Below are 57,448 nucleotides of genomic sequence, written 5' to 3'. Positions count from 1 at the left end.
GAATTTACCACTCCCCTTGATTAGGCGGCGCAACGACTATGGACTGCGTGTTGAATAACTGGCACTCGTGAACCGGACCTATTGGACGCATCAAATGCCCAAGATTGTTGATCATGAATCCCACAGCCGTGACCTTGCGCAACTTGCGGCTAACCAAGCTGCCGGAAGTAAAGTTACTCAATTTGTCCACCCACTATGCCAAACCGTTCGACGATAACATCCAGCGATTTGCGGCAATGTTGTATGTCTTCGCGAGCGTTCTTTCTGATCGCATTCAGCACCAGCAAACGCCGTGGCGTCGGATACCAACGGTTGAAATCAATGCCAAAGCATTTGTGGGCATCCATGTCTAGGTTTTTGAGGCTCAACAGTAGGTTGTGATACGATTGTGTCATGGTGGCCGCTGTGAATGCGACCTTGCTTTTGCGAAGCAATGCCTCGAGATCAAGGAAATACAGCCCGGATGTCCGCAAGCTTCCGTTAAAATACAAATGAGAAAGCATAAAGCTTGCGTAGGTCGTAAGAATATGTATGGCGTGACGGGTATTGACAGATAGTAAGACGCCGTTCGGCGACAGGCATGGTTTCCAATCTTCCGGGCGTACATTGCGCATCAGGCTGCCCGTGCAATTAACGAAGATACAACCTTGTTCGACTGCAAGACGTTTTCCGCTTCGCATTACCATCTGCGGCCCGGATCCAGCGTCAACGACATCGTCGAGATAGTCCCATATCTTTTCTCGTAAACCCGCTTCAATCCGCTGGTTCTCATCTTCCGCAAGGAGGCCATAGATGTAGTTCATGCTTCTTGGGTCTGGGTTGGTGGCGTAATTCGCGATGAAATGCTTGCGCACAACCTCTTCGTTGTGGCCGTCGAACCGGATGACGCAATCGCGAAACACCTGTGCCGCTAACGCTCCACCGACCCACCTGCGAATTCCAGTCGGAAAAAACTTCGTTCTGTTCAGGTAATAGGTTCCGTTCCCATTGATAAGCGAGACAGGCCGGCCGTTGTTTTCGTTCAATATTTCAAGAACCGTGTCCAATCCCGTTTTACCGCCGCCGACTACGTAGACCGGGGCATTCGGAGAGGTCGAAAGTGTCTCCCTAAGTTCAGATGGCGTGATTGAAAGTACTTGTCTTGACGACAGCGACATGCGCTCGGGCACCTGATAGTTGAACCCGGATGCATGTATGACACGGTTTGCTTCGACGCAGATGATCTCGTGCGGACGCCCCGTCGGATGCACATAAACTTCCGCGCTCCATCGGCCGGATTTCACGACTTCTTTGATGTCTGTCGCAACATGGCCGAAGAGTTGCTCCAGCGTTAGCAGGCGGCCTATTGTCTCTAGGCACCTGGCCAGATGTGCCTGAACTTCATCGCGCGCGGCAAGGTACTGTCTTGGGTTACGCCAGTTCCACCGCATATTTCCAACTGTAAAAAGAGGATGAGGTTGATGCAAACGCACGTAGTCATAAGCCACAGTCCACATACCACCGGGCTTGGCCTTTTCATCGACCAGCAATACCCGCGCGGATTTGGGAAGATAAACCGAAGCGGCATGCAATGCATTGAGTCCCGCAATCCCGGCCCCCACTACGACCAGGTCATAATGTGGTTTCCGGGTTTCGGGTCTGTGGTAGCTCTCATTTTGCTCCTTTTGGTCGAGCACAGCGTGACTCCTTTGTAAAAAGAGACCTGCAACCTACGCTAATTGGCGTGGGCGGAGAACAGGCAGTACAAACAGACCCATTGTGTCCAGGCCAGCAAGCTGCTGACGGACGCCTAGTCTGAATTCATTGCGACAAAGTCAATTTGCAGGCAAAGTTCCGAACACAACAGGTTCGCTTCGGTCCTGTACACTGACTCATCCGATTGGTCGGCTTCTAAACAGTCAGCAAGCACTTGCGTCGCTGCGGGTTGAAAAACACGTTGTCCGCTTCGCTTGCAAAAATCGTAGGCCGTGCGCGCTTCCTTTGTTGCATCAGACAGCCTTCCAGTCCTACGCAATGTATCAGCCAGCAACGCGCGAAACAGTGGAGCAGCCAATGCAACGCCCTTGGTCGCCAAATGCAATGTATCTTTCATCTCCAGGATCGTGCTGCTGCTCGCACCAAAGAGCTTTGACTCGGACCAGATGCGGAGAAACCGACTATGGGCTCCCCAAGCTGTAACGTCATTTGTTTCGCAATACGGAATGGCAACTTCCGCCAGTTCAAGCACTTTTCCGAAATTTCCAAGAAAGCAATGGGCGTAGATTTCTGCCGTGTAAGACCATCCGATTGTTGCCGGATGTCCCAGAGAGTGTGCTGCCGCAAGGTTGTTCGAGAGCAAATTTGTCGTTGCGGTATGATCCCCCTTTAGTGCTAGGCTCACGGCCCGAAATCCTAACGCCGCGATCAAACAATCGGAACCAAATCTCGTCATCATCGCTAGGGCTGACTCTCTCTCGTAGTGTACAGTTAACTGATCAATGTGCTGGTTCATCTCGGGAAAATTCGCGAGAAAGAAGTTGATGTAGGCGAGCATCCTGTGCGCCTGGCAAAGATACCGGTCCTGGCCCTTTTCTGTTGCGAGTTGGAACATGTGCTGCGCCGGTTCCCTTGCCGCGTCGAAATGTGACGAAAAGTGAAACCCGGCGAATATGCCGTAGATAACCTGGCATCGCTGATCCAGATCGTCGATCGTATCGATCAGTGATAACGCATTCCGAAAAGCGTTAACCGTTTTCTCTTCGGCCGGTCCTCTGGCAACATATGACGCCTGACCGAGCCCGAGATGCATTTCGAATGCCAGTCTTCGCAACACCTCGTCGCTTTCGGCGTTGTCCGCAACCAGCTTCAATCCTTTCGAGTACAACGTGACCGCATCCTTTGGAGCGCCGCGGCTGAGCGCGAGCGACGCCGCCTTTCGCCAAAGTGGTGTAGCTTGGTGGACCATGCCGGCTTGCGTCCAATGATAGGCAATTACTTCCGGAGATGTGGGCGGCCTGTTATTGTCGTCCATTGACAACACGCTTGCCACCCGGGCGTGCAACGCGGTCTTTGCCCGGCGAATTTGGCTGCCATATGCAACATCGCGGATCAGGGAGTGTTCGAACACAAAATCCTGATTTTCTTCCAGCGTATGCAGCAACCCCGCCTGGACCGCGCTGTTCAAGCCAGAGTTTATCTGCTCTAGCGGAACGTTCAGGACCTCCGAGAGCAGGTTGGGGCCAAACGGCCCCCCCAGTGCGGCCGCGACCTGTAGTAGATGTCTCGTCGGAGCCTCCACAGTATCCAGACGCGCCTGAAGGCTTTCGTGGAGGGTCAGGGGAACGCGTGACACAACATCTCCGGTAACACCCGCCTGATCGGTCTCATGGTCGCTTAGCATGACCTTTGCCAATTCCACCAGGAACAAGGGCATTCCCTCGGACCGTTCGACCAGTGTAGACCGGGCCTTGGCATCCAAACAGTTCTTGCCATCCAGCGAACTGATAATCGCCATGGACACGTCCGGGTTCAGTGGCGCCAACTCGACCGCTTCATGGGCTACCCAAGACGCAAGTTTCTGATGGTCGCGGTCCCGGCACCCCAAAAGAACCATGAGCGGCGCGCCTGCGTCTTCCTCCGCGATCTGCAGCAAGGCATCATTGGTCGCTGAATCAATCCATTGGATATCGTCGGCCACAACCAGAACCGGGCCTTCCTTGACCCGAGCAAAGATCAGCTTGGACAAGGAAGATAGAATGCTGACCATTCTCTTTTTAGGCCCAAGTTTCGTTGGGGTTTTTGCGACACCGGCAAGCAAGTCTTCGATCGCCTGACGCTCGTCACTGTCAAGCGTGGCCCCAGTCACAGCATTTAGCCTCGCAAGCGTGCTGCCCGATTCGTTGTCGGACTCCGTTTGTATCTGGTGCAACAGCAATTCTCGAATAGGATGCAACGGGCTATGTGCATAAATTGGCGACCCGCGGAGCAGCAAAACGCTGGCAGCTTCGTGTCCGACTTCTTCCAAAAACAGATTTATGAGGAAGCTCTTGCCAATGCCTGGCTCACCCTTGACCAGCACGACCTGTTTTACACCCGCCTGAACCTTTTTCCATTTGGCCCTCAGCTCGCCCAGTTCCCTCTCGCGCCCTGTTGCGACGGAATCGTTGCTTTTTTGTTCCAAGGCGGGGAGCGCGGTGGACAATTCGGTTCCCTCGACTGTCCAAAAGGGGACATCCACACCAAAGCCCTTGAGGGACACATGTCGTGGGCCGCTCAGCGGAACCATGTCGGCAACAAGGCCATGTGTGCTCTCCGATATTCCGACGGCACCGATATCGACGGCGCTTTGAATTCGGGCGGCTAGAAAAACCGCGGATCCTGTGATCGTCATTTGCAGCTCGCCGTCGCTACCCCTGCTGGGCTTAATGACCGCCTCACCAGAGGCGACCCCTATGCGCGTTTGCAACCTCGATCTCAGTTTCTGGTCAAACCGTTGCACCTTGCGACTAATTTCAACGGCAGCGGATACCGCACGAAGCGCAAAGGCATCAAGCGCATCTGCGTAACCAAACACTGCGACCACGCCATCGCCGGCAAACTGATAAATCGATCCGCCGAAGTCTTCGACGACCTCCTGACAGAGCTGATAATACGCGTCCATCAACTCGAACAGATCGTCGGTGCCGAGTTCAGAGGCCAGGGCGGTCGAGTCAACTAGGTCGCAGAAAATCGCCGTGAGCAAGCGCCGCTCGCCACTTTCCTCTTTTAAATCAAGTTGATCTCGCTTCATCGGTCATCTTTCCACACGACAATCACCGGCAAAACACAGGCAAACCGACTAAGGTCGAGTATCGCCGCTTGGTCAAAGCAGTCAACTCTGGCACACTTTCTGCAGGTATCATGTCGATTGGGGGCCTGCCGCCATGATGTATTTAACGAAGTTATTCACGAAGTTATTTAAGAGGTTTCCGACCTTCTTCTATTTTTTGTTTCAATCCGGTCTGATATCTCGGCTCTTCTCCCGGGCATTCATTAACTTTATTGCAAACTCGATGCCGCCACGCCCGCGACCACTATCGCTCGCCTCACCTTACACGTCCTGGCGCTCTTTGACCGACAAGAGCTTTACCGGACGCCACCTGCCACCAGAAAAGTACCAAGACCTGCCGGATGTGGATTCGGTCGCGCAATTGTGGCGACGGGGCGAGCGGGAAATACCATCCATCAAGTCCAGCATGCTGTTTTCTTTTTACGCCCAATGGCTGACAGACAGCTTTCTGAGAACGGATCTCGGGTGCACGAAACGGAACCATTCAAACCATGAGTTGGATCTTTGCCAGATCTACGGGCTGGGTCCCGATCAAACGAAGGCCTTACGAGAAAAGAAGGACGGACTCCTGAAATCCCAAAGACTTCAGAAACAGGGAGATGAGGAATTTCTTCCCTACCTTTTTGATCAAGACAAAATCGGAATCGATCCGAAGAAATTTGCCGCGCAGCCGCAGGCGTTCGTTCATAAAGACTTTGCAAAATTACACGATCTCAAACGTCTCAAAGCTGTTTTCGGGAACTCGAACCCTGAGAATCTGAGGTACTATTTCGCCACCGGTCTGGAGCACGGAAACTCTTCTCTCGGCCAGACACTTCTTAACACGATCTGGATGCGCGAGCATAACCGTATTGCCCGCATGCTGCGCGACAGCACGGCTTTGACCGATGACGACGAAATCTTTGAGAGAGCGCGAAACATCAACATCGTCCAGTACCTGCGGATAATCATACGCGACTACATTCGGCATATTTCCCCGATAGATGTGGCGTTGGATATCGTGCCAGGCATGGCTGAGCGGAAGAAATGGTATCGGGAAAACTGGATCGCGATCGAGTTCAATCTTTTGTACCGCTGGCACTCGATGGTCCCGGATGAGTTTCAGATTGGAGACCAGAGTTTTGACCAGATGGAACTCAAGGCCCCCGATCTGCTCAAAAAGTTCGGGATTGAAAAGCTGATCACGGCCGCGACGCAGCAAAAGGCCGGGCGGATAGGGTTGCAAAACACGCATAAGATGTTCTTTCAACCCTTCAAAGTTGGCGACACAACACATGACAGTGTCATGGTTCGGTCCGTAAAAATGGGCCGGGATGCGGAAATCGGAAGATATGTCGACTACCGAAAAGCCTTCGGCTTGAAACCCCTTAAGGGGTTCGCCGATCTGACCGGAGATTCTGGGCCGGACGAACAGAGACTGCGCAGGAAGCTAGATGAACTCTATTCGGGGAAAGACGACCTGAGAGAGCTTGAATGGCACGTCGGCGTGTTCGCCGAAAAGGCTCAAGAAGGTCGTCCTTTCGGCGATCTGATGTCACGAATGGTCGGTTACGATGCCTTCACGCTTGCGCTCACGAACCCGCTTCTGTCCCAGCAGGTATACACTGACGACACCTTCACTCAGCAGGGGCGGCAATATCTTGAAAACACGGACACACTGGGCCAGGTCATTCGGCGAAACGTCACGAGACCCAATTCCGTGTGCGCGTCCTTTACAACGCCCCGCGCTGTTCCGGGTTCTTATGGCCTCCCGGGCCTTGGCGTCGTTGTTGATACGCTTGACTTCCTATTCATTTCGGGGTGGCGCAGATTTTTCGAGAAGCGGAAGAAATATTACAATAGCTCGGTGTTCAAATCAGGGTTTTTGATACGGTCAATTGTTGTTCTGGACAAATTGGGAATGGAACCGTTTCTGAATTGGAATGATGGACGGCTGAAAAAGACCTTTGGATTTGGTTGGGCCGCACCGCCGGCTCGACTCATCGGCAACACAATCCCAAGCATATTTACCGATGGTCCGGCGCACGACGCATTCAAGCGCCTATACAGTGCGATACTGACCCAAAATGCGCCGACGTTGAAATCAACGTTCGAAAACGTCGTCTATGACCACGCCTCCGGATGGGAGACCACATCGGGGCAGCCGATGCGGAGCGCGATTGAAGATTTTGCGGCGGATTTTGTCTTCCGTTGGTATCTGGGAGACGGCCCGGATACTGCGGATGTCAAAAAGGTCTACCTGAAGATATTCAAGTACAAACCGTTGATCTCGCTCATCAATTCTCTTGGGCTTTATGGCGGGAAAGCAGAGTACAAAGGGCTCACAAACTTCGTGCGTTCGTCTGACAGGTTCAAAAACTATTGCGAATTGGCCAAGGAAAATATGAACCTCGACGACCCCGAGGAAATCTTGCACCAACTGCTCTTCGTTCTTGGGGTCAACAATTTTCTGGGTCTGCAAAACATCGCCAAGTCAATCTGGGCTGAGTTATCCAACAATGAATACGTCGCGAACGATATCAAGAAAGAGCTGATCGAAGCAGGAGCCAGCCGATTGCGTGAGACCAAATTCGCCGCTCTGAGTTCCTCGAAGAAGCTGGACAACTTCCTGCTTGAAGTGCTTCGCAAACATCCTCCGGTCTTCTTTATTTTTGGAACCGCCACGCAGAACTTCTGTTTGAAAACCTCGACCGGAGTCTACCGGATTGCCAAGGGCGACAAGCTGACCGGGGTCATCCCGATGGTTCAAATGGATCCGGATGTCTACGACAATCCGGACGATTTTAGACCGGATCGCTTTGAACGGGGCGCATGCCCAGGCAATCTGGTCTGGCCCCACGCCTCTCATACCGCCGCTGTCAAGAGTGACGACCATGGTTGCCCAGGACGTGACTACGCGTTCGATTTCGGCAGGCTCTTCTGCAGCTTCCTGTTGCTCGATTGCGATTGGCATATGGAAAAGCAGATCTGGAGCGACAGGGAACTAAACTTAAATGTCGCCGCGCCGAAGGGCGACATGGTTGTCAATCATTTCCACCTGTTGTGAAGCGGTTTGGTTGAGCGGCCAATTCAGAACCGCTATCCAACAGTGGGTTTGGTCGGGCCTTTCTGGTGGCATTTCGAGGCCAGCAGAGGCAAGGCACGAGCGGCCAAACAAAGTACTTGATTCTCGGAGCCAGAGCATTCGAGGCACAGGAAGTTAAAATTCACCACGGCTAAGCCTATCATTCCTTTTGCAATGAAAATGGCAATAAGCCGCAGGTCCACACGACGACGAGCTGCAAAAAAAATCGGCAATCCGCATGCGACCAGCCTTTTTCGTTCCTCAGCAAAATGAGTTTCTGCAAGAGCGCTTTGTAAGCTTCTGCATGTACAGAATGCGCGTCGCTGACCTTGATGGCTGGTGCAGAGTTGGGATGGAGCAACTTCCCGCTTGAATGGCCGCTTTGATCTTTCTTACGGGATGCTCTCGCGGATGCAGCGAACTTCGGCTTTCGTCCCTTCAAGTCGGAAAGCTGGAAGAACACCATACGCTCAAAGGTGGGCTATAAGGTGGATAGAAATACAGATACCCGCCTTAAGCGATTGAAAAATATTATAATATTATGGATATTTGGTGCCCAGGAGAGGACTCGAACCTCCACGTCCATACGGACACTAGCACCTGAAGCTAGCGCGTCTACCAATTCCGCCACCTGGGCAGGTGTCGTGGAGGGGCGTTTAAGCCTACTGGCGGAAGGCGTCAACCGGATTCGGGAAGTTTTTCGAAAGTTTTTTGACCACCGCTTTCAACCGTCTGTGCCGCGTTGCTTTTTCGTGGCTGCGCGGCGTTATTGCGCCTTGTTTGAAAGGGCATTGGGCGGTAGATCGGATCAGGACCCAATAGCAGGAGCCCTCAAATGTCCAAACTGGTCACGATTTATGGCGGATCCGGATTTGTCGGCCGGTATATTGCGCGACGTCTGGCGAATGAAGGCTGGCGCGTTCGGGTTGCGGTGCGCCGTCCGAACGAAGCGATGTTTGTTAGACCCTACGGTGCGGTGGGGCAGGTCGAACCTGTCCTGTGTAACATCCGCGATGACGCTTCGGTTGCTTTGGCGATGCGGGGGGCTGATGCGGTGGTGAACTGTGTTGGTGTGTTGAACGAGATTGGCCGGAATGAATTCGATACCGTTCAAACCGAAGGGGCTGAACGCATTGCGCGTCTAGCAGCCGCTGAAGGTGTAACCCGTATGGTCCATATCTCGGCCATTGGTGCTGATGCCGAGGCGGGGAGCGAATACTCTCGTACCAAAGCGCAGGGCGAGGCCGGTGTTCTGGCGCATATGCCGGGTGCAATGATCCTGCGCCCTTCGGTGATTTTCGGAACCGAGGATCAGTTCTTCAACCGTTTCGCTGCGATGACCCGGATGGGGCCATTTCTGCCGCTGGTCGGGGCCCAGACGCAATTTCAGCCGGTCTATGTGGATGATGTCGCTAAGGCTGCGGTGCAGGGCGTGCTGGGGCAGGCCAGCGGGGGTGTCTACGAACTGGGCGGACCCGAAGTGAAAACCTTCCGTGCGTTGATGCTGCAGATGCTGGATGTGATCAACCGCCACCGGATTATCCTTGGGATTCCCTTTTGGGTGGCCCGGATCATGGCGGGAATGCTGGACATAATGAAATTTGCGAGCTTTCAGTTGTTTCCGAACAATATCTTGACGCGTGATCAACTCAAGAATCTGCGTCACGACAATGTTGCTTCGGATAGCGCGCTTGGCTTTGCCGATCTGGGGATCGAGCCGGCGACGCTGGAATCGGTCCTGCCGGATTATCTGTGGAAGTTCCGCCCCTCGGGTCAGTATGATGACATACAGAACTCGGCCAGCAATATGCGGACCTGATCAGCTGTAGGCGATGACCAGAAGGATTGCGCCCACTACTACGCGGTAGATCACGTATGGCGTAAAGCTGACGCTGCGCAACAGGCGCATCATCAGCGACAAGGCAAGCAGCGCGGACAGAAACGCAAAGAAGGCAGCAACAGCACTGTCGAACGCCAGTTGGGCATTTGCCTGGCGGATGACCTCTGTGGACAGCAGCGCTCCGGATGCCAGAATCGTGGGTATGGACATCAACATCGCGATGCGTGCGCCGTCTTCGCGGCTGTATCCAAGCTGGCGCGCCCCGGTGATCGTGATCCCGGACCGGGATGTTCCGGGGATCAGTGCCAGAACTTGCCACAGGCCCATGATCATCGCATCGCGCAGGCCCCAGTCAGAGGTTTCTTTGCTTTGCGGCCCTTTCTGGTCCATCCAGTAGAGCAATATGCCGAACCCCAGCATCGTCCAGCCGATGACCGTCATTGAGCGCAGAGACTGGCTGAGCCCGGTTTTGAACAGGATCGCTCCGACAATGACGGTTGGGATCGTGGCCAGAATCAGCCCCAGGGCCAATCGGGCTTGTGGTGTATCGGTGCGCCCCAAAAGAGCCTGCGGCAGTCCGGAAATCGCCATTTTCACATCAGACCAGAAATACAGAATTACGGCGCCCAGAGTGCCCACATGCACAGCGACATCGATGGCCAACCCCTGATCGTCCATACCGGTCAGGCTGGGTAAAAGTATCAGATGACCCGAAGATGAGATCGGCAGAAATTCGGTAATTCCCTGAATGACTGCTGCAAGAATCAACTGAAAAAGACTCATTTACCTGCCCGTGCTGCCGTCACGTGTTCTTTGTGATCCCTGCGTATAAGCGCGGTAAGGAAAAGAAAAGGATGCAAATAGGTCCGAATCGGAACTAAAATCCTGTATTTCTCACTGGCCATCGGTGGAATCCCGCAAAGTTTTTGAAAAAAGGTCAGCACACTTGACTTTTAATCCCCCTACGCATCTTTTAAAGAGGCGCGACCAAGCCAATTCATGGAGTCTGACCCGTGGCCAAGCAACCGATGCTGAAATTTGTGCAGATCGACCGAGTAATGCCGGAAAAACGGGCCGCCGATGCCCGCACGGAAGACTTTGACGAAATCTATGCCGAATTCGCTGCTGCCAAAGCTGAAGAACAGGCCAGCCGCTGCAGCCAATGCGGTGTGCCTTATTGTCAGTCGCATTGCCCGCTGCACAACAACATTCCCGACTGGCTGAACCTGACCGCAACGGGCCGTCTGGAGGAGGCCTATCACACCAGTCAGGCCACCAACACCTTCCCCGAGATTTGTGGGCGCATCTGCCCACAGGACCGCCTGTGTGAAGGGAATTGCGTGATCGAACAATCCGGGCACGGCACTGTTACCATTGGCTCGATCGAGAAATATATCACCGACACAGCCTGGGAAAAGGGGTGGGTCAAGCCGGTCGTACCGGGTGCTGAGCGCCGCGAAAGCGTCGGCATCATCGGCGGCGGCCCTGGTGGACTGGCAGCGGCGGACATGCTGCGCCGTGCGGGTATTCAGGTCTCCGTGTATGATCGCCATGACCGGGCAGGCGGACTGCTGATGTATGGAATTCCGGGTTTTAAGCTGGAAAAAGACGTTGTTCAGCGCCGCAATGACCTGTTGGTTGATGGCGGGGTTGAGTTTGTTCTGAATTGCGACGTGGACGCCGCCAAATTCGCGGAAATCCGTTCCAAACATGATGCGATTATCATCGCAACCGGCGTTTACAAGTCGCGCGACCTGTCCATGCCTGGGAGCGGTTTGACGGGTATTGAAAAGGCCATCGACTTCCTGACAGCCTCGAACCGCAAAAGCTTTGGCGATGAGGTCGAAGATTTCGACAATGGCCGTTTGAATGCCGAAGGCAAAAAAGTTGTCGTGATCGGTGGCGGTGATACCGCGATGGATTGCGTGCGGACTTCGATCCGTCAGGGTGCGACCTCGGTCAAATGCCTGTATCGCCGCGACCGCGCGAACATGCCCGGATCGCAGCGCGAAACGCAGAATGCCGAGGAAGAAGGCGTCGTATTCGAATGGCTAAGCGCACCAAAGGGCTTTACCGGCGATGATCAGGTTTCCGGCGTTATGGTCCAGAAGATGCGTCTGGGTCAGCCCGATGCCACTGGTCGTCAGGCCCCCGAGTTGATCGAAGGCGCGGATTATGTCGAAGACGCTGATCTGGTGATCAAGGCGCTGGGGTTCGAGCCCGAAGACCTGCCCACCCTGTTTGGCCAGCCTGACCTGCCCGTGACCCGCTGGGGCACTGTAAAAGCAGCATTCGAGACCGGCGAGACCGAGATGGACGGGGTCTATGCCATCGGTGACATCGTGCGCGGTGCCTCGCTGGTGGTCTGGGCGATCCGCGATGGGCGCGACTGCGCCGACGCGATCCTTGACCGTTTCAACAACACGGCTGCGGTTGCAGCCGAATAAGCCCCGCGACAGGAGGGACAGAGATGCCCGAATTGCAAGGCCAATGTATGTGCGGCGCGGTCACAGTGACTGCCACCCCGGCGAAAGAGTCGTTGGGCGCGTGCCATTGCGACCAGTGTCGCCGCTGGACTAGCTCGATGCTGATAACGTTTCCCGCGCAAGAGGGGTATGCGGCCCTTGGGCCGGTTAAGACCTTTACGTCCTCGGACTGGGCGGAACGTGCATTTTGCGCCGATTGCGGATCGGCCCTGTGGTACCGGATTACGCTGCCGGGTGAAATGCAAGGGCATACCCAAATGGCAGCAGGCCTGTTCGACGACACGGACAATCCGCTGCAACTGGAACTTTATATCGACAAAAAGCCTGACGGGTACGCGTTCGCAGGCGAGCGTCGGCAGATGACCAAAGCTGAGGTCGAAGCCATGTACGGCCTGCCGGAAGAAGGAGACAGCCAATGACCAAATATGATGCCGATTGGGTACGGGCCGAAGAAGCCAAACGTCAGTTCATGGCCGAAAACGGTCTCTATTCCGAGAAAGAAGAGCATTCGTCCTGCGGTGTGGGTCTTGTGGTCTCAGTTGATGGCAAGCCGTCACGCAAGGTTGTGGATGCTGGCATCGCCGCGCTCAAGGCGATCTGGCACCGCGGCGCGGTAGATGCGGATGGCAAGACCGGCGACGGCGCGGGTATCCATGTGCAGATCCCGGTTCCTTTCTTCTATGACCAGATCCGTCGCACCGGGCACGAGCCCAAATTGGATCAGCTGATCGCGGTTGGTCAGGTCTTTCTGCCCCGCACCGATTTCGGTGCGCAGGAACAGTGCCGGACCATCGTGGAATCCGAAGTGCTGCGCATGGGTTATTATATCTATGGCTGGCGCCACGTTCCGGTTGATGTCACCTGCCTCGGCGAAAAGGCCAACGCGACCCGGCCCGAGATTGAGCAAATCCTGATCTCGAATTCCAAAGGCGTGGACGAAGAGACATTCGAGCGTGAGCTTTATGTCATCCGTCGCCGCATTGAAAAGGCTGCCGCAGCGGCCGGGATTTCCGGGCTGTATCTGGCTTCGCTGTCGTGTCGTTCGATCATCTACAAAGGCATGATGCTGGCCGAGCAGGTCGCGGTTTTCTACCCCGATCTGATGGATGAACGGTTCGAATCCGCCTTCGCCATCTATCACCAGCGCTATTCGACCAACACCTTCCCGCAATGGTGGCTCGCCCAGCCCTTCCGCATGTTGGCCCATAACGGTGAGATCAACACCCTCAGGGGCAACGTCAACTGGATGAAAAGCCATGAAATCCGCATGGCCAGCGGCACCTTTGGCGATTACGCCGAGGATATCAAACCGATCATCGCTGGTGGATCGTCGGATTCTGCCGCATTAGACTCTGTATTCGAAGTTCTTGTACGCGCAGGCCGCTCGGCCCCGATGGCGAAAACCATGCTGGTGCCCGAAAGCTGGTCCAAGCAGGCGGTGGAATTGCCGCAGGCCTGGCGCGACATGTATTCTTACTGCAACTCGGTGATGGAACCCTGGGATGGCCCTGCCGCGTTGGCCATGACCGATGGCCGCTGGGTCTGTGCCGGTCTTGACCGGAATGGATTGCGTCCGATGCGTTATGTGGTCACTGGAGATGGTCTTGTAATTGCAGGCTCCGAGGCCGGGATGGTCCCGATTGATGAGGCCAGCGTGACCGAAAAAGGCGCGTTGGGCCCGGGCCAAATGCTGGCCGTGGATATGAAAAAGGGCAAGCTGTATCGCGATACGCAGATCAAGAACAAGCTGGCCCGCGCACTGCCATTCGGCGATTGGGTCGGCAAGATTAACGATCTGGACGAGTCTCTGGCTGGAATCACCGAAGCACCGATCTATGCGGGCGAGGAGCTGCGCAAGCGTCAAATCGCCGCCGGATATTCGATCGAGGAACTGGAGCAGATTCTGGCGCCAATGGCCGAAGATGGCAAAGAGGCACTGGCTTCGATGGGGGATGACACGCCATCGGCTGTTCTGTCGAAACAGTACCGTCCGCTCAGCCATTTCTTCCGCCAGAACTTCAGCCAGGTGACCAACCCTCCCATCGACTCGTTGCGCGAATATCGTGTGATGTCGCTGAAAACCCGGTTCGGAAACCTGAAAAACGTGCTGGATGAAGACAGCAGCCAAACCGAAATTATCGTGCTGGAAAGCCCGTTTGTGGGCAATGCCCAATGGGAAGCACTGGCTGAAAACTTCAATGCTCCATTGGCAGAAATCGACTGTAGCTTTGAAGCCGGACAAGGGGCGCTGGGCGCAGCTTTGGCCCGTATTAGAGCCGAAGCCGAAGAGGCCGTGCGCTCGGGCGCGGGGCATTTGGTGTTGTCCGACATGAATTCGGGTCAGGGTCGCGTGGCGATGCCGATGATCCTGGCAACAAGCGCAGTGCATTCGCATCTGACCCGCAAAGGTCTGCGCACCTTCTGTTCGCTGAACGTGCGTTCGGCGGAATGCGTTGATCCGCATTACTTTGCCGTTCTGATCGGGTGTGGGGCCACTGTGGTCAACGCCTATCTGGCCGAAGATTCTCTGGCCGATCGTATTGATCGCGGATTGCTGGATGGCAGCCTGACCGAAAATGTCGCGCGGTACCGCGAGGCGATTGACCAAGGCCTGCTGAAAATCATGGCCAAGATGGGGATTTCGGTGATCTCATCCTATCGTGGCGGATTGAACTTTGAGGCCGTGGGCCTCAGCCGCGCCATGGTCGCCGAGTTTTTTCCTGGTATGACCAGCCGGATTTCCGGCATCGGTGTTACCGGCATTCAATCCAAGGCCGAAGAGATCCATGCCATGGGCTGGGAAAGCGGTCTGGATGTTCTGCCGATCGGTGGTTTCTATAAGGCCCGTAAATCAGGCGAGACCCATGCGTGGGAAGCGACCTCGATGCATATGCTGCAGATGGCCTGCAACAAGGCGTCTTACGAGCTGTGGAAGCAGTATTCGGCCAAGATGCAATCGAACCCGCCGATCCATCTGCGCGACCTGATGGATTTCAAACCGCTGAGCAAGCCGATCCCGATTGAAGAGGTGGAATCTATTACCTCGATCCGCAAACGGTTCGTGACGCCGGGCATGTCGCTGGGGGCGCTGTCGCCCGAGGCGCACAAGACGCTGAACGTTGCGATGAACCGGATCGGGGCGAAATCCGACAGCGGCGAGGGCGGCGAAGATCCGGCGCATTTCGTGCCGGAACCCAATGGTGACAACCCCTCGGCCAAGATCAAACAGGTGGCTTCGGGCCGGTTCGGTGTAACCGCCGAATACCTGAACCAGTGCGAAGAGCTGGAAATCAAGGTTGCCCAGGGTGCCAAACCCGGTGAGGGCGGGCAGTTGCCTGGCATGAAGGTCACCGACCTGATTGCGCGCCTGCGCCATTCGACCAAGGGTGTAACACTGATCTCACCGCCGCCGCACCACGATATCTATTCGATCGAGGATCTGGCGCAGTTGATCTATGATCTGAAACAGATCAACCCGCGCTGTAAGGTGACGGTCAAGCTGGTGGCGTCCTCGGGTGTTGGCACGATTGCTGCAGGTGTAGCCAAGGCAAAAGCGGACATTATCCTTATTTCGGGTCACAATGGCGGCACCGGCGCGTCGCCTGCGACATCCATCAAATATGCTGGTCTGCCGTGGGAGATGGGCCTGACCGAGGCGCATCAGGTTTTAGCGATGAACAACCTGCGGGATCGCGTGACCCTGCGAACCGATGGCGGCTTGCGTACCGGTCGTGACATCGTCATGGCCGCGATGATGGGGGCCGAAGAATACGGTATAGGCACCGCCGCCCTTATCGCGATGGGCTGTATCATGGTGCGTCAGTGCCAGTCCAACACTTGCCCAGTTGGCGTGTGTACTCAGGACGAAAGCCTGCGCGCCAAATTCACCGGTAACGCGGATAAGGTCGTCAACCTGATCACCTTCTACGCGCAAGAAGTGCGCGAGCTGCTGGCCAACCTGGGTGCGCGGTCGATTGACGACATCATCGGTCGGGCCGATCTGCTGGCGCAGGTCAGCCGCGGTTCGGCGCATCTGGATGATCTGGACCTCAACCCGCTGCTGATCACCGTCGATGGTGCCCATAACATCGTCTATAATCGCGACAGAGACCGGAACGCGGTGCCCGATACGCTGGACGCGGAAATTGTGCGCGATGCGGCCCGGTTCCTGAAAGACGGCGAGAAAATGCAGCTGTCTTACGCGGTGCAAAACACGCACCGAACCGTTGGGACGCGGGTTTCCAGCCATATCGTGCAAAATTTCGGGATGCGGAACACGTTCCAGTCGGATCACCTGCACGTGAAGCTGCAGGGCTCTGCCGGTCAGTCGCTGGGGGCGTTTGCAGCGCCGGGACTCAAGCTTGAAGTTTCAGGTGATGCCAATGACTATGTCGGCAAGGGCTTGTCTGGTGGTATGATTGTTGTGCGTCCACCGCAGGTCAGCCCGCTGAAGGCGGATGACAACACCATCATTGGGAACACGGTTCTGTATGGGGCCACGGACGGGTATCTGTTTGCAGCAGGCCGCGCCGGAGAACGGTTCGCGGTGCGCAATTCAGGCGCCAAGGTGGTGATCGAAGGCTGCGGCTCGAACGGGTGCGAATACATGACCGGCGGGGTCGCCGTGATCCTGGGCAGTATCGGCGCCAATTTCGGAGCGGGCATGACAGGCGGCATGGCTTATCTGTACGACCCCGACGGCAAGGCGCAGGCGCTGATGAATATGGAAACGCTGGTGACATGCCCCGTGACCATTGGCCATTGGGAAAATCAGCTGAAATCGCTGATCGAAACCCATCAGGCCGAAACCATTAGCCGCAAGGCTGCGGATATCCTGCAGCACTGGGAGGTCGAGAAGGCGAACTTTATCCAGGTCTGCCCGAAAGAGATGCTGAACAAGCTCAGCCATCCGTTGGCGGTCGAGGCAACAGCGGTTCCTGCAGAGTAATCTGAGGACTAATGAAAATGGCAACCCCGCGTGTCTTTTAAAACACGTGGGGTTTTCTTTTATTGGTCCTAGGTGGTCGTTTGCCTTGTCGAAACGGGCCCAATAAGCCTAGATTTCGTCACTTTTTGTTCGGAAGTTGCGGTTAGGCTGCTTTGCAGTCGTGCGAACGCGTAGGAGTCTGTTAGATGCCAACCACCTATCTTGATCAGTTTTATTCGTTTGACCCCGCGAATCCGCCGCCGGGCGGTACATCGGTAGTTGTTGATAAATTCAACCTCACCGATGTGGATGACGATGGCGAGATCGACGCGCCCAGTGGGGATACGGTAAACGGCCAGGATGTTACTTCGTCGTGGCCGGGTGATGTTGTTACGATTAACGTGACCGGCGTTGGCAATGTCACCTATACCGGCACGACCTTCTATCTTGCTGACGGAACCCGTGTCTTTACACCAACAGACGGGCAGGTTCTGCAACCCGGCACGTTTGTCTCATCAACCTTTGTCAACACGCAGGGACCGCTAGATGTTGGCAATCTTGGCCCGCCCTGTTTCACCCCCGGAACGCTGATTGAAACGCCTGATGGCCCGCGTCTTATCGAAGATCTGAAGCCCGGTGATATGGTCATCACATCGGACAACGGTGCGCAGCCGCTGCTTTGGGTGGGGCGGACCACGGTTGAGGCCGAAGGCAAGCTGGCGCCCATCCGGTTTGAGGCTGGCGTGCTGGGGCTGGAACAGCCTTTGATCGTGTCGCCACAGCACCGGATGCTGGTCTCGGACTGGCGGGCGCCGTATTTGTTCGGCCATTCCGAAGTGCTGATCGCAGCGCATAGCCTGGTCAACGGGGATTCTGTTACGCGTGTTGAGGGTGGTCAGATCGACTATATTCATCTTCTATTTTCGCGCCATGAGATCGTCATTGCAAATGGGGCCAAAAGCGAAAGTTATTACCCGGGGCACGCGCTCTCTCAGTCTGACGCCGAGACAAAGGCTGAAGTTCTGGCCCTGTTTCCCGAATTGCAGACCCGCGATGCGGTCCTGCCAGAAACCGCCCGTCCCGTGATACGCCCGCGCGAGGCGCGCGCTTTGGCGATTTAATCCGTTCCAAACATCGCCGCCGCGTCGTATAGCAACAATATGGCAAAGAAAGCAGCGCGCAAATCGAGCAGTAAGAAAAGCAAGGCGTCGAAGGCAAAGAACCAGACACAATCGCGGATTCGCCGCTGGGTGACCCGCGCGGTATTGGGTCTGGTTGCGTTTGTTGTGGCGCTTGTGGTGCTTTTTTCTGTGGTGAATCCCCCGGTAACCCATACGATCTGGTCTGAATGGCGGCGGCTGGGCAAGGTTCAGCGCGATTGGGTGCCGATTGAACAGATCTCGCCCGTCATGGCGCGATCCGTGGTGGCGGCAGAGGATGCCAATTTCTGCCTGCACTGGGGGTTTGATGTCGATGCCATTCGCGATGCTTTGGAGGAAGGCGGTACACGTGGCGCCTCAACCATCACGCAGCAAGTGGTGAAGAATGTGTTCCTGTGGCAGGGGCGCAGTTGGGTGCGTAAGGCGCTTGAGACATCTCTCACCCCCGTGGTCGAGATTTTCTGGAGCAAGCAGCGCATTCTCGAGGTCTATTTGAACGTGGCCGAGACTGGCGAAGGTGTGTTTGGCGTTGAGGCCGCAGCCCAGCGCAACTTCAATGTGACCGCGGCCCAGCTGTCGCCAGTTCAGGCCGCACGTATTGCCGCAATCCTGCCTTCTCCCAAAAACAGGTCCGTTCGGGATCCATCGGTCCGCACACGCAGACGGGCTGCCTCGATCCTCGATGGGGCGGCCACCATTCGCGCAGATGGTCGCGCGGATTGTTTCGAGGATTGAAACCCAAGGCCCTGCAAGGCTAAAGCTTGAGTGTATTCACTGGTTCGATTGGAAGCCCATGGCGCGTTTGTTTCATGTTCCCTTGTCCCCCTTCTGCCGTAAGGTGCGCCTGTCACTGGCGGAAAAGAAGATTGAGGTTGAGCTGGTCGAGGAGAAATACTGGGAGAAAGATCCCGATTTCCTGCGCCGCAACCCGGCCGGAAAAGTCCCGGTTCTGCGTCTGGACGGAAAGATCATGTCCGAAAGCAACGCGATTTGCGAATATATTGAGGAAACCCGCCCAGAACCTGCCCTGATGCCCAAAACGCCCGAGGCGCGATATGAAGTGCGCCGGTTGGTATCCTGGTTTGATGACAAGTTCCATCACGAGGTGACATCCAAACTGGTTTATGAGCGCGTGAACAAGAAAGTTACCGGTCAGGGCTATCCTGACAGCAAAAATGTCAAGCAAGGTGCCAAGGCCATCAAGTATCATCTGGATTACATGGCCTGGTTGCTGGATCACCGCCGTTGGCTGGCCGGGGATCAGATGACATTGGCCGATTTTGCGGCTGCGGCGCATCTATCGGCGCTGGACTATATCTCGGACGTAGATTGGAATCGGTCTCAGGCAGTTAAAGACTGGTATGCCAAGATCAAATCCCGACCTGCTTTCCGGTCGATTCTGGCGGATCAGGTTCCTGGGTTCAGGCCGCCCACCCATTACGCAGATCTGGATTTCTGATAGGGTCACGTAAGGGGGGCAGTCTGCCCCCAATCGCGCCTTGAGACGCGATTTCCCCCCAAAGGTATTTAGGGCCAGATGAAGAGCGGATCGGGTTTAAAGGGTAAGTTGGTGGCGCAGGCGCTGAGCGAGGGCTTTGTGTCGTGCCGTATTTGTCGCCCGTGGGATGTCCCCCTAGTGCCCGACCGGCTTGAGGCGTTCCTGCAGGCCGGATATCACGGGCAGATGGAATGGATGGCCGAACGGACCCATTGGCGGGGCGATCCGGCAGCGCTCTGGCCTGAGGCGAAATCGGTGATCATGTTGGCAGAAAGCTATGCGCCCGAACATGATCCAACCGAGATTCTGGACCACCCCGAGAAAGGGGCGATCTCAATCTATGCGCAGAACAAGGACTATCACGACCTGGTCAAGAAGCGGCTCAAAAGGTTAGCCCGCTGGTTGATAGCCGAGGCTGGTGGCGAGGTGAAGGTCTTTGTCGATACCGCCCCGGTTCCGGAAAAGGCCTTGGGTCATGCTGCGGGGTTGGGATGGCAGGGTAAGCACACCAATCTTGTAAGTCGCGATTGGGGAAATTGGGCCTTTATAGGGTCTGTTTTTACAACTCTGGACCTACCTTCGGATCAAGCAGAGGTGGATCACTGTGGATCCTGCCGAGCCTGTTTGGCCGCCTGTCCGACAGACGCCTTCCCGGCGCCTTATCAGTTGGACGCGCGGCGCTGCATTTCTTACCTGACAATCGAACACAAGGGTCCGGTTGATCAAGACCTGCGCGCGAAACTCGGCAATCGGATCTATGGTTGCGATGATTGCCTTGCCGCCTGCCCCTGGAACAAATTCGCAGTCACGGCCAGTGACATGCGCTATGCAGCGCGTGAGGATCTGAAGGCTCCTCGGCTGGCGGAATTGGCTGGCCTGGACGATCCGGAATTTCGAACGAAATTCTCGGGCTCTCCGATTAAGCGGATTGGACGGGACCGGTTTGTGCGAAATGTGCTGTACGCCATTGGCAACTCGGGCCTGCAGGGGTTGATACCGATTGCACAGGATTTGACAGAGGATCCGGATTCAGCCGTGGCAGATGCCGCGCGCTGGGCGGTCAAACAACTCTCCTAGGTGCCGCAAACAGGCTGGACGTGTCGGTGCAAACCGCTAAACCCAATCACAGCGAACAGGAAGGAGAACCCGATGGCGCTGGCTTTGGGGGTTGATACAGGCGGAACCTATACGGATGCGGTGCTGGTCCGGGATGAGACTGAGGTGATTGCTTCAGCCAAATCTCTGACAACACGAGCTGATCTGGCGATTGGCGTCGGCAAGGCGATTTCCGCGGTTCTGACGCAGGCTCAGGTGTCACCGGAACAGATCTCAATGGCGTCGCTGTCAACGACATTGGCCACGAATGCGCTGGTCGAAGGGCAGGGTGGCCGGGTTGCCCTTGTCTATATCGGGTTCAGGGAAGGAGATCTGGAAAAGCATGGTCTGCGGGATGCTTTGAAAGGGGATCCTGCTTTGGTTGTGGCGGGCGGTCACACGCATGCGGGAACAGAGGCCAGGCCATTGGATGTTCAGGCGGTTGAAGCCTTTTTAGACTCTAATTCTGGTATCTCAGGCTTCGCGGTGGCCGGTCAGTTTGCCACCAGAAACCCGGCGCATGAACTTGAGGTCGCCCGCATTATTACTGATCGGACGGGTGCGCCGGTGACATGTTCGCACCATCTGTCGGCCAAGTTGAATGGCCCAAAACGTGCAGTGACAGCGGTATTGAATGCACGGTTGATTGGCATGATCGACCGCTTGATCGGACGGGCACAGGATCAGCTTGTGACGCTAGGTATTTCAGCGCCAATGATGGTGGTTCGCGGCGACGGAGCGTTGATGAGCGCCGAACAGGCGCGGGATCGACCGATTGAAACGATTTTGAGCGGCCCTGCGGCCTCGATCGTCGGGGCGCGCTGGCTAACGGGAGCCGAGAACGCTCTGGTATCAGATATCGGAGGTACCACGACCGATGTCGCCTTGATCCGGGATGGCAAGCCCGCCATTGATCCCGAAGGTGCCAGGGTTGGCGGCTTTCGCACCATGGTGGAGGCCGTCGCAATGCGGACCCACGGGTTGGGCGGGGACAGTCAGGTACATGTTGTAACCGAAGGGCTGGGCGGCGGCATCTTCCTGGGACCGCGCCGTGTTTTGCCCGTATCTCTGATCGCGTCAGAAGCGCCCGACGAGGTTCACACGGCCTTGGATGCGCAGTTGCGGGCCCCAACTGTGGGTGAACATGACACCCGGTTCGCACGTCTGGTACCGGGTGTTCATGCCGAAGGTCTGGGGGCAAGGGAAACCGCCCTGGTGGATCGCTTGGGGCAGAAGGTCCTGCCGCTGTCTGATTTGCTTAAAACGCGGATGGAGGCAGGCGCACTTACTCGTTTGGTGGATCGTGGAATCGTTCAGGTATCCGGCGTGACACCTTCGGATGCCAGCCATGTTCTGGGCCGTTTGGATGCCTGGGACGCAGAGGCTGCACGCAAGGCGCTGGAACTGGTGGCGCGAAAACGGATTGGCACCGGTGATATGCTGGCTGCAACACCGGATCTGTTGGCGCAGATGATCGTTGATCAGTTGACCGAACAGACATCTTTGACCTTGTTAGAGACCGCTTTTTCAGAAGAAGCCGAGGATTTCGGCGTTCCGGCACCCGATCTGGCCCGGCATGTTTTGACGCGGAAAGGTCTGGCCGGGCATCGCGGTTTGGTGGCGCTGGACGCGGCACTGAATGTGGATGTGATCGGTCTTGGGGCGTCGGCCCCCAGCTATTACCCCGCAGTCGGGGAAAGATTGCGATGCCGCATGATTCTGCCGGAACACACGGGCGTGGCCAATGCGATTGGAGCTGTGGTTGGCAGGCTGACACTGCGCCGGGCCGGGACCGTCACCGCGCCATCCGAAGGGCGGTACAGGGTGCATCTTGAAGACGGGCCTCAGGACTTTAGCGATTCTGACGAGGCGATGGCGCTGCTGGAATCCATCCTGAGGGCTGAGGCGGAAGGAGAAGTGCGCGGAGCCGGTGCCGAGGATATCCGAGTGATCGTCGACCGTGATATCCGCACCGCCCGTATCGAAGCGCAGGAGGTCTTTGTTGAGGCAATGATCACCGTCGAGGCCAGTGGAAGGCCGCGGGTGGCGTCTGACTAGCTACTATAAGTAGCTCAGTCTGACTATGATTCCACAATAAGTAGTTCACAGCTCAAAATTTAGATTCGACTCGAAGCCGTGCTGTGGATAAAATAAAAGCGCCCGGGGATTCCCCGAGCGCTAGCCGCTGCTTTGCAACGGACCGTGTCGCTAAACACACAAGCAGATTCTCATGATCTGGTGTGATCGGTCAAGCGCAAAGCGGCATTCCTCAAGCTGTGCGGTTCTATGCCGCGCAAACAATAAGGTATGAACATGTACTTCGAATTGTATCGTGATCGGTCCAACGATTGGCGTTGGACACTCAAAGCTGCAAACCACCTTACGATTGCAGATTCCGGCGAAGGATACCGTAACAAGTCTGACGCCCTAAACGGGATCAATTTAGTGAAGGGTTCGGGAAGCGCACCGGTCTATGAGTAGAAAACTAGGCGGCGCATTGGTTTCGCGCCGCCTCTTTTACTCAGCCGCGTCGCGTTTGGGCAGAACCCAATCCGGGCGCGGGAAATGGCAGGTATAGCCGTTCGGGATGCGTTCAAGATAATCCTGATGCTCGGACTCGGCCTCCCAGAAATCGCCAACGGGTTCCAGCTCGGTCACGACTTTGCCGGGCCAGATACCACTGGCATTCACATCGGCAATGGTGTCCAGGGCGACCTGTTTCTGGGCGTCATCGACATAATAAATGGCCGAGCGATAGCTCATCCCCATGTCGTTCCCTTGCCGGTTCACCGTAGTCGGGTCATGGATCTGAAAGAAAAACTCAAGCAGATCGCGATAGGTGGTCACGGTAGGATCGTAAAAGATCTCGATCGCCTCGGCATGGGTGCCATGGTTGCGATAAGTGGCGTTGGGCACGTCTCCACCAGTATATCCGACGCGAGTGCGGAAAACGCCCGGGCGTTTGCGGATCAGATCCTGCATGCCCCAAAAGCAGCCCCCGGCAAGAACGGCGCGATGTTCGGTCATTCGATCTCCTCCACATGAATCAGGAATTCGCCATAGCCCTCGGCCTCCATCTGATCGCGATGGACGAACCGCAATGAGGCTGAGTTGATACAATATCGCAGCCCGCCATGTTCGCGCGGGCCGTCGGGAAATACATGCCCCAAATGGCTATCGCCATGTTTCGAGCGAACTTCGGTCCGGATCATACCCAGCGAGGCATCGTGAACCTCTTCAACATGCTCATGTACGATCGGCTTGGTGAAACTGGGCCAGCCGCAGCCGGATTCGTACTTGTGCGCCGAGGCGAACAAAGGCTCGCCCGAGACGATATCCACGTAGATGCCGGGTTCTTTGTTATTCAGCAGTTTGCCAGTTCCGGGCCGTTCGGTGCCGCTGTTTTGCGTGACGTGGTATTCCTCGGGCGACAATGCGGCGACGGCCTCAGGGGATTTGGTGTAACGGGTCATTGCTCCTCCGGACTTCTGGTGGTTCGCATATTAGATGGGCATTATTGGCGGAAAGCAAAGGGCGTTCTGCCGGGCTCGCGCAGTTGTGCAAGGTCAGACTGGTTTTCTGCCGGGTTGGCGAGACAGTTGCACCGTCAGAATGCCCAGTGTTGTGATAAGAACCCCGACCGCATCCAGCGGCCCCAGTTTTTCGCCCAACAAGATCGCGGCGATGGTGACACCAAAGACCGGGTTGAGAAAGTGAAACGTGGCCGCCCGGGTTGCGCCGATCCGATCCAGCAGCAGGAACCAGATGAACGTGGCCAGAAGGCCGGGAAACAGAGTTGTATAGGTGAAGGCCAGGACCAGCGGCACCGTCAAGTGGATATGAATCGTTTCGAATACCGGTGCTGCAACAAACAGAATGGCCGATCCGACCAGCATCTGTAAGCCAACCACCATCATGAAATTCCCGCCCGATGTCGCCCCTCGCACTGCGAGCGTGGCAAATGTCAGCGCAAGCGCTCCAATGCCACAAAGCATGACGCCGAACAGATCAACGCCGTCGCCGATCCGACTGCTCATGATCAGAGCAACACCGGCGAACCCGGCACACAGGCCGACAATTCCAACTGGCTGTAATCTGTCGCCCATGAACACCCAACTGGCCAAGGCTACCAGCAATGGCATGGTCGAGGCGATGATGGCGGCAACAGAGGCCTCGATTGTTTGCATCGCATAGAAGTTTAGGCCCAAATAAAGGGCATTTTGACATATCCCGAACAGGATGGTGGCATACCATTGTGACCGCGTCAGCCGCCAGCTTTGGCCCATCGCCCGAGCAATCACGACGCCAATCAAACCCGAGATCAGAAACCGCAGAGCCAGGGAAAACAACGGCGATGCGTCCGCCACGATGATCCGGGCCGAGGTGAAGGCCGAAGACCAGATAAACGCAAATGTCAGCCCCATGGCCATTGCGCGAAAATCCATCGCGACCCCCTGTTCAGATTTTCGCGCACTGTTGACCGAATAAGCGCGCGCCGCAAGCAGTGCTGTTTTTATTGATTGATCAGCCAATAAACTATAACAGCGTCATGAACTGACATTAATGGGAGGATTGTCGGTGCTATTGGAGTACATACTATCATTTGGCGTCTTGCTGGCGTTGGGCCTTGTTGCCTTCTTTGTGGTGAAGTGGTGGAATCTGCGGATCGTCGGCGTAACGCCGGTTCATCTGTTCACCTTCATCGCGATTCTGTTCACATCCGGGTTGGATGTCGGCCTGATCATGTTTCCGCTGACCGAATTCGGCGGCTATGCCGAAGACCCCGCCTATGCGTTTGCCAACCCACTGGCGATCGAATTCGGGTTCTGGGGCTTTCTGATCTGGGCGTTCTACTTTCTGACCGCGTTCTATTTCTGTGTCATCGAGCCGCGCGTGAAGTTCTTTGAAATCCCGCTGGTCAAGCTGATCAACAATGTGGTCATCATCGGCACCTGCGCTTTCACCGCCAGCCTGTTCCTGATCTACCTGCCCGGCTACCTGCCCGAGGTCGGAGACGGCGAGTCAGTGGTCACCACCTTCTATGTCATCGTGTTTGTCGTCATTCTGGCAGCGGCATATTCTTCGACCGACCTGAAATACGTGCGTATCCTGTCGGTGGGCTCGACATTTTTGTTCCTGGCACTGATCTTGGGCATGTGGGTTGCTGCGGGCATGGGCGTGAATGGCTTTGTGGAAACCGGAAGCAATGTTGGTGCCTATTTCACCAACCTGCACAAGTTTGTCCTGCCGCTGACAGATTATCACGCCTTCTACCTGTTCTGGTGGTTTGCCTGGTCGATCATGATCGGCCAGTTCACATCTCGCTTTGTAGGTGGGCTGAAGACCTGGCAGCTACTGGCTGCTCTGCTGATCTTTCCGTCGATACCCTTGGCGATCTGGTTCACCGTTCTCTACTATTACCACCTGAACGGCATCAGCACTGCAGGCATCACCAACATTGCGATGGTGATTGTGGGCGTGACCTTCGTGATCAACTCACTGGATTCGTTGATCAGGCTCTATACGGACAACCTGAACATGACAGTCGCCCGCTTTGGTAAAGCGATCTATGTGGCGGGCAATGTTGTGCTGCTGTTCGTCCTGACCTTGCTGTTCCAAAGCCAGTGGTTGCAGATCCAGTGGATCGGCGCAGTTGTTGTCGGCCTCTATCTGGCCTGTGTGGTTTATATCCTGATCACCAAGCGCAAAGAGGTGCTGAGCATCAATGGGATGCCCGAAGACCGTGATCTGGATTTCCACAAGGTCGAGACGGTTCACTGATCAACATCGAGAAGAAGCTAATACGGGCGCTGAGGCGCCCGTTTTTTTGGCCGGCACTGTGTAAGCAATGCGGAAAGAGTCAAAAAGGCCAAACAAAAGCGACACGTGTGAAATCACAAACTTGCAATATCTTTTACTTATGTTGGCTTAGTTCAATCTTCACTCACTGAAGAGCTATCTTGAGGCACGCTCTTCCTTGGAGTTGGTAACCTTAATGGTCCCTCAGGCGCGTTTTTCACCAATCGTGGCCACACCCAGAACAGACAGGACATTGGCCTCGATCTGTTCGGCATTCATACCGGCAACCGCATACATATCCGCCGGGTTTGCCTGATCAATGAAGATATCCGGAAACACCATCGAGCGGTATTTAAGGCCCTGATCAAACACACCCTCATCGGCCAGTAGCTGCGCCACATGGCTGCCGAAACCGCCAATCGCACCCTCTTCGATGGTGATCAGCGCCTCATGATCGGAGGCCAGATTCAGGATCAGGTCGCGGTCCAGCGGTTTGGCGAAACGTGCATCGGCTATGGTAGGGGTTATGCCGCGTGCGGATAGGGCCTCGGCGGCTTTTTGTACTTCGGCCAAGCGCGTACCGAAAGACAGCAATGCCACACGCGCGCCCTTCTGAATTATCCGGCCTTTGCCGATTTTAAGCACTTCACCACGCTCGGGCAGGTCCACGCCCACGCCTTCACCGCGGGGATAGCGGAAGGCGATCGGGCCTTCGTCGTGGGCGACGGCGGTGGCCACCATATGCATCAGCTCGGCCTCATCTGCGGCGGCCATCACGACCATGCCCGGCAGGTTGGCCAGATAGGCAATGTCAAACGATCCGGCATGGGTCGCCCCATCAGCGCCCACCAGACCAGCGCGGTCGATGGCAAATCGCACGGGCAGGCGCTGAATGGCCACATCATGTACGACCTGATCATAGCCGCGCTGCAGGAAGGTCGAATACATGGTGCAGAACGGCTTCATCCCGCCCGCAGCCAAAGCCGCCGAGAACGTCACACCATGCTGTTCCGCAATCGCTACATCGAAACAACGTGACGGGTAGCGTTCGGCAAACAGGTTCAACCCGGTTCCATCGGGCATGGCGGCGGTGACGGCGACGATCTTGTCGTCCCGCGCGGCTTCTTCCACCAGCGTCTTGCCAAAAACCGAAGTATAGGACGGTGCGTTTGACGGCGCCTTCTTTTGCTCACCCGTCACAACATCGAATTTCGCGGTCGCGTGACCCTTGTCACGGGCCTGCTCGGCGGGGGCATAGCCCTTGCCCTTTTTTGTCAGCACATGGATCAGGATCGGGCCGGTAGCCCGCGTCTTGACCGTGCGCAGCACCGGCAACAGCTGATCCATGTCGTGTCCGTCAATCGGGCCGAGATAGGAAAAGCCCAGTTCTTCGAATAAAGTACCGCCTACGGCCATGCCTTTGAGCATTTCCTTGGCGCGTTTGGCGCCTTCGCGGAACGGTTCCGGCAACAAGGACACTGCGCCCTTGGCGGCGGCCTTCAGATCGTGGAACGGTTCTTCGGCATAAATGCGCGACAGATAACTGGACAGGGCGCCAACCGGCGGTGCGATGCTCATCTCATTGTCGTTGAGGATAACGATCAGGCGCTTTTTCAGGTGGCCTGCGTTGTTCATCGCCTCAAAGGCCATGCCCGCCGACATAGATCCATCGCCGATCACGGCAATCGCATCGCCCAGACCTTCGGGCGTCACGCCACCCAGATCGCGCGCCACGGCAAAGCCAAGGGCCGCACTGATCGAGGTGCTGGAATGCGCCGCGCCAAACGGGTCGTAGGGGCTTTCGCTGCGCTTGGTGAACCCGCTCAACCCACCGGGTTGGCGCAGGGTACGGATCCGGTCGCGCCGCCCGGTCAGGATTTTATGCGGATAGCACTGGTGCCCGACATCCCAGATGATTTTGTCACGCGGCGTATCGAATACCGCATGCAGCGCGGTGGTCAGTTCCACCACGCCCAGACCCGCACCCAGATGCCCGCCGGTGACCGATACGGCCGAGATCGTCTCGGCCCGTAATTCCTGCGCCACCTGATGCAGCTGCGCGTCCGAAAACTGCCGCAGGTCGGCCGGGCGGTTCACAAGATCCAGCAGAGGAGTGTTCGGGCGGTCAGACATATGGCGCGTTCCTGGCTTAGCTGTCCCGGGCAATAACGAAGCGGGCGGCGTCCTTCAAGGTTTCAGCCGACGCGCCATAGCCTTCCAACGCGGCGCAGCCCTGTTCCACCAGCTCCGCGGCACGGGTTCTGGCGGCGTCGAGGCCCAGCAGAGACACAAACGTGGCCTTTCCCGCCTCGGCATCCTTCTGAAGGCGCTTGCCCGCAATTTCGGCGTTACCCTCTATATCCAAGATGTCATCTGCGATTTGAAAAGCAAGACCAAGGGATTGGGCATATTGGCGCAAGGGCGCAAGATCAGCTTGGGCCAGACGCGCGCCGGCGCATGCAGACCACTCGATCAGCGCTCCGGTTTTTCCTGCCTGCAAATGGGTGATTTCTTCCAGCGTCAGCGGAGAGTCTGCCGATTCCGCCGCGATATCCAGCGCCTGGCCCAGCACCATGCCCTGCGCTCCGCTTGCCTGCGCCAGAGACAAGGCCAATTCCGCGCGAATTTCGGCGGGGCCAATTTCGGGACGGGTGCAAAGTTCGAATGCCAGCGTCTGCAACGCGTCGCCTGCCAGAACCGCGATGCCCTCATCCCATTTCACATGAACTGTCGGGCGCCCGCGACGCAAATCGTCGTTATCCATGCAGGGCAGGTCATCATGCACCAGAGAATAGGCGTGCAATGCCTCGATCCCCGTGGCAGGCCAGATCGCACGCGCTGTATCCACATCATGCAGCCGCGCGCTTTCCAGCACCAAAAACCCGCGCAGACCTTTGCCGCCTTGCGTGGCATAGGCCATCGCCTGTGTCACATCCAGATCGTCCAGCGCGCCCAGAACCAGATCAAAATGGCCCTGAATCAGCGTTGCATCCTGCGCCAGTCTTTCGCGAAACATTTACTGACCTTCGACAACCGTCGTCCCGGTCGGTTGACCATCGGCGTCCAAGGTGATCGCGGCCACTTTTTCCTCGGCCCGCTTCAGTTCATCCTCGCAGCGTTTCTTCAGCGCTGCACCCCGTTCATACAAGGCGATGGACTGGTCCAGCGCCACATCGCCACGCTCCAGCTGGCCGACAACGGCCTCAAGCTCTTTCATCGCCTGTTCGAATGTCATCTGGTCAACGGGTGTATCTGTCATCGGGCTGCCTTCATCAACTCTTCCACATGGGCACGTGTGGCCTCGGCCAAGGCTTTCAGATCATACCCGCCTTCCAAAGTCGAGACGATACGTCCCGCGCAATGCTCATCGGCAATCTTGCACAATTCGGCAGTGATCCAGGCGAAATCTTCGGTGGCCCAGTTCAGATTGGCCAGCGGATCATCCTGATGGGCGTCAAACCCGGCAGAGATTATGATCAGCTCGGGTTTGAAGGCGCGCAGTCGCGGGAAAGCCAATGTTTCATAGGCGGCGCGCATCTTGGCGCCGCCGGTTCCGGGGGACAGTGGAATATTCAGGACGTTGTCAAAGGCGCCGGTCTCGTCGGCGCGGCCTGATCCCGGCCACAAGGGCATCTGTTGGCTGGTGATCACCAACGCGCGCGGCTCATCCCACAGCAAATCCTGCGTGCCATTGCCATGGTGTACATCGAAATCCACCACAGCGACGCGGCACAGACCGTGATGATCCAACGCGTGTTTCACCCCCAATGCGGCGTTGCCGAACAGGCAGAACCCCATGGCGGTTTCATTCTCGGCGTGATGGCCGGGAGGGCGAATGGCACAGAACGCATTTGGGGCTTCTCCGCCCAGCACTAAATCCACGGCTCTTACCACAGCCCCTGCAGCCCTATAGGCCGCATCTACAGATCCCGGCGACATGAATGTATCGCCGTCCACTTGCCGGAATCCCTCTGTCGGGCGACTTTTGCGGATGTCGCGAATATGGCTTTCGGGGTGAATACGCAGCAGGTCATCATCGGCTGCAAGCGGCGCGGTCACACGATCCAGGTCCAGCCTATCCAGCGCATGAAGGATATGTTCCAGTCGCGCGACTTGTTCCGGATGCCCCTCGGGTGTCACGTGCCCAAGACAATCCGCATGGGTCAAAAGGGCAGTTTTCATCACAATCCCCTGTTCATCTGGTCAAAATACCTTCGCCGAAGGCAAAGAACCGCCACGCAGCGGCTCAATCAATCCGGTGCCAGCATGTACCCGGCCCCGCGCACGGTCTGCAGGTACCGGGGTTGTTTCGGGTCTTGCTCGATCTTGCGTCTCAGCCGTGTGATCTGCACATCCACGGCACGCTCCTGCGCCTGACCCTTATCACGGCCCAGATCCTCGACCAGCTTGGCGCGACTGATAGGGGCGCCGGGTTGGGCCGAGAAGATCTTCATCAGCTGGCTTTCCGTTGCGGTTAGGCGGACCGTTTCTTCGCCCCGCCACATCTCACCGCGCTCAACATCATAGCGGATCGGGCCGAGATGCAGAATCTTGGTTGCGGCATCCTGTGCCGGGGTTTCCGGCATCCGGCGCAGGATCGCATTGATCCGCAACAAAAGCTCTTTGGGCTCGAACGGTTTGGCCAGATAATCATCGGCCCCCGCCTCAAGCCCGGCGATACGGTGTTCGGTTTCTCCCCGCGCCGTCAGCAACAGGATCGGGGTGGTGTGGGTCTCGCGCAGGGCTCTGGTCAGGCTGACACCATCTTCGCCGGGCATCATCACATCCAGAACGATCATGTCGAAATCCAGCCCCGACAGCACCCGACGTGCATGGGCCGCATCCCGCGCCGCGGTCACCAGAAACCCGTTTCGCATCAGGAATTTCTTGAGCAGATCGCGAATACGCTCGTCATCGTCAACGATCAACAGATGGGCGTCCATATCACTCATGAGGTCGTATCCCGCAATTTGGTATAGGCATGACGCATATCAGCATCCATCATTGCTTCAAGCACTTTGCGAAACCCAGACACCGCTTCTGGGCCTGCGTCCTTATAGGCCGCGCGCATCCGCACGCGCTGGGCCTCGGACAGCCTGGTTTCAAGCGCCCTCCCGGCTTCGGTCAGAAACAGGTGCCGTTCGCGCTTGTCCACTGTACCGACCCTGCTTTCGACCAACCCATCGTCAATCAATGTCCGAAGGACCCGGTTCAGAGACTGTTTCGTCACCCCAAGAATAGCAAGCAGGTTATTGACGGTCGTCCCCGGTGCGCGATTTATAAAGTGGATAGCACGGTGGTGTGCCCGCCCATAGGCCAGCTGTGTCAGAATGCGATCCGGGTCCGCCGTGAACCCGCGATAGGCGAAAAACATCGCCTCGATCCCCTGCCGCAGCTGTTCATCCGTAAGAAACAACAGGCTTTCTCCGCCAAAGGCCTGGGCGGGGCGGGTATCTGACATATTCTGCCTCATTCGTTACACAGGTCCGAGTTTATGTCAGCGTTGTTGACATTCCAAGAGCGGACAGGTATCGAATCGCAGTTTTTGCGCAACTTTATGTCCACTTCGGACCTATATTGCGCAATAATCGGAATATTCAACCCAGGCAGGGAGGTTTCGCATGGCGGGGTATGATGATCGTGACGGTGTCATCTGGATGGATGGAGAACTTGTGCCCTGGCGCGAGGCGAATGTCCACATTCTGAGCCATGCGATGCACTATGCGTCTTCGGTCTTTGAGGGCGAGCGGGCCTATAACGGCAAAATTTTCAAAAGTCGGGAGCATTCTGAACGGCTGGTCGCCTCGGCCGAGGCGCTGGACATGCCGATGCCCTATACGATCGACCAGATCGAAGCGGCAAAGGAAGACGCGCTGAAGGCAAGTGGCTTGCAGGACGCCTATGTCCGTGCGCTGGTCTGGCGTGGTTCGGGTGAGGATATGGGCGTGGCCTCGGCCAAGAACCCGGTCCGCATGGCCGTAGCGGTCTGGCCCTGGGGTGCCTATTATGGCGACGCCAAGATGCAGGGCGCCAAGCTGGATATCGCGGAATGGAAGCGGCCCAGCCCTGAAACCATCCCGGTCCATGCCAAGGCGGCCGGGCTGTACATGATATGCACCATTTCCAAGCATAAGGCCGAGGCCAAGGGCTGCTCGGATGCGCTGTTCATGGACTGGCGCGGTTATGTTGCCGAGGCGACCGGGGCGAACGTCTTCTTTGTGAAGGACGGCGAAGTTCATACCCCGTTGGCCGATTGCTTTTTGAACGGGATCACCCGCCAGACAGTGATCCAGATGCTAAAAGATAAAGGCATCACGGTGCATGAGCGCCGCATCAAACCCGAAGAGATGGCCGATTTTGAACAATGCTGGCTGACCGGTACTGCGGCCGAGGTCACGCCTGTGGGCCAGATCGGCGACTATACGTTCGAGGTCGGTGACCTCACCCGCGAAATCGCCGCAGATTATGAGGCGCTGGTCCGCGCCTGATCGCAGATTTGAGACAGATAGAGCCCCCGCGATTTCGCGGGGGTTTTTCTTTGCCGTTCATTCGCAATTCATTGCAGATCGTACAGGTAACTGGACGAATGCGTGGCGGGGTGTAGGTTACGGTAATGTTAGACCTTCTCAGCGATATCCTCACCCGTCTGTCCTTGCGCGGGACGTTTTACTTCCGCACTTCTTTTACGCCTCCGTTCGGAATTCAGGTTCCAGCCTTTGAAAACGTCGCCCGGTTTCATTTTGTTCAACGGGGTGAGCTTCATGTTTTCGTCTCTAATACAGGGGAAACTCTGCGTTTGAAGCAGGGTGATCTGATCCTGATTCCCCATGGTACGGCCCATGCGTTGCTGTGCAACGAAGTCAAGCCGTTGGACGCTTTGCCTCTGGAGCAGGTGCTGGAAGATGCGGGTTACACGGGGGATGGGGTTTTGATCTATGGCGGAGAGGACAAAGGTCGTGACACGCAACTGATCTGCGGCCACTTCTCGTTCACCGGCCCTCCGGGTCGACAAGGTACCGGGCATATGTTGCTGGATCGGTTGCCTCCTTACATCCTGATCGAGAATTACGGTGAAGAGGCTGGGGCCTGGTTCGAGTCCACCCTGCGCATGATTGGATCCGAGGTCAGCGGCGCGCGTATCGGTGGCGACCTGATCGCGTTGAAACTGTCCGAAGTGCTGTTTGCGCAGGCCATCCGTGCTTATCTTGAACATCAAAGCCCAAGTGACTCGGCCCTGGCAGGATTTGCAGATCCGCGAATTTCACGCGCGCTGACCGCGTTTCACCGCGCACCAGCGGTAGAATGGAGCGTTGAGACCCTGGCCCGAGAGGCCGCTATGTCCCGCACGGCCTTTGCCCAGCTCTTTGCTGAAAAGATGGGGGCCACGCCCATGCAATACCTCACCGATTGGCGGATGCAGATCGCCTGTCAGGGATTGGTCGAAAGCCGCTGGAACGTTTCCGATGCGGCGGCCGAGGTGGGGTATGCCTCTGAGGCCGCGTTTTCCCGCGTGTTCAAGAAACAGATCGGTCTGTCACCGGCGGCTTATCGAGCCATGCATTGATCCTCCATCATTCTGAACGATCTGCAAGGTTTCATGGACGATCCAGAATTAAGCGTTCGACCTACTTGTCCTAGTTTGAGGTCATCTCAAACAAGGAAAGGAAAATGCAATGTCTCTCCGTTTCGTTACCCGCAATATTCATGCCTACCTCGATTACCCGGTTGCCATCGCCCTGATGGCGCTGCCGTTTGTTCTGGGGTTGGGTCAGTCCAATCCGATGGCCCTGTGGCTGTCGGTTGTGACCGGCATTGCAGCCTTTGTTCTGACCGTATTGACCGATCATCATCTGGGGATATGGAGGGTATTGCCTTATCGCGTCCACCTAGGCGTCGATCTGCTGGTCGGGGTGGTGTTTCTGGCGGCACCCAGCCTGTTTGGGTTCCAGGGTCTGGATGCGATATTCTACTGGCTGAACGGCGCGGCTGTGGTGGCGGTCATCTCGCTCAGCGCGCCAGAGCAAGAGGCGTTTGCTTGAACGGGCACATGCCCAGACGTCTCGATACCTTTGCTTCCCACTCGGAAAACAAAGCCGCCCGTTCAAACAACGGGCGGCTTATCGCGGTGACCTTGATAAAGCGCTCAGAAATCCACGCCGCGCTGAGCTTTGATTCCGGCCTGAAACGGGTGCTTTTCTTCGGTCATCTCAGTGACCAGATCAGCATAGTCACACAGCGCCTCCGGGGCGTCGCGGCCGGTCAGGAACACGCTGGTCTTGTCGGACCGCGCCTTCAATCCGCCAATCACCTGATCCACCGTCAGATATTCATACCGCAGGGCAATATTGATCTCGTCCAGCACGACCAGATCATACTCACCGCTTTCCATCAGTGCCCGCGCCTTGTCAAAAGCGGCGTTGGCAGCAGCGATATCGCGTTCGCGGTCCTGAGTGTCCCAGGTAAAGCCCTCGCCCATCGTGTGCCAGGTGACCAAGTCGCGCTCTTCAAAGAACCGCCGCTCACCGGTTTTCCACTTGCCCTTGATGAACTGTACGACGGCAACTTTCTGACCCCATCCCAGCGCTCGGATCACGACACCAAACGCGGCCGAGGATTTGCCCTTGCCCTTGCCGGTATTGATCAGCACCAGACCACGGCCCGGGTCGACGGCCTCGGACACTTTTTTGCGGTGCTTGGCCTGCACCTGCTGCATCTTTTCTTTGTGATCCTGCGCGTCGCTCATTCGGGCACCTCTGTGATTGTTGGGCCCAAACTAGGGCAAGATTGAAAAAGGTAAAGTCACGCTTTGTGATCGGTCAGGGACCGGGCCTTGCCGCGTTCCAGTCCCAGCTGGTGTTCGCGCCAGATCACGACCACATTGCCCGCAATCACCAGCGTCGCACCCAACAGGATCGCAAGCGTCGGCAGCTCATCAAACCAGATATAGCCGATGAATATGGCAAACAGCATGGTGGTATAGTCATAGGGCGCCAGCATTGAGGCTTGGCCAAAGCGATAGGACGAGGTGACCAGAATCTGTGCAACACCGCCGATCAACCCCATTATGATCATAATTAGAGCCTGATTAAGTGTCGGCATGGTCCAACCCCAAAACGCGGTCAGAGCTGAAAGCAGAGTAGCGGTCATCGAGAAATAGAACACGATCGCGGCCGGGTGATCCACCTTGACCAACTGCCGGATATGGATCTGAACAAAGGCACGGGCGAGTGTGGCCGCCAGCACGCAAAGCGCCCCGATTGTGGCTGCCATCTCCATCTGGGTGGTGCCCAGCCTGGGCCAAACCATAATCAGCACGCCCAACAATCCCAGCGCGACGGCACCGATGCGGATCATGCGAATGCGCTCACCAAGAATCAGCGCGGCTAGAATCAGGGTGAAGATCGGCGTGGCATAGCCTATCGCTGTTACCTCGGGGAGTGGCAACAGGCTGAGACCCGTAAAGGTCAGACCCATGGCGCTGGTGCCCAGAACGCCGCGCCAGAAATGACCCATCGGCTTTTTGACCACAAAGCCCTGCGCCAGCTCTCCGCGCCAAAGCAACCAGGCAATGATGACGGGAATGGCGAAGAGCGACCGGAAAAACACCAGTTCGCCGGGCGGGAAATCTTCGGACAGGGCCTTGACCAGTGCAGACATTGAGGTGAACAGAACCAACGCGGCCAGTTTCAGGCCCACGGCAAGCATGGGTCGGTGGGAAGTCAGGGATTGTGCCATTGGCCGGGAACCTGAGCCTTTGACTGCGAAAGATCAACGATTGGATTGTACCAATCAGGCAGATTTCCACGTGTCGGGCAGGGGTTGGCCGATCTCTTCGCTGAACGCCTCAAGAAACCGGATCATCCGTGCCACACGCGCCTGTGCCAATTCGCGCCCGGTGGGCGTCAGCATGTCTGCCGGCAGGCTCAACAGTTTGACCTTCCAGTGGTCAATCGAGAATTGCTGATCGTTCAGATCACGGGCGCGGGCAAAGGCATCCGCGGGGTCATACAAGTCGCGCCCCAATGCGCCAGCCACTACGAAGGTGCGCGCAATGCCGATGGCCCCCAGTGCATCAAGCCGATCTGCATCGCGTAGGAAGCGGGCCTCGGGTGTTTCTGGCGGTATCCCGGCCGAGAAACTGTGTGCAGCAATGGCGTGCTGGATGGCGTCGATCTCGGGTCGTGAAAACGTCAATTCCTCCAGAATAGGCTCTGACTCAGCAGCAGACCGGCGTGAGGCCAAGTGGCGGTCGGGGTCATCTTTGGGCAAGTTGACCAGGTCATGAAGATAGCTTGCCGCAAGCAGAACCCGAATATCTGCTTGCGTGTCCGCGATGGCCTGTACATTGATCCAAACGCGATCCAGATGCGCCAGATCATGGGCAGGATCTGTTTTCATGCGCTGTGCGACGATGCCGCGCAGCCGGGTGCGCAGCTCAGCCGATATGGCCACGGTTCTCGCCGATCTGACCCCGGTGCAACAGCAGGTGGTCAAGGATTACGCAAGCCATCATCGCTTCGCCAACCGGAACCGCACGGATGCCGACACAAGGGTCATGGCGGCCTTTGGTGATGATCTCGGTCTCTTCTCCGGACTTGGTGATCGTTTTGCGCGTGGTCAGAATCGACGAGGTCGGTTTGACCGCAAAGCGTACGACTATATCCTGCCCGGTCGAAATCCCGCCCAGTATGCCGCCTGCGTGGTTCGAGCTGTATTGCGGGCCGTTCTGCCCCATGAAGATTTCATCGGCATTGGCCTCGCCGGTCAGTTCAGCGGCGGCCATGCCTTCGCCGATCTCAACACCTTTGACTGCGTTGATCGACATCATCGCTGCGGCCAGATCAGTGTCTAACTTGGCATAAACTGGCGCACCAATCCCGGCAGGGACACCACGCGCAACGACCTCAACCACTGCTCCGACCGAATTGCCGGACTTGCGTAACCCGTCTAAATAGGCGGCCCAATCTTCGGCGGCTGTCGTATCGGGCGTCCAGAATGGGTTCTGTTCAATCTGTGACCAATCGAAATTCGTGCGGTCGATCTTATGCGGGCCGATCTGGGTCATGTACCCGGTGATCTGCACATTCGGCACGATCTGCTTGATCGCTTCGCGGGCCAAGCCCCCGGCGGCAACGCGCGAGGCGGTTTCGCGCGCCGAACTGCGGCCACCGCCGCGATAATCGCGGATACCGTATTTTTGCCAATAGGTGATATCAGCATGGCCCGGGCGGAACTTTTCCATGATATCGCCGTAGTCTTTTGACCGCTGATCGGTGTTCTCGATCATCAGCTGGACCGGAGTTCCGGTCGTCTGCCCTTCGAACACGCCGGACAGGATTTTCACCTGATCGGGCTCGCGCCGCTGGGTGGTGTATTTATTCTGTCCTGGTTTACGCTTGTCCAGCCAGTGCTGGATCACCTCTGCGTCGATGGTCACCCCCGGCGGGCAGCCATCAACAGTGGCACCCAAGGCGGGCCCGTGGCTTTCACCCCAGGTGGTGACGCGGAAAAGATGGCCAAAGCTGTTCATCGACATAAGGCGTGCTCCTTCTGAGCATCGTGATTAGCGGGCAAGGCCCGTAGCCTCAAGCGGATTTGCGGTTGGGGCCCAGCACCCCAACCCTTTCCGGTCAGGCCGCCGAGGACAGCTGCGTCCGCATGGCGGTGATTTTCAACGCCGCCTGTGCCGCCTCGCGCCCCTTATCCACGAAATGCGCGCGGTAGATGGCATTGTGGTGGTCCGTCTCTTGATACTGGTGCGGCGTCAGCGAAACAGACAGAACCGGAACGCCGCTATCCAGACCTGCGCGCATCAACCCGTCGACCACAGCTTGCGCCACGAAATCATGCCGGTAGATGCCGCCATCCACCACAAAGGCCGCGCATGTCACAGCTGCATAGCGCCCAGTCTGGGCAAGATCGCGGGCCAGCAGGGGCATTTCGAACGCGCCTGGAACGTCGAACACGTCCACCTGATCGGCGGGTATCAATTCCAGAAACCCGTCGAGTGCACGGTCGACAATATCGGCATGCCAGCTGGCCTTAACAAACGCATAGCGGGTGTGTGTCATCAAGATCTCCTTCCGGTTTGGTGGTCTGCTGGCGGTTGCGAAAACCGGTTCCCACTTTTCGCTGCCAGCACGACATGACACGTCACCCAAGGCGATCACGAGCAGGCGCGCGGGGTTACCGGCACACTGCACGTTCTCTTTCATCCGGACTGTAACCGTCGGCTCTGGCCTCTCACCAGATCTGCTGACACCCCGAAAAGGGGCCGCTCGCGGGCTTACGGGTCATCGCCCGCATACCGCCGGTGGGGAATTCCGCCCCGCCCTGAGAACGAGGCGCACCTTGCCAATAGGTGCGCGGTTCTGCAAGAGCTTTTGCAGGAGGACCGCCATGCACCCCAATCCCGCCTTCCGCGCCGAGGATCGTGACAGTCATATTGCTTTTGCGCGCGAGCGCGCATTTGGTGTTTTGGCTTTGTCAGCGGACCAGGGGCCTTTGCTTAGCCATGTGCCGTTTCTGTTGTCAGAAGATGGCGCAGAAGCCTCGCTGCACCTGGTGCGGTCCAATCCGATCGTCCGGGCATTGAACGAACCGCGCACGGTTCGAATCGCTGTATCGGGGCCTGACGGATATATCTCGCCCGACTGGTACGGGATTGAGGATCAGGTGCCCACTTGGAACTATGTGGCGGTGCACCTGACCGGAACGCTTTCGCTTCTTCCGCAGGACGCGTTGCGCGATTTACTCGATCGTCAGTCGGATTTTTATGAGCGCCGGTTGAACCCCAAGCCACCCTGGAGCGCCAGCAAGATGAGCGCGGAGGCTCTGGACAAGATGATGCGCATGATTGTGCCCTGCAAGTTGCAGGTAGATGACATTCAGGGCACCTGGAAGCTGAACCAGAACAAGCCGGACGATGTCCGTCTAGCCGCCGCAGATCATGTGGCGGTAGACGGGTTCGGAAGCGAGACCACTCACCTCGCCGCGCTCATGCGGTCTAGGTGAGCGGACGGGCTGGTCAGTTGCTGAAGGTCGCCAGATAAGCGGCGACATCCTCAGCCCCTTTTTTCAGTTTGACGCTCATGTTCGGACGGGCGGTTTCGTCATCCAGATAATCCCTCAGGAAAACAATCGGGTCCTGCGAATATTCGACGATGTTTTCCTGTGTCCAGACCAGCCCTTCCTGGCCAGCACGGATCATGTCATCGGTGTACATCCCGATTGGTAGGCGTTCGCTTCCGTTCAGGTAATCGGTTTCTGTTCCGGCCACCCGGCCTACGACCCCATAGAGATTCGGCCCGGTGATGCCGCCTTTGACCAGAACTTTTCCATCTTTGATAATTGCATGGCACGAAGAGCACCGATTGTAGAGGCTTTCCCCCTTTGCCGGATCGCCGGCGGCGATGGATTGCGATGAAAGGGTCAGGGTGAAGGATAGAGTGGCTGTAAAAAGCTTTGGCATGGAAAAATCCCGTTAAGGTTGGTCCTGTTACAGGCCCTTGGGACATTCCAGCCAAATGTGCAATCGAATTGAGACTCGTCTAGTGTGTTGAAAAATATCTATTTTTAACTCATTATTTTAGCCGAGGTGGATTCAATCGAAGTGGATTTTTGCGTGGCAAAATCAGGTCAGAATTTTGCAGATCTTCGCCGATCAACAGTCTTCGGTTCTGTGTTGTGAGGGTGTTTTCGTTGCCTGGTTGCCATCCGAATCACTCCGTGAACCACCCGCGCGGCAGGGCAAACTTTCACGGGTAATCCGGCCCATCCCTTGAAAAAAACGCCTTTCGTTGTGACATGAATGCCAAGATGCGGCGTAGTGCGCGCCTATGACCGCTGGACGAACCGATTTCTCCCGGATAGATAGCCGCGATGAGACGCCGCTTTGATGCGGTGCTGATGCATGTTTGCCCGGTATTGCCGGGCGCCGGAATCGGAGAAAACCTCGTGTCCCACGCAGAAGACCACGAAGGCACCCGCAGAGATTTCCTCTACTACGTCGCAGGCGGCGCAGGTGTCGTTGCGACGGGTGCAGCCGTATGGCCCCTGATCAACCAAATGAACCCCTCGGCAGACGTTCAGGCCCTGTCCTCGATCCGCGTGGATGTGAGCGGTGTCGAGCCCGGAACCCAGCTGACCGTCAAATGGTTGGGCAAACCCGTGTTCATCCGTCACCGCACCGGTGTCGAAATCGACGAAGCGCAGAAGCAGGACGCCGATGGCGTGGATGCCCTGCCTGACCCGCTGGCCCGTAACTTCAATTTGAATGCTGATGCACCGGCCACGGATGCAAACCGCGTGATGCCGTCGCCGGAAGGCGAAGCCGCAGGTGCCTGGATCGTCCAGATGGGCGTCTGTACTCACCTCGGTTGTGTCCCGCTGGGCGATGCTGGTGACTTTGGCGGCTGGTTCTGCCCCTGCCACGGCTCGCATTACGATATGGCTGGCCGTATCCGCAAAGGTCCCGCACCTGAAAACCTGCCCGTTCCGCCCGCTGAGTGGACGGACGCCAGCACCATCAAACTCGGCTAAGGGAGACCCAGATGTCCGGAATTCCCCACGATCACTATGAGCCGAAGACAAGTGGCGAAAAGTGGCTGAACAGCCGCCTGCCCATCGTCGGCCTGATCTATGACACCCTGATGATCCCAACCCCCAAGAACCTGAACTGGTGGTGGATCTGGGGCATCGTCCTGGCGTTTTGCCTGGTCCTGCAAATTGTCACCGGTATCGTTCTGGTGATGCACTACACTCCGCATGTTGATCTGGCCTTTGCTAGCATCGAGCACATCATGCGCAACGTGAATGGCGGCTATATGCTGCGGTATCTGCACATGAACGGCGCATCGCTGTTCTTTGTCGCGGTATACATCCACATCTTCCGCGGCCTGTTCTATGGCTCGTACAAAGCCCCGCGCGAGGTTACGTGGATCATCGGGATGCTGATTTATCTCTGCATGATGGGCACTGCCTTTATGGGCTATGTTCTGCCCTGGGGTCAGATGTCCTTCTGGGGTGCGACCGTGATCACCGGCCTGTTTGGTGCGATCCCGTTTGTGGGTGACGCGATCCAGACTTGGCTGCTGGGCGGACCGGCTGTGGACAACGCCACGCTGAACCGCTTCTTCTCGCTGCACTACCTGCTGCCCTTTGTAATTGCGGCGCTGGTCATCGTGCATGTCTGGGCTTTCCACACCACCGGCAACAACAACCCGACAGGTGTTGAGGTTCGCCGCGGTTCGAAAGCCGAGGCTGAGAAAGACACGCTGCCCTTCTGGCCTTACTTCGTGATCAAGGACCTGTTCGCACTGGCGGTCATTCTGGTTGTGTTCTGGGCGATTGTTGGTTTCATGCCGAACTATCTGGGCCACCCGGATAACTACATCGAAGCCAACCCGCTGGTAACACCGGCACATATCGTGCCCGAATGGTACTTCTTGCCGTTCTACGCGATCCTGCGTGCCTTTACCGGCGAGGTCTGGGTTGTTCAATTCGCCAGCTTCATCACCGGCGGCATCATTGACGCCAAGTTCTTTGGTGTTCTGGCGATGTTTGGTGCGATCCTGGCTATGGCTCTGGCGCCGTGGCTGGACACGTCGACCGTACGTTCGGGTAAATACCGGCCGATGTTCAAATGGTGGTTCTACCTGCTGATCGTCGACTTCTTTGCCCTGATGTGGCTGGGTGCGATGCCCGCAGAAGAACCCTATGCGACCTTCTCGTTAATCGCATCGGCCTACTGGTTCGGCTATTTCTTCGTGATCCTGCCGGTTCTGGGTGTCATCGAAAAACCCGATGCACAGCCGGAAACCATCGAAGAAGACTTCAACGCGCATTATGGCAAGGCTGACGCCGATGCCACGCCGGCCGAGTAAGAAGAGGGACCGGAAACATGTTCAAGAAACTTGCAATCGGTGCCGCGTTTGCTATCGCACTTGCTCCTGTCGCGTCTAACGCGGCAGGCGGAGGCGAACAGCATATCGAGGACTTCCAATTCTCATTCGAAGGCCCGTTCGGAACCTGGGATCAACACCAGTTGCAGCGCGGCCTGCAGATTTACACCGAGGTTTGCGCGGCCTGTCACGGCCTGCGCTATGTGCCTCTGCGTGACCTCGAAGCGCTGGGCTATTCGGAAGACGAAGTCACCGCCTATGCGGCGGGCAACTTTGAAGTGTTCGACCCCGAGCTGGACGATTTCCGCCCGGCTAAACCCGTTGACCATTTCCCCGCCAATGATGGCGTTGGCGCACCCGACCTGAGCCTGATGGCCAAGGCGCGTGCCGGTTTCCACGGCCCTTACGGTCTGGGGATCAACCAGCTGGTCAACGGCATGGGCGGCCCGGAATACATCGCCTCGTTGCTGGATGGTTATACCGGCCACGAAAAGGAAGAAGCGGGAACGGTTCTGTACGAAAACACCGCCTTCCCCGGTGGTTGGATTTCGATGGCGCCCCCGCTTTCGGATGAGCAGGTCGAGTTTGCCGATGGCCACGCAAATGACGTCGAGCATATGTCGGAAGACGTTGCAGCCTTCCTGATGTGGACGGCTGAACCGAAGATGATGGAGCGTAAGTATTCGGGCTTTGTCGGTGTTGTCTTCCTGACGCTTCTGTCGGTCCTGCTGTACCTGGTCAACAAGCGTCTGTGGGCAGGTGTTAAAGGCAAGAAGAAACACTAAGCGCTTTTTCAGAAAAGTTAGAAACCCCCGCGCCACTGGCAGCGGGGGTTTTTTTGTTGCTTTGGGGTGGAAGGGGCCAGCCCCTTCTTGGCCTGCGGCCAATTCATCCCCGAGGTATTTTCGGCCAGATGAAGAGGCGGATCAGGCGCTGAGCTGCGTATCCGAGCAGCCGGTGATCGTCGCGGTCACGATCTGCCCTTCGGATTGAGGGGTTTGGAACGTAACTTCGGTGAACTGCTCGGTCCGGCCCATATGCGGGTTTTCCATCAGGATGTGATGTATCTTGCCAACCTGCGCGGTCAGGTGCTTGGCAATCTGCACCTCGCCAGCGGCACGCAGACGGGCGGCGCGGGTTTTGATGACATTGCCGTTGACCTGCTGCGGAATGCGGGCAGCGGGTGTGCCTTCGCGTTTGGAGTAGGGGAAGACATGCAGCCATGTCAGATCGCAATCGGCAACCAGCCTTAGCGAGTTTTCGAAATGGGCCTCGGTCTCGGTCGGGAAACCGGCGATGATGTCAGCGCCAAAGGTCATCTCAGGGCGCAGCTCGCGGGCCTCTTGGGTAAAGCGGATCGCATCGTCACGCAAATGGCGGCGTTTCATCCGCTTCAGGATCAGATCATCGCCATGCTGCAGCGACAGATGCAAGTGAGGCATCAGGCGGGGTTCTGTGGCAATGGCCTGCATCAGGTTTTCATCGACCTCGATCGAATCGATCGAGCTGATCCGCAGGCGCGGCAAATCAGGCACCAGTTTGAGGATGCGCATAACGAGATCACCCAGCTTTGGCTGGGCAGGCAGGTCAGCGCCCCATGAGGTCAGGTCAACGCCGGTCAGAACGACCTCATTATAACCCTTATCGACCAGACGCTTGATCTGGTCCACAACAACGCCCGCGGGGACGCTGCGCGAATTACCGCGGCCATATGGGATGATGCAGAAGGTACAGCGGTGGTCACAGCCATTCTGAACCTGTACATAGGCGCGGGAACGAGTGCCAAACCCGTCGATCAGGTGGCCAGCGGTTTCGGTAACCGACATGATGTCATCAACCTGGACGGCCTCGGTTTCACCAATGAAATCCGCCGCCATGCCTTTCCAGGTTTCGGGTCGCATCTTTTCAGTGTTGCCAATGACGGCATCGACCTCTTCCATCTGGGAAAAGGTCTGCGGTTCTGTCTGCGCAGCGCAGCCGGTCACAATCAGCCGGGCATTCGGGTTTTCGCGGCGCAGTTTGCGGATTTCCTGCCGGGCCTTGCGCACTGCCTCGGCGGTCACGGCGCAGGTGTTCACCACCACTGCATCGGTCACACCGGCCTGTTGCGACAGCTCTTTCATCGCCTCGGTCTCATAGGCGTTCAGGCGGCAGCCCAGCGTGGTGAATTTGGGCGGGTTCATCCCAGCGACCTCAGGAATTCCGGCGTCAGCAGGCCCGAGAAGACATGGGCGGTAGGGCCGGTCATCCAGACGCCATCGTCGCGCCAATCAATCCAAATCGTGCCGCCGTCCAGCTCGATCCGAACATTGCGTCCGGTCAGGCCGCGCCGGGCTGCGGCCACGGCCGTTGCGCAGGACGAAGAGCCAGAGGCCAGGGTGATGCCAACGCCCCGTTCCCATACGCGCATGCGGATATGATCCGGACCGATCAGCTGTGCCACTTGTACATTGGTCCGTTCTGGATAGAGCGGATGATATTCATACCGCGCGCCGAACTCTGCCAGCAGAATCGCCTCGGCATTGTCGACAAAGAAGGTGCAATGCGGGTTTCCCATGCCGGTGGCGGTTGGGGCGCCTTCGATCGGCAGTTCCAAGGTGTCCAGGTCTTCGGTCAATGGAATCTCGTGCCAGTTCAGCTGCGGCAGTCCCATATTAACCGAAGTCAGCCCGTCCCCCGCATCGCTTGCATACAGCGTTCCCCGCTCGGTGGTGAGCGTCAGGGTCTGTTTGCCGGTTTCCTCCATCAGAAACCGCGCGATACAGCGGGTGGCATTGCCACAGGCGGCCGAGGTCGAGCCATCGGCGTTGTAGAACACCAGATGGGCATCTGATGCGCCATTTTCGATGACGGCGAGCTGATCAAAGCCGACCCCAAATTGCCGATGCCCAATGGCTTGGGCCAAGGCTGGAGTCACCCCGACCTCATGCGCGCGCGCATCCACAATGACAAAGTCATTGCCCAGCCCATGCATCTTCATAAAGGGCAATCCGGTGTTCTGAATTCCTTGCATGGCGGGCATATAACGCCGCGCGGAACCGGAATCCACCCTATGGCGCAGATTCGTGAAAAAAGGGGTTGACCCCCCTGCGCCACCTGCCTAAGTAGGCCGCCTATCGGGACGCCGTTTCGAAAGAAACTACAGGCGTAGCGCGGTGTGAAATAAGGTCTTGAACCCTGTCGGGAAAATGCCTTACAGAGCGCCACGGATCCTAAGGATCCAAGACAAAGAGTGGGCCGTTAGCTCAGTTGGTAGAGCAACTGACTTTTAATCAGTGGGTCGCAGGTTCGAATCCTGCACGGCTCACCACTTTTTTCAAACAAAACAATGCGTTGCGCGAGAAATCAACTTCCGCATCAGGGGCTAGATGTTTGCCGGAAGCAATACGGAAGCATCGTGACAAAGATTGAAGTGTGTCTATTGAACGACAGTGGCTTCGCTCGATGACCAAACTCGCGCAGATTGCAAATGGTTTGGACTTGGCCCCAACGGGCCTATGTTTTGAAGCCTCCCTGATGTCTTGGCACGCATAAAGCGGAGGGAGGCATCCAGCCCGCCAATATGGTTCCGTAAGTCTACAGCACGGTACTTTACTGAAGGTCCATCCAAGCCCGCTCTAGATTATTGGCAAAAGCCGCTATACCTTGAGAGTATAGATTTTTCAGTGCAAGCGACTGGCATGCGATACATTATCGATCATTTCGCTCAGACTAAATCCAAGGGAAGTTAGATGTTAGAACAAGCGTACTGGGTTGCGGGGATCGTGGTGGCGGTTGTAGCTGTCGTTGGCCTACTGCGTTGGCGAAAAAGTCAATCCACAAACGTCAATCAAAAAGCAAATGTCTCCGGCCAAGGAAACACGGTCAATCAGCGTGTGGATAGCAAAAACGGTGAGGGCAGTAGTGATCAATGAAGATCGCCCTACGGTCATTTCTGAGAAAGGTATTGGGAACTAACAATTCGACCAATTCCCAATTGTCCGACATCAACGGGGACGGGAACACAGTCGATCAATCAGTCGTAAACAATTATTATTATGGAGACAGCCCTGCAACTGCGCGCACTCTTAATGCCGCAACCTTAACACGAGCAGCCCGGCACACCGAGCGGCCCGTGACTGTATTTTTGGCGGGGCCGTATATTGAACCTAAAAATGAAAGCGAGTCGAAAAACTCGGCTGCATCCATTCTGAGATTTCAACTTTTTCATCGTCTAAAAGGAGAGAATTTTTCAGTCAGCCTAGGAACATATCCTGAGAAGATTGACGCTTTCAATGCCGGAACCGGAGAGTACCACAATGCGGCTGAAGCAGAATTGGGACATGCAAGAGATGTGGCTTCTCTTGTTGTTATGATCCCCGATAGTCCCGGTTCATTTGCTGAAATCGGTGCGTTTAGTCTAAATAGGGAAATTTGCACGAAAATGATAATTCTTGCTGACGTTACCCACGAAAAGAGCATGGGATACCTCAACACAGGTCCAGTTGCCTGTGCTGAGGCGCTAGGCTCAAGGATCGAAAATGTAGATTACAAAGATGTGGAAGGCTGTTTTGAAATTGTAAAAGCCTACTCGAACAAAGTGAAAACCCAAATCCAACTTCAGTCTAGGTTAGAAGGATGAGTGTGCCAGACCCGCTATTTGCATACTTAGCAGTCCTGGCCGTCATCCAGCCTGGGCGAATACAAGACGTAGAGAGATTCGCGCCAGAGGTACTTCCCCCTGAAGCAAGTGAAGCCTTGCTCGCTTCGGGCGCCTTTAGAGAAGCCCATTCGTTCGCGAGGCTACACGGGTACACTCTTCAAGTTCGAAGAGGGACATATTTCCTAACATCTAAGGGACGCGAATTGGTGCGGCGCGACGGCCTTCATAAAGAACTCGATAACCTGAGAATGTTCTTGATGAAGGAACAAAGGAAGAAGTACAAATGAGTTGCGAGTTGGCTTCACTATCAGATTGTTCGCTGTTTCGGCGAGCAGATATGCAGGTTAACTTCATAAGGGCTCGTGGATTTAAAGGAAGCTCCGGATTTCCGGAGGTTTCCGGAAATCCGGAGCTTCCTTTAAATCCACGTGCTCAAGGCAGTCTTCTGGACTGGATTCTCTGAGATGCCAACTCGCTCCTACCACTTTCCAAACGACTTTAAGCACGTTGAAGCTATACTACGCTCAGAAAATCCTCAGTTTGACGAAGCCCAACTTCAAAAGTTTCGTGACCGTGGGATTGCACCGCTCCTCACTTCACTTGATATAGCTATTGTTTTGGGAATAGGTCCTCAACTTGTTGTTTCTATTACAAAAAAGAAAGAAAAACACTATCGCACTTTTCCGCTCAAAAAAAAGGATGGAACTGATCGAATAATTTCCGCCCCGAGGACCTATCTAAAAGTGATTCAATGGTGGATCCTTGAAAATATCTTGATCAAGTTGCCCACCCACAAACAAGCCTTTGGCTTTTGCCGCGACAAATCCATACAAGACAACGCACGCTTTCATTCCGGCTCCAAACATATCTTGAATGTCGATATTCACTCTTTTTTTGACACTGTAACAGAGAGCCAAATTCAAGAAATTTTCGTTAACCTTGGATACAGTGCGGATACCTCAACAACGCTTTCCAGCCTGTGCACTCTCAAGGGTTGTTTGCCTCAAGGTGCCCCAACGAGTCCTAGCCTAGCGAACCTAGTCCTATCTGAGACTGATGAGAAACTTCAGGAACTCGCAAAAGCAAACGGTATGAAATATTCAAGATACGCCGACGATCTAACCTTCAGCAGTAATGAATTCATTGCGGCAGACTTTCACTTGGAAGTCGAAAAGTTTCTGAAGGAAGCCGGATTTGAATTGAAGCCTGCAAAAACTAGATACTCCGGTTCAGGCAATCGAAAAGAAGTGACCGGTCTCATCTGCGGCGAGTTTGTTCAGCCGCCACTGGAGTGGCGTAAAAATAACAGAGCGCGCCTCCATGCTCTGAGCAAAAAACCTTGGCTAGAAAAGGAAGACATCGCCTACCTATTAGGACTGAGGGGATACGCGATGCAATTTCCGGATGCTGTGCAAATGAAAGCTTTGTTGAAAGCTGCGGATATCCTACTCGCGGGACAAAAAAACCGATCAGATATGCATTGAGGACCTGAACTGATCTCTAGTCCTCGGAATGATCAAAGTGTCGCGAACGCCCGCTCAAGGCAAGCTTCGCCAAGGTATTAAGTTCAGCTGCGGATATCCGTAATGTGTTCAAACTGCATGAACGAACACAGCACAAAAGAAGGCGGGCACTCGTCAGGGGTTACGCAATGAACCGATATCTGTTCTTGGCTTCATGCAGCTTGTTTGCGGCGCGCTCAGGGTCCGCTCTTATGTGCTCAGCGAGCCTGCCTCCAACTCTATTCATGAATTCACTCAACTCACTTTCTTGAGTATCTTCCAGTGCGGCCAGAGTGATCCCAAGGCCTGCAATTTGCGATGATATCAACCTAATTTGCTCAGCGCGATGTACGTGCTTAACGTTGGTTGCGTCGATGTGGCTGCGCATTTCCAGCAAATCATCCTCTGATGATCCAGCGACTAAGTCCCAAATTTCATGATTGGGCCACCGGGCGCGATTGCTGTCATCAGGATCAGGCTCACAGTAACGTATCTTCTTTAGTGCCTCGGAAATTACATCGCCAAACAGAGCGTCGAACTGGGGCCACGACCTTATCTGCCATCGATCCTTAAGCAAGTCCTTTCCGGCACGCACCTCGACGCGCCACACGCGGCTCTGAGAGGCATCAGAATAGTCCAATGGGGGCAAACCATCCCGCTCAAGGTTTGCGTTCCAAATATCCCACCAGATCGGCTTTTTCTTATCGATCACTTCACGACGTTTATCGTAGATAATGACCTGCCGCCCCGGCATTTTGCCGACCGTGACAGATGTGAACTGACCAGACTTGCCATTGCTGCGCACGTCATTTTCAGCGCTGAGATAATCCGCACGGTTCGTGTGGCTGTGAATGACAAAGTTTTCGGGGATAAGTTCGAATTCTGGTGCAAGGATATCGACGCAGAAATCGGCGCGACCAATACTGACTTGATGCGACTCAAATCGGATTCCGAGCCGTGTTAGGGTCTTGTCGACATAAGATCGCGCGTACCCGAGCCCTTGTGTCGCCAGAAGTGTTGAGCCTACCGAAACCCGAATGCCCCAAGGGTCGCGTACATTGGGTTTCTTGAAGGACCAGTGCACATCCAAAGGCCCTCCTTTGAGGATAAAGCGATACCCGTTGCCGCCATGGGGCAACAAGTCAAAGTCCGCGCCGCCATAGCTGAAAGGAACAGGGTGCCGCGCTTCTTCGGCTCTGTCGCGTTCGGCACTCAGCAGATCGAATAGCTCCTGAGAGATATTCGCCTGAATCGAAAGTGCGATAGTGTCGAATCCACGATGTACAACGTGCATCTTAAGGCCTCCTTGGGTTCCGGTATTTCCAGAGGGGGGTGCTACAATCACCCCCCTCTTTCGGCGAACGCCGCGCTGCTATGTTTGAGGTTGGGAAAGGGGCGGGCGCTTTCGCGCCCTTCAATAGTGCCTCCGGCGGGGCAGCTATTGTTTTGGGGCCGGGCTGGACGCCCGGCGGTTGTTATTGGCGGCTATTGATCTGTCGTCCGATCCAAATTTCTGCACGCTCTGCACATTTCGCGACATTCAATAAGTCGCTGTGCGAAAAGCTGGTGGTAGATTTCCATTCACAATCTTTGTCCCGGTAAGAGCGGGTTAAATCGACAGAGTAGAAGCCGTCATTGTCCCAGATTGTTGCGGTGATGAGACCCAGCTTGAGCTTGTGGGCGGGTTGATTGCTCATTTGGTTTGTTCCGTTGTGTTAGAAATTGTCGGTTGGCAGACAAAGGAAGGGCGCGAGGTGGCGTTTTACCTCGCGCCCCTCAGGAACCATCCGGCCCCAAAATCCCGCGCAGCGCTGCCAGCTCTACGTGGGCAAAACTTGTTTAATTGGTAGGTGCGGTACTGGTGTTCGCCACGCGTTTTTCAGCAATCCACTTTTGAAGGTCGCGGCGGGTGTATCGAACAGAGCGACCGGACACTTTGATAAACAAGGGACCGCCGCCACGCACGCGCCAATTTTGCAAAGCGCGGACAGAGTAACAAAGATAGTCTGCCGCCGCTTTTTCGTCGATCAACTGATCAAAGTAGTCTGGGTTAGGTTGTGTCTGCATGTTCGCCTCAATGTGTTTGAACGTATTGAAAGCAGAATGCAGCGAAATTGGTTCGCGATCTAATGGCGTAATTGTCTAAGTTTTGGGACATTTACGCCATCACCTTATTTTCTTAGCTTAAACAAGCGTCGGGCGGTGTCACCAATGGTGTTGCTGGAGGGAAAATTTCTCCTGTTTACCGTCCAGAACACAGAATGCAGGAAGTCAAAGAACGGTCCCTTGTAGGGTCGTATTTCGTCCAACTCATCGTAGCGATACCCTGTCATCGGCGTGCGCCCAGAAAAGCTCTCATATACTTGGCTGAGATCCCCGATTGTCGCTTCGAGATTGCCGTTTTGTTTGGGCTTTCCCCGGGCTTTCCCATGGTCTTTTTGTGCGTCAGAAACCATGTTGGCGAAGTCTTCCAACTGACCTTGCAGGCTATAGATGAGATACCCGCCGTAGGTAAAAACTCCGAAATCGGCTGGTAGGTCTGTGTCAAAACCCTCCGGCGCATACAGTTCGCCACTCCAATCGATTTCATTGAGCATTTCTTCAGGGATATTTTCCAGCTGCTCTCTGAGATTGCTGACAGTCTTCTCTAGTTTGGCGTAAAGTTGAGCACGCTCTTTTGCCGGAAAAGCAAAGTGCCGGTCCGGCCCGGGAAAGTAGAAATACACCGCCTCCCGTACCTTTTCAGCGAATTCGGCACTGTGTACACCTTCCAGTCCGCAAATATTCCAAAGCTTATCCATGTCCGAATTGTTCAGGGATGATGCGCGCTCCATGCGGCGTACTTCACCTTTATCCAAAGCACCTGTGGCAAATTTTGAGGTCATCGTCATTTCTCTCAGATTTGGTTTTGGGCTTTGGCTGCCCAATTACTCGGGCATTGCATCCGGCACCAGTTGGAATCCTGTGCGTTCTGGTCACTGAATGCTTTTCCTACCCCGGGTATACCCCGGGTAAGGCTGAACCTCTCTACCCGGGGTATATCCGGGGTAGGGACGTACGGCTTGATGGCCCGGTTCAAATAGTTCGTTGCCGCGAAAATCATCCAACAACTCTAAGTGGAGTGGCGTGCGCATTCTTACGAACCGCACGGGCCAATCGGGCCGCAACCGAACCTGCCGCGCGCTGAACCGCATCGTCCGCTAGGTGAGCATAGCGCAGTGTTGTGGTCAGGTTCTTGTGACCCATAATTTCTTTCAGGGTGAAGGGGTCAATCCCGTCTTTCATCGCAACAGAGGCATAGGTGTGTCGCAGGTCGTGGATGCGGACATCTTCCAAACCTGCCGTCTTACGTATACGCCGCCACGGCTTTTGCAGATTGTTGAGCGGCCCGGTCTCTGACTCACCTAATATTACATAAGGGTTTCCCGGTTGCCGGGGCAATTCCATCAGAATGTCATAGGCTTCCCTCGGCAGGGGAATACGGCGACGTCCGGTCTTGCTGTCCGGCAGTTCCAAATGGTGCGAAGTAACATAGTCCCAGCGCAGCGTCAGAATCTCGCTGAGGCGGCATCCCGTGTAAATCAGCAGCAGGAGGGCCGAGACCACATAGACGGTCTCTGTGGCTTCTTCCAGCGCCTCTGCCAGCACCTCACCAAGCCGTATCTGCTCCGCGTCTGAAAGGTAGCGTTTCTTTTCTTCTTCGCGGAACTTCTTAATCCGGCGGGCGGGGTTTGATCCCGCTTGCCGCAATCCCCAATCCTCGGCCAGATTGAACAGCTTCGACAACATGGCCGCCGCCCGGTTGGCCTGATAAGGCGTTTCGCGCAATCCGTGGTGAAACGCCACCACGTCGGCGCGGGTCACCTCGGCAATCGGGATGGGGCCAAGCTTGGGGCGGATGAACCGGCGAATAACACTGTGATAGTCGCGGGCGGTGGTCGGCTTGCAATGCTGATCGACATATTCCTCAAGGAACCGGTCACAGAGACCCGCCACAGTTGGCGCGCGCCGTTTGGCCTGTCTTTCGGCGGAAGGGTCCGACCCGCGCGCGACATCACCCAGAAGCTGCTTTGCCCGTGTCCGCGCTTCCTCGGCTGTCAGGACGCCATGCTGCCCGATGGTGATCCGCCGTGTCCGGCGTCCGGCCCGGTACTGAACCAGATACGTCTTCTTACCGGAAGGATAGACCCGCAAACCGAAGCCGCGCATGTCCCGGTCCCAGACAAGGTATTCTTTGGCTTCTACAGCAAGCCCCTCTACTGCGCGCTTGGTCAGTTTGAACATATCCAGAACACTCCTTGCTTCCAGCCTGCTTCCGGAAGCTATACGGAAGCAAATGGCGGCGAATTCTGGAGTAATTCATGAAATGATGGAGCAACGCGGGTCAACGTAAATATATGTTTTCGCTTTATTTTTGTCAGTGTGGCGAAGCTTGGAGAAATACAGCGAAATGGCTCTGGCCGTTCTTTTAATCAGTGGGTCGCAGGTTCGAATCCTGCACGGCTCACCACTTTTTTCAAAGGGTTAGAGGACTTCCTCTTTTTACTCCGCATCTCATGGCTACCACCGGGCTACCACAGTTTGAAATTTCGCTCGGCGATGTGCGGTTAGCAGTATTGCACTTCGCTTAGTTGGACGAAGTTGCATTCTGGTTTACATGGCGGCGCGGCTGGAAGGCCACCAAGCGGCCATTCGCTGCAGCCGCACGATCAAAGGTACGCAATGGCTGCTCGGCGCAAAAAGCGGACAGTCGGCTTTGGTCGAATAAAGGGCCAGTTTGCCTCAAAGTTTAAATAGCAATATTGTATTGAGATTAGTTTCTCTTTTGTGATTGGGTGTTTGAAAATGTTTTGGGGAAAACTTTTTTCACTTCTTGTAGTGCCTTTGGCGACGTTGATGGTCGGATCATCAGAAAGTGCAGCGCAATCTGCGTTGGGACCGAAGTACTTTATCGCCAATCAGCTAGGACCAGCTTGCCTGAAGAATGCCCAAGGGGCGGGTCGTAGCCAAGCAAAGGCTCGGCAAGCGCTAAACGCTCTGTACTCGAACAGTCAGCGCTACATCGATGCGACTCTGCAATCTTCTTCTTTGACAATTAAAAAGGGTGGATTTGAAGACCCATGGGAAGTCATCTTGTTCAACAGCTATGCTGCTGCAGCTGCCAACGATGCGCCTCTTGCTCGTACATTAATCGACGGTATGAAAAACTTGGCTTTGGGGCGACGCTATCAGAACGAGCCCCGCCTTCTCACTGTTCGCGAATCCAAGAACAAAAGCTGTTACTCGGCTGGTCCCAATAGCATATGCCCAAGGCATCAGTCGCGTATGGTTGCCCGAATGTATGCGAACCTGATGGTATCAGCTGCAGTTCTGAAACCATTCATGACAAAAGAAGACTTGGACGTTTTAACCCCATGGTTCAAAGTCGGATATAAGAACTTTGTATCGCCAGAAGCCAAGTCTGATCAGAGCGGAATATACGATTTTGGCAACATGGGTACAGCCGTCTTAGCCTATGCTTCGTTGACAAGTGACAAGAGCCTTGCTCGACGTGAGTTGTCGACGCGCAAACGCGTTTTTCTGAAACATATCGAAAAGTCAGGTTATATCGACGAGAATTCTTACCGTGGCGTGCGAGGTTTTTGGTACCACACATACGGCTTAGATTCTGCATTGTCGTATGCTCTTGTGGCAAGATCTTGGGGGGTGGATTATTTCAGAGATGCAAAGCTTGGTCCTCGATTATTTTCCGCTGTAAAACTAACATCCCTAGGAATTACTGATTATTCGCAATTTCGAGCGGTTGGTAACCGGGGTCGATCTTACAGCGGTGACCCGAAAGACGCTCGGACCTTTGTCCACCAGTATGCGCTGAATCTCTATACAATTGCAGGGCGTGAGTACGGTATTCGTCTGCCGAGAAGCGCACGACATGATCAGCTTAAACGCCATGAGTCTTATCCAAAAATATCCGGCTTATGGGCCTCGTGTTACTATTCGTCGCGCTAGTGGGTGAATCTCTTGACCCAAGAAGAGACAGAAACTGAACAAAAGATTCCCATTCAGCGAACGCTGGCAGCCATTCTTGCGGCTGATGTAGCTGGTTATAGCCGCCTCGCCGGCATCGACGAAGAAGGAACTGCCCTGATGCTGTCGGACAGACGGCGCCTGACAGATCAACTTATTGAAAAATACGGCGGTAGAATTGCTAACACGGCTGGTGACAGCGTCATAGCCGAGTTTGGAAGCTCTGTGGAGGCAGTGCGGTGCGCTCTCGATATTCAAGAAGGTGTCAGGACACTTAATCTCGGCATTTCGCCTGACCGCCAACTTAATTTTCGGATTGGGGTTAACGTCGGCGACGTAATCCGTCAGGGTGATGACCTTTTAGGTGACGGCGTAAACATCGCAGCTCGCTTAGAGGGGCTGGCAAGACCGGGCGGAATTTGCTTGTCCGGTGAAGTACACGACCAAGTCATTGGCGTTTTGTCACTTAATTTTCACCTTCTGGGAGCCAAACGTCTCAAGAATATTGACCGAAGGGTTCGCACTTACACGGTCTCAGATTCCACCGATGGAAGGCCATCTTGGACTACCAAAAGATTGGCGTTTGCTGGCATCGGCCTTTCTGCAGTTCTCTGCTTAGCAGTCGGAATAAGCTACTACTTCTTCAGGATAAAGATAGCCAATGTGTCTTCTGGCGTAATTCCTTGGTACGAAAACCGACCTGCGTATGCTCCACCTCTGCCAGAAATGTCTGATGTAGTAGCTTCGGGTACTTGGAACGAGCACGCTTACTATGTCGTTCTTACTTGGGGTAGTGATTGGCAGAGCTCATTGCGAGACGCTCAATATCGTGGTGGCTACCTCGTCTCGATTACTTCAGAAGAGGAAAACGATTTTGTCTACAGCCTGATAAAAAATGATGAACGACTTTGGAAAGTTTTTGAAGATGGTGGAATTCGAGGCCCTTGGATTGGGATGTATCAAGAACCCGGTGCTAAGGAGCCAGATGGCGGCTGGGTACTGGTAAGCGGAGAACCAGTGGCCTACACCAATTTTGCAAATGGCCAACCCAACAATTTCGCGAACAAAGCTCATGTTGTCAGATATTATAATGCCATCTCCCAACCGTCACCCTTTTGGGACGATCACAATGGAGAAAGCACCGCTTTCGGTTACGTGATGGAGGTGGAGCTAGATTGAGATGGCCTACCATTTCACGAACTACGAAATTCAACGCATCCAGGCAGCCAGTGTGCAACACACTCTCAGCAACGCTGACTGAGATTTGCGTCAAATCAAGTCTGATGCTTCACAGATAAATGAGTTGCTCTGGGCTCGGAGCTGCCGAATGCACTCGCAGCGCCCAACTCTCATGGCAACGACGGCTATGGGCTCGAACCGGTCATCTGACGGTTTCAGTAGGTCACCGGGTCGGTTCAGACGGCATCAAGGTCCGGCTAGCGGGACTTTTAGACATTCGACACGATGAAGTTTTGGCAGCGCTTTTTGTCGCTATAGCGACCAGTGAGAGTCATTCAACCATAGCTTCAAATGCTTCACACGCACTTCTCCGTAACGTAAGGTGCGGGTCAACCAGTGACAATTGACGCGCTTTTGAGCCCTAACCTGCCGCTAGAAGTCATGAGACCCGCTGCAATTGCATCCGTCCGTTCTGCATTCTAATGCTGACCAAACAACACTGTGTCGCCTTAGGAAGTGTTTACATCATCCTCTCCTGCTGTCGGGAATTTCCAATTGTGCCCCAAGAACCAGTGCATTCGCGCACGCTCAAGCAACCCCGCATTTTCAGACAAGCCAATCAGATTTTCCCGAACTGTTACTGCCCAAGCCAGCTCTTCCGGCATAGCATTCGGGCGATGTCTATTCCCCAAGGTACTTAGCTGAGTACCAACGGATTCGAAGTCACCTGCCTCAAGATGCCTAAATATCTCGCTGGCGAACTGGTGGGCATCTATATTGTGAAGAATTGCGGTTTGATGATAACCAATATGGTAGAAGTTCCCAGAAAACTCGCGCCCAAACGCTTCCAAATCTTCTCGCAGTAGGCCTAGTAACCGTATTGCTTCATCTGGCCGCGATGCTTCAAATGCCTCAACCTGAGCCGTTTTCATCGCCTCGATTATCGGTTTGAATTCTTCGTAGGGATCGAAACCATAGCCTCCAAAGGAAAACGTGCCAAACTCGGTATTCCAGCCCAAGTCATTCCCATAGGCTGCAGCACGAATCTTTTTCAGATTTGCAAGCTCCCTAATACGAACCAATATCTTACTAGCGATATCCTCACCGGTTCCAAGTCCGGTTTTGGCCAGAAAATGAAGGTCATTCGCAATATGCAGATAAGGGCCGGGCTCGATTTCTTCGCTCTCGAAGACATACAGCTGAGCTTCTTTATATGTGGTCTCAAGTTCTGTCTTGGGCATTTTGCGCCAGTTCACGAAGCGCCTCCATAGAGGTGCTTCACATTCGCCTGTGAACTGCTTGGTCGCGCGGAGTTTTTCGTTGATTTCACAAGGTGGCGCGTAACCGAGACCAACTAAAGACACCCCCAAATCGACCGGAATTATGCACGTCTCGCTACCTGCGAATATCTCTTCTTTTGAATGATCGTTGGCCAGCGCAAACAGTGGATGAGCTTCTTCGCCTTGTTCGGGTTTTCCAAAATTCTTGTAGACAGCACGTTCCTCTAGGTGTGAGTGTCT

50 protein-coding genes, 2 tRNA genes and 1 riboswitch are annotated in these 57,448 nt (G+C 55.6%); of the genes, 25 read left to right on the top strand and 27 right to left on the bottom strand.

The window, feature by feature from the left end; all coding sequences use genetic code 11:
• Nucleotides 1–173: 173 nt before the first annotated feature.
• On the bottom strand, nt 174–1,676 hold the full coding sequence (locus AC2FLE_RS20265; RefSeq protein WP_496699311.1) for an FAD-dependent oxidoreductase: 1,503 nt from the start codon (nt 1,674–1,676) through the stop codon (nt 174–176).
• 113 nt (nt 1,677–1,789) lie between these two features.
• Complete coding sequence (locus AC2FLE_RS20260) at nt 1,790–4,768, bottom strand: ATP-binding protein (protein WP_496699309.1); 2,979 nt, start codon at nt 4,766–4,768, stop codon at nt 1,790–1,792.
• Nucleotides 4,769–4,904: 136 nt separating this feature from the next.
• On the opposite strand from AC2FLE_RS20260, the gene AC2FLE_RS20255 reads away from it, so the two are divergent.
• On the top strand, nt 4,905–7,853 hold the full coding sequence (locus AC2FLE_RS20255; protein ID WP_496699307.1) for a cytochrome P450: 2,949 nt from the start codon (nt 4,905–4,907) through the stop codon (nt 7,851–7,853).
• A 568-nt stretch (nt 7,854–8,421) separates the two neighbouring features.
• On the opposite strand, the gene AC2FLE_RS20250 is transcribed toward AC2FLE_RS20255, so the two are convergent.
• Nucleotides 8,422–8,508: transfer RNA gene (locus tag AC2FLE_RS20250), tRNA-Leu, on the bottom strand.
• Between the two features lie 198 nt (nt 8,509–8,706).
• Between AC2FLE_RS20250 and AC2FLE_RS20245 the strand changes: the two genes are divergently transcribed.
• Entirely contained in the window at nt 8,707–9,690 is a 984-nt protein-coding gene (locus AC2FLE_RS20245) for a complex I NDUFA9 subunit family protein (RefSeq protein WP_496699306.1), read from the top strand.
• On the opposite strand, the gene AC2FLE_RS20240 is transcribed toward AC2FLE_RS20245, so the two are convergent.
• Complete coding sequence (locus tag AC2FLE_RS20240; RefSeq protein ID WP_142640289.1) at nt 9,691–10,494, bottom strand: undecaprenyl-diphosphate phosphatase; 804 nt, start codon at nt 10,492–10,494, stop codon at nt 9,691–9,693.
• A 230-nt stretch (nt 10,495–10,724) separates the two neighbouring features.
• Between AC2FLE_RS20240 and AC2FLE_RS20235 the strand changes: the two genes are divergently transcribed.
• The 9 genes from AC2FLE_RS20235 to AC2FLE_RS20195 all read left to right on the top strand — a co-directional run bounded on the left by AC2FLE_RS20235 (nt 10,725) and on the right by AC2FLE_RS20195 (nt 23,358).
• Nucleotides 10,725–12,158 (top strand): NAD(P)-dependent oxidoreductase, encoded by a 1,434-nt coding sequence (locus AC2FLE_RS20235; protein WP_496699305.1) that lies wholly within the window; start codon nt 10,725–10,727, stop codon nt 12,156–12,158.
• A 23-nt stretch (nt 12,159–12,181) separates the two neighbouring features.
• A complete protein-coding gene (locus AC2FLE_RS20230; RefSeq protein ID WP_496699303.1) occupies nt 12,182–12,616 on the top strand; it encodes a GFA family protein in 435 nt (144 codons plus the stop codon).
• Nucleotides 12,613–17,145, top strand: a complete 4,533-nt coding sequence (gene gltB / locus AC2FLE_RS20225; protein ID WP_496699302.1) for a glutamate synthase large subunit — start codon at nt 12,613–12,615, stop codon at nt 17,143–17,145. The genes AC2FLE_RS20230 and gltB overlap by 4 nt, the downstream gene beginning before the upstream one ends.
• 185 nt (nt 17,146–17,330) lie before the next feature.
• The gene (locus tag AC2FLE_RS20220) at nt 17,331–18,245 is read left to right on the top strand and encodes a Hint domain-containing protein (RefSeq protein ID WP_496699300.1); all 915 of its coding nucleotides are present in this window, start codon (nt 17,331–17,333) and stop codon (nt 18,243–18,245) included.
• Nucleotides 18,246–18,284: 39 nt separating this feature from the next.
• Complete coding sequence (mtgA, locus tag AC2FLE_RS20215; RefSeq protein ID WP_142640279.1) at nt 18,285–19,019, top strand: monofunctional biosynthetic peptidoglycan transglycosylase; 735 nt, start codon at nt 18,285–18,287, stop codon at nt 19,017–19,019.
• 58 nt (nt 19,020–19,077) lie between these two features.
• Nucleotides 19,078–19,743 (top strand): FtsZ-binding protein FzlA, encoded by a 666-nt coding sequence (gene fzlA, locus AC2FLE_RS20210; protein ID WP_496699298.1) that lies wholly within the window; start codon nt 19,078–19,080, stop codon nt 19,741–19,743.
• A 78-nt stretch (nt 19,744–19,821) separates the two neighbouring features.
• A complete protein-coding gene (gene queG, locus AC2FLE_RS20205; RefSeq protein WP_496699297.1) occupies nt 19,822–20,859 on the top strand; it encodes a tRNA epoxyqueuosine(34) reductase QueG in 1,038 nt (345 codons plus the stop codon).
• 72 nt (nt 20,860–20,931) lie between these two features.
• On the top strand, nt 20,932–22,935 hold the full coding sequence (locus tag AC2FLE_RS20200; RefSeq protein WP_496699295.1) for a hydantoinase/oxoprolinase N-terminal domain-containing protein: 2,004 nt from the start codon (nt 20,932–20,934) through the stop codon (nt 22,933–22,935).
• A 249-nt stretch (nt 22,936–23,184) separates the two neighbouring features.
• Nucleotides 23,185–23,358: a YegP family protein gene (locus tag AC2FLE_RS20195; RefSeq protein ID WP_496699293.1), complete on the top strand. Its 174-nt coding sequence runs from the start codon at nt 23,185–23,187 to the stop codon at nt 23,356–23,358.
• Between the two features lie 36 nt (nt 23,359–23,394).
• Here AC2FLE_RS20195 and msrA read toward each other — a convergent pair whose 3' ends face one another.
• From msrA to AC2FLE_RS20180, 3 genes are all read right to left on the bottom strand, one after another.
• Nucleotides 23,395–23,904: a peptide-methionine (S)-S-oxide reductase MsrA gene (msrA, locus tag AC2FLE_RS20190; protein WP_282027634.1), complete on the bottom strand. Its 510-nt coding sequence runs from the start codon at nt 23,902–23,904 to the stop codon at nt 23,395–23,397.
• Nucleotides 23,901–24,350 carry a peptide-methionine (R)-S-oxide reductase MsrB gene (msrB, locus tag AC2FLE_RS20185; protein WP_496699291.1) on the bottom strand — a complete coding sequence of 150 codons (450 nt, stop codon included), beginning with the start codon at nt 24,348–24,350 and terminating at the stop codon, nt 23,901–23,903. Before msrB ends, msrA begins: the two co-directional genes overlap by 4 nt.
• 93 nt (nt 24,351–24,443) lie before the next feature.
• Nucleotides 24,444–25,322, bottom strand: a complete 879-nt coding sequence (locus AC2FLE_RS20180) for a DMT family transporter (protein ID WP_496699289.1) — start codon at nt 25,320–25,322, stop codon at nt 24,444–24,446.
• A gap of 139 nt (nt 25,323–25,461) precedes the next feature.
• Between AC2FLE_RS20180 and AC2FLE_RS20175 the strand changes: the two genes are divergently transcribed.
• On the top strand, nt 25,462–26,658 hold the full coding sequence (locus AC2FLE_RS20175) for a BCCT family transporter (protein ID WP_496699288.1): 1,197 nt from the start codon (nt 25,462–25,464) through the stop codon (nt 26,656–26,658).
• Nucleotides 26,659–26,880: 222 nt separating this feature from the next.
• Here AC2FLE_RS20175 and dxs read toward each other — a convergent pair whose 3' ends face one another.
• The 6 genes from dxs to AC2FLE_RS20145 all read right to left on the bottom strand — a co-directional run bounded on the left by dxs (nt 26,881) and on the right by AC2FLE_RS20145 (nt 32,137).
• On the bottom strand, nt 26,881–28,809 hold the full coding sequence (gene dxs / locus AC2FLE_RS20170) for a 1-deoxy-D-xylulose-5-phosphate synthase (protein ID WP_496699286.1): 1,929 nt from the start codon (nt 28,807–28,809) through the stop codon (nt 26,881–26,883).
• A gap of 16 nt (nt 28,810–28,825) precedes the next feature.
• Nucleotides 28,826–29,692 carry a polyprenyl synthetase family protein gene (locus tag AC2FLE_RS20165; RefSeq protein ID WP_496692644.1) on the bottom strand — a complete coding sequence of 289 codons (867 nt, stop codon included), beginning with the start codon at nt 29,690–29,692 and terminating at the stop codon, nt 28,826–28,828.
• The gene (locus tag AC2FLE_RS20160; RefSeq protein WP_142640258.1) at nt 29,693–29,935 is read right to left on the bottom strand and encodes an exodeoxyribonuclease VII small subunit; all 243 of its coding nucleotides are present in this window, start codon (nt 29,933–29,935) and stop codon (nt 29,693–29,695) included. It abuts the gene before it with no gap.
• Nucleotides 29,932–30,858: a histone deacetylase family protein gene (locus AC2FLE_RS20155; protein ID WP_496699283.1), complete on the bottom strand. Its 927-nt coding sequence runs from the start codon at nt 30,856–30,858 to the stop codon at nt 29,932–29,934. The genes AC2FLE_RS20160 and AC2FLE_RS20155 overlap by 4 nt, the downstream gene beginning before the upstream one ends.
• A gap of 68 nt (nt 30,859–30,926) precedes the next feature.
• Entirely contained in the window at nt 30,927–31,628 is a 702-nt protein-coding gene (locus AC2FLE_RS20150; RefSeq protein WP_142640254.1) for a response regulator, read from the bottom strand.
• Nucleotides 31,625–32,137: a MarR family winged helix-turn-helix transcriptional regulator gene (locus tag AC2FLE_RS20145; RefSeq protein WP_142640252.1), complete on the bottom strand. Its 513-nt coding sequence runs from the start codon at nt 32,135–32,137 to the stop codon at nt 31,625–31,627. Before AC2FLE_RS20145 ends, AC2FLE_RS20150 begins: the two co-directional genes overlap by 4 nt.
• 160 nt (nt 32,138–32,297) lie before the next feature.
• Between AC2FLE_RS20145 and AC2FLE_RS20140 the strand changes: the two genes are divergently transcribed.
• From AC2FLE_RS20140 to AC2FLE_RS20130, 3 genes are all read left to right on the top strand, one after another.
• The gene (locus tag AC2FLE_RS20140) at nt 32,298–33,164 is read left to right on the top strand and encodes a branched-chain amino acid aminotransferase (RefSeq protein ID WP_496692646.1); all 867 of its coding nucleotides are present in this window, start codon (nt 32,298–32,300) and stop codon (nt 33,162–33,164) included.
• A 125-nt stretch (nt 33,165–33,289) separates the two neighbouring features.
• The gene (locus AC2FLE_RS20135; protein WP_496699282.1) at nt 33,290–34,240 is read left to right on the top strand and encodes an AraC family transcriptional regulator; all 951 of its coding nucleotides are present in this window, start codon (nt 33,290–33,292) and stop codon (nt 34,238–34,240) included.
• 109 nt (nt 34,241–34,349) lie between these two features.
• Nucleotides 34,350–34,715 carry an SPW repeat domain-containing protein gene (locus AC2FLE_RS20130; RefSeq protein WP_496692648.1) on the top strand — a complete coding sequence of 122 codons (366 nt, stop codon included), beginning with the start codon at nt 34,350–34,352 and terminating at the stop codon, nt 34,713–34,715.
• A 104-nt stretch (nt 34,716–34,819) separates the two neighbouring features.
• Here the strand turns inward: AC2FLE_RS20130 and cobO are convergent, their stop codons facing one another.
• From cobO to AC2FLE_RS20105, 5 genes are all read right to left on the bottom strand, one after another.
• On the bottom strand, nt 34,820–35,419 hold the full coding sequence (gene cobO, locus AC2FLE_RS20125; RefSeq protein WP_496699281.1) for a cob(I)yrinic acid a,c-diamide adenosyltransferase: 600 nt from the start codon (nt 35,417–35,419) through the stop codon (nt 34,820–34,822).
• A gap of 56 nt (nt 35,420–35,475) precedes the next feature.
• The gene (locus AC2FLE_RS20120) at nt 35,476–36,411 is read right to left on the bottom strand and encodes a DMT family transporter (protein WP_142640242.1); all 936 of its coding nucleotides are present in this window, start codon (nt 36,409–36,411) and stop codon (nt 35,476–35,478) included.
• 54 nt (nt 36,412–36,465) lie between these two features.
• Nucleotides 36,466–37,128: an HD domain-containing protein gene (locus AC2FLE_RS20115; RefSeq protein ID WP_496699279.1), complete on the bottom strand. Its 663-nt coding sequence runs from the start codon at nt 37,126–37,128 to the stop codon at nt 36,466–36,468.
• A complete protein-coding gene (gene aroC / locus AC2FLE_RS20110; RefSeq protein ID WP_496699277.1) occupies nt 37,112–38,212 on the bottom strand; it encodes a chorismate synthase in 1,101 nt (366 codons plus the stop codon). Before aroC ends, AC2FLE_RS20115 begins: the two co-directional genes overlap by 17 nt.
• Before the next feature lie 94 nt (nt 38,213–38,306).
• Nucleotides 38,307–38,747 (bottom strand): 6,7-dimethyl-8-ribityllumazine synthase, encoded by a 441-nt coding sequence (locus AC2FLE_RS20105; protein WP_496699275.1) that lies wholly within the window; start codon nt 38,745–38,747, stop codon nt 38,307–38,309.
• A gap of 128 nt (nt 38,748–38,875) precedes the next feature.
• A riboswitch (FMN riboswitch) is annotated at nt 38,876–39,021 on the bottom strand.
• A gap of 54 nt (nt 39,022–39,075) precedes the next feature.
• Between AC2FLE_RS20105 and AC2FLE_RS20100 the strand changes: the two genes are divergently transcribed.
• Nucleotides 39,076–39,690: an FMN-binding negative transcriptional regulator gene (locus tag AC2FLE_RS20100; protein WP_142640234.1), complete on the top strand. Its 615-nt coding sequence runs from the start codon at nt 39,076–39,078 to the stop codon at nt 39,688–39,690.
• A gap of 13 nt (nt 39,691–39,703) precedes the next feature.
• On the opposite strand, the gene AC2FLE_RS20095 is transcribed toward AC2FLE_RS20100, so the two are convergent.
• On the bottom strand, nt 39,704–40,147 hold the full coding sequence (locus AC2FLE_RS20095; RefSeq protein ID WP_496699273.1) for a c-type cytochrome: 444 nt from the start codon (nt 40,145–40,147) through the stop codon (nt 39,704–39,706).
• Between the two features lie 485 nt (nt 40,148–40,632).
• Here AC2FLE_RS20095 and petA point away from each other — a divergent pair, with 485 nt between their 5' ends.
• From petA to AC2FLE_RS20080, 3 genes are read left to right on the top strand one after another with little or no spacing between them, the layout of a single operon-like run.
• On the top strand, nt 40,633–41,217 hold the full coding sequence (gene petA / locus AC2FLE_RS20090; RefSeq protein ID WP_142640296.1) for a ubiquinol-cytochrome c reductase iron-sulfur subunit: 585 nt from the start codon (nt 40,633–40,635) through the stop codon (nt 41,215–41,217).
• Nucleotides 41,218–41,228: 11 nt separating this feature from the next.
• A complete protein-coding gene (gene petB / locus AC2FLE_RS20085) occupies nt 41,229–42,560 on the top strand; it encodes a cytochrome b (protein WP_142640230.1) in 1,332 nt (443 codons plus the stop codon).
• A 17-nt stretch (nt 42,561–42,577) separates the two neighbouring features.
• Nucleotides 42,578–43,363, top strand: a complete 786-nt coding sequence (locus tag AC2FLE_RS20080; protein ID WP_142640228.1) for a cytochrome c1 — start codon at nt 42,578–42,580, stop codon at nt 43,361–43,363.
• A gap of 141 nt (nt 43,364–43,504) precedes the next feature.
• Here AC2FLE_RS20080 and mtaB read toward each other — a convergent pair whose 3' ends face one another.
• Entirely contained in the window at nt 43,505–44,761 is a 1,257-nt protein-coding gene (gene mtaB, locus AC2FLE_RS20075; protein ID WP_496699271.1) for a tRNA (N(6)-L-threonylcarbamoyladenosine(37)-C(2))-methylthiotransferase MtaB, read from the bottom strand.
• On the bottom strand, nt 44,758–45,600 hold the full coding sequence (gene dapF / locus AC2FLE_RS20070) for a diaminopimelate epimerase (protein ID WP_496699269.1): 843 nt from the start codon (nt 45,598–45,600) through the stop codon (nt 44,758–44,760). The genes mtaB and dapF overlap by 4 nt, the downstream gene beginning before the upstream one ends.
• 212 nt (nt 45,601–45,812) lie before the next feature.
• On the opposite strand from dapF, the gene AC2FLE_RS20065 reads away from it, so the two are divergent.
• The 4 genes from AC2FLE_RS20065 (at nt 45,813) to AC2FLE_RS20050 (ending at nt 48,704) form a co-directional block, all read left to right on the top strand.
• Nucleotides 45,813–45,888: transfer RNA gene (locus tag AC2FLE_RS20065), tRNA-Lys, on the top strand.
• 421 nt (nt 45,889–46,309) lie between these two features.
• Nucleotides 46,310–46,492 carry a hypothetical protein gene (locus AC2FLE_RS20060; protein ID WP_496699267.1) on the top strand — a complete coding sequence of 61 codons (183 nt, stop codon included), beginning with the start codon at nt 46,310–46,312 and terminating at the stop codon, nt 46,490–46,492.
• Between the two features lie 200 nt (nt 46,493–46,692).
• Nucleotides 46,693–47,199: a hypothetical protein gene (locus AC2FLE_RS20055; RefSeq protein ID WP_496699265.1), complete on the top strand. Its 507-nt coding sequence runs from the start codon at nt 46,693–46,695 to the stop codon at nt 47,197–47,199.
• A 485-nt stretch (nt 47,200–47,684) separates the two neighbouring features.
• Nucleotides 47,685–48,704, top strand: coding sequence for a retron St85 family RNA-directed DNA polymerase (locus tag AC2FLE_RS20050; protein WP_496699263.1), 1,020 nt, complete (start codon nt 47,685–47,687; stop codon nt 48,702–48,704).
• A gap of 160 nt (nt 48,705–48,864) precedes the next feature.
• Here the strand turns inward: AC2FLE_RS20050 and AC2FLE_RS20045 are convergent, their stop codons facing one another.
• The 5 genes from AC2FLE_RS20045 to AC2FLE_RS20025 form a co-directional block, all read right to left on the bottom strand.
• Nucleotides 48,865–50,016 (bottom strand): ricin-type beta-trefoil lectin domain protein, encoded by a 1,152-nt coding sequence (locus AC2FLE_RS20045; protein WP_496699261.1) that lies wholly within the window; start codon nt 50,014–50,016, stop codon nt 48,865–48,867.
• Nucleotides 50,017–50,197: 181 nt separating this feature from the next.
• Nucleotides 50,198–50,419, bottom strand: coding sequence for a hypothetical protein (locus AC2FLE_RS20040; RefSeq protein ID WP_496699259.1), 222 nt, complete (start codon nt 50,417–50,419; stop codon nt 50,198–50,200).
• Nucleotides 50,420–50,561: 142 nt separating this feature from the next.
• Nucleotides 50,562–50,789 carry a helix-turn-helix transcriptional regulator gene (locus AC2FLE_RS20035; RefSeq protein ID WP_480805196.1) on the bottom strand — a complete coding sequence of 76 codons (228 nt, stop codon included), beginning with the start codon at nt 50,787–50,789 and terminating at the stop codon, nt 50,562–50,564.
• A 104-nt stretch (nt 50,790–50,893) separates the two neighbouring features.
• Entirely contained in the window at nt 50,894–51,613 is a 720-nt protein-coding gene (locus AC2FLE_RS20030) for a hypothetical protein (protein WP_496699257.1), read from the bottom strand.
• Between the two features lie 208 nt (nt 51,614–51,821).
• Nucleotides 51,822–53,006 (bottom strand): site-specific integrase, encoded by a 1,185-nt coding sequence (locus AC2FLE_RS20025; RefSeq protein ID WP_496699255.1) that lies wholly within the window; start codon nt 53,004–53,006, stop codon nt 51,822–51,824.
• Between the two features lie 561 nt (nt 53,007–53,567).
• Between AC2FLE_RS20025 and AC2FLE_RS20020 the strand changes: the two genes are divergently transcribed.
• Entirely contained in the window at nt 53,568–54,731 is a 1,164-nt protein-coding gene (locus AC2FLE_RS20020; protein WP_496699253.1) for an alginate lyase family protein, read from the top strand.
• Nucleotides 54,732–54,743: 12 nt separating this feature from the next.
• Nucleotides 54,744–55,928 (top strand): adenylate/guanylate cyclase domain-containing protein, encoded by a 1,185-nt coding sequence (locus AC2FLE_RS20015; protein ID WP_496694241.1) that lies wholly within the window; start codon nt 54,744–54,746, stop codon nt 55,926–55,928.
• Nucleotides 55,929–56,437: 509 nt separating this feature from the next.
• On the opposite strand, the gene AC2FLE_RS20010 is transcribed toward AC2FLE_RS20015, so the two are convergent.
• On the bottom strand, nt 56,438–57,448 hold a 1,011-nt coding region (locus tag AC2FLE_RS20010; protein ID WP_496699251.1), incomplete at its 5' end, for a hypothetical protein.

Source organism: Ruegeria sp. CDSA077, assembly GCF_059612265.1.
This window is presented reverse-complemented; position numbering and strand designations above follow the sequence as displayed.

Bases quoted from the DNA above. Each gene is read 5' to 3' on its own strand.
- AC2FLE_RS20100 (WP_142640234.1), top strand. From the start codon at position 39,076: ATGCACCCCAATCCCGCCTTCCGCGCCGAGGATCGTGACAGTCATATT.
- AC2FLE_RS20230 (WP_496699303.1), top strand. From the start codon at position 12,182: ATGCCCGAATTGCAAGGCCAATGTATGTGCGGCGCGGTCACAGTGACT.
- AC2FLE_RS20140 (WP_496692646.1), top strand. From the start codon at position 32,298: ATGGCGGGGTATGATGATCGTGACGGTGTCATCTGGATGGATGGAGAA.
- dapF (WP_496699269.1), bottom strand. From the start codon at position 45,600: ATGCCCGCCATGCAAGGAATTCAGAACACCGGATTGCCCTTTATGAAG.
- AC2FLE_RS20130 (WP_496692648.1), top strand. From the start codon at position 34,350: ATGTCTCTCCGTTTCGTTACCCGCAATATTCATGCCTACCTCGATTAC.
- AC2FLE_RS20080 (WP_142640228.1), top strand. From the start codon at position 42,578: ATGTTCAAGAAACTTGCAATCGGTGCCGCGTTTGCTATCGCACTTGCT.
- AC2FLE_RS20200 (WP_496699295.1), top strand. From the start codon at position 20,932: ATGGCGCTGGCTTTGGGGGTTGATACAGGCGGAACCTATACGGATGCG.
- AC2FLE_RS20260 (WP_496699309.1), bottom strand. From the start codon at position 4,768: ATGAAGCGAGATCAACTTGATTTAAAAGAGGAAAGTGGCGAGCGGCGC.
- msrB (WP_496699291.1), bottom strand. From the start codon at position 24,350: ATGACCCGTTACACCAAATCCCCTGAGGCCGTCGCCGCATTGTCGCCC.
- AC2FLE_RS20195 (WP_496699293.1), top strand. From the start codon at position 23,185: ATGAACATGTACTTCGAATTGTATCGTGATCGGTCCAACGATTGGCGT.
- AC2FLE_RS20150 (WP_142640254.1), bottom strand. From the start codon at position 31,628: ATGAGTGATATGGACGCCCATCTGTTGATCGTTGACGATGACGAGCGT.
- AC2FLE_RS20105 (WP_496699275.1), bottom strand. From the start codon at position 38,747: ATGACACACACCCGCTATGCGTTTGTTAAGGCCAGCTGGCATGCCGAT.
- AC2FLE_RS20240 (WP_142640289.1), bottom strand. From the start codon at position 10,494: ATGAGTCTTTTTCAGTTGATTCTTGCAGCAGTCATTCAGGGAATTACC.
- AC2FLE_RS20255 (WP_496699307.1), top strand. From the start codon at position 4,905: ATGTATTTAACGAAGTTATTCACGAAGTTATTTAAGAGGTTTCCGACC.
- AC2FLE_RS20165 (WP_496692644.1), bottom strand. From the start codon at position 29,692: ATGTTTCGCGAAAGACTGGCGCAGGATGCAACGCTGATTCAGGGCCAT.
- AC2FLE_RS20155 (WP_496699283.1), bottom strand. From the start codon at position 30,858: ATGAAAACTGCCCTTTTGACCCATGCGGATTGTCTTGGGCACGTGACA.
- mtaB (WP_496699271.1), bottom strand. From the start codon at position 44,761: ATGAACCCGCCCAAATTCACCACGCTGGGCTGCCGCCTGAACGCCTAT.
- AC2FLE_RS20120 (WP_142640242.1), bottom strand. From the start codon at position 36,411: ATGGCACAATCCCTGACTTCCCACCGACCCATGCTTGCCGTGGGCCTG.
- AC2FLE_RS20135 (WP_496699282.1), top strand. From the start codon at position 33,290: ATGTTAGACCTTCTCAGCGATATCCTCACCCGTCTGTCCTTGCGCGGG.
- gltB (WP_496699302.1), top strand. From the start codon at position 12,613: ATGACCAAATATGATGCCGATTGGGTACGGGCCGAAGAAGCCAAACGT.
- fzlA (WP_496699298.1), top strand. From the start codon at position 19,078: ATGGCGCGTTTGTTTCATGTTCCCTTGTCCCCCTTCTGCCGTAAGGTG.
- AC2FLE_RS20025 (WP_496699255.1), bottom strand. From the start codon at position 53,006: ATGTTCAAACTGACCAAGCGCGCAGTAGAGGGGCTTGCTGTAGAAGCC.
- AC2FLE_RS20220 (WP_496699300.1), top strand. From the start codon at position 17,331: ATGCCAACCACCTATCTTGATCAGTTTTATTCGTTTGACCCCGCGAAT.
- mtgA (WP_142640279.1), top strand. From the start codon at position 18,285: ATGGCAAAGAAAGCAGCGCGCAAATCGAGCAGTAAGAAAAGCAAGGCG.
- AC2FLE_RS20040 (WP_496699259.1), bottom strand. From the start codon at position 50,419: ATGAGCAATCAACCCGCCCACAAGCTCAAGCTGGGTCTCATCACCGCA.
- cobO (WP_496699281.1), bottom strand. From the start codon at position 35,419: ATGAGCGACGCGCAGGATCACAAAGAAAAGATGCAGCAGGTGCAGGCC.
- AC2FLE_RS20045 (WP_496699261.1), bottom strand. From the start codon at position 50,016: ATGCACGTTGTACATCGTGGATTCGACACTATCGCACTTTCGATTCAG.
- AC2FLE_RS20245 (WP_496699306.1), top strand. From the start codon at position 8,707: ATGTCCAAACTGGTCACGATTTATGGCGGATCCGGATTTGTCGGCCGG.
- AC2FLE_RS20035 (WP_480805196.1), bottom strand. From the start codon at position 50,789: ATGCAGACACAACCTAACCCAGACTACTTTGATCAGTTGATCGACGAA.
- dxs (WP_496699286.1), bottom strand. From the start codon at position 28,809: ATGTCTGACCGCCCGAACACTCCTCTGCTGGATCTTGTGAACCGCCCG.
- aroC (WP_496699277.1), bottom strand. From the start codon at position 38,212: ATGTCGATGAACAGCTTTGGCCATCTTTTCCGCGTCACCACCTGGGGT.
- AC2FLE_RS20030 (WP_496699257.1), bottom strand. From the start codon at position 51,613: ATGACGATGACCTCAAAATTTGCCACAGGTGCTTTGGATAAAGGTGAA.
- AC2FLE_RS20020 (WP_496699253.1), top strand. From the start codon at position 53,568: ATGTTTTGGGGAAAACTTTTTTCACTTCTTGTAGTGCCTTTGGCGACG.
- AC2FLE_RS20180 (WP_496699289.1), bottom strand. From the start codon at position 25,322: ATGGATTTTCGCGCAATGGCCATGGGGCTGACATTTGCGTTTATCTGG.
- msrA (WP_282027634.1), bottom strand. From the start codon at position 23,904: ATGACCGAACATCGCGCCGTTCTTGCCGGGGGCTGCTTTTGGGGCATG.
- AC2FLE_RS20160 (WP_142640258.1), bottom strand. From the start codon at position 29,935: ATGACAGATACACCCGTTGACCAGATGACATTCGAACAGGCGATGAAA.
- AC2FLE_RS20060 (WP_496699267.1), top strand. From the start codon at position 46,310: ATGTTAGAACAAGCGTACTGGGTTGCGGGGATCGTGGTGGCGGTTGTA.
- petB (WP_142640230.1), top strand. From the start codon at position 41,229: ATGTCCGGAATTCCCCACGATCACTATGAGCCGAAGACAAGTGGCGAA.
- AC2FLE_RS20050 (WP_496699263.1), top strand. From the start codon at position 47,685: ATGCCAACTCGCTCCTACCACTTTCCAAACGACTTTAAGCACGTTGAA.
- queG (WP_496699297.1), top strand. From the start codon at position 19,822: ATGAAGAGCGGATCGGGTTTAAAGGGTAAGTTGGTGGCGCAGGCGCTG.
- AC2FLE_RS20145 (WP_142640252.1), bottom strand. From the start codon at position 32,137: ATGTCAGATACCCGCCCCGCCCAGGCCTTTGGCGGAGAAAGCCTGTTG.
- AC2FLE_RS20095 (WP_496699273.1), bottom strand. From the start codon at position 40,147: ATGCCAAAGCTTTTTACAGCCACTCTATCCTTCACCCTGACCCTTTCA.